The sequence below is a fragment of the Micromonospora sp. NPDC005806 genome (assembly GCF_042871425.1).
In the GTDB taxonomy this organism is placed as follows: domain Bacteria; phylum Actinomycetota; class Actinomycetes; order Mycobacteriales; family Micromonosporaceae; genus Micromonospora.
This window is the reverse complement of record NZ_JBIAIL010000001.1, coordinates 222,949-279,771: the sequence shown is the minus strand read 5'-3', so window position 1 is coordinate 279,771 and position 56,823 is coordinate 222,949. Positions and strand designations below refer to the sequence as shown.

Sequence of the window (56,823 nt, the reverse complement as noted above, 5' to 3'; positions counted from 1 at the left end):
GCGGACCGGATCGCGGTCATGTACGCCGGCCGGATCGTCGAGGAAGCCGACGTGTACGACCTGTACGCCAAGCCGGCGCACCCGTACACGCTCGGCCTGCTCGACTCGATCCCGCGGATGGACGAGAAGGGCCAGGAGCTTCGTACCATCAAGGGCCTTCCGCCGAACCTGATGAACATCCCGTCGGGCTGCCCGTTCAACCCGCGCTGCCCGATGGCGCAGCCGGTGTGCCGGGAGAAGCTGCCCCCGCTGCTGCAGATCGGTCGCGGCCGGGCCAGCGCCTGCCACTTCGCCGAGGAGCTCGTGAACCGTGACTGAGAACATCATCGAGGTCCGTGACCTGGTCAAGCACTACCCCGTGACCCGGGGCATCGTGTTCAAGAAGACCATCGGTCACGTCAAGGCGGTCGACGGCGTCTCGTTCGACCTCAGGGCCGGCGAGACCCTCGGCGTGGTGGGCGAGTCCGGCTGCGGCAAGTCGACGCTGGCGCGGGTTCTGATGAACCTGGAGAAGCCGACCGCCGGTCAGGTGCGCTACAAGGGGCAGGACATCTCCAAGCTCCGCGGGCAGTCGCTGCGGCGCCTGCGCCGGCAGATCCAGCTGGTGATGCAGGACCCGTACACCTCGCTGAACCCGCGGATGACGGTCGGTGACCTGATCGGCGAGCCGTTCGAGATCCACCCGGAGGTGGCCCCGAAGGGGTCCCGCCGGGGCAAGGTCAAGGAGCTGCTCGACCTGGTCGGCCTGAACCCGGAGCACATCAACCGGTACCCGCACCAGTTCTCCGGCGGTCAGCGGCAGCGCATCGGCATCGCCCGGGCGCTGGCCCTGCGCCCCGAGATCATCGTCTGTGACGAGCCGGTGTCGGCCCTGGACGTGTCGATCCAGGCCCAGGTGATGAACCTGCTGGAGAAGCTCCAGGCGGAGTTCGGCCTGTCGTACGTCTTCATCGCCCACGACCTGTCGGTCGTGCGCCACCTCTCCGACCGGGTCGCCGTGATGTACCTGGGCAAGATGGTGGAGGTCGGCACCGAGGACGAGATCTACGAGCGGCCGACGCACCCGTACACCCAGGCGCTGCTGTCGGCGGTGCCGGTGCCGGACCCGACGCTGCGGGACAACAAGGCGATCATCCGGCTCACCGGTGACGTCCCCTCCCCGGTCAGCCCGCCCTCGGGCTGCCGGTTCCGCACCCGGTGCTGGAAGGCGCAGGACGTCTGCGCCCAGGAGGTGCCGCTGCTCCAGATCCGGCGGGGCTCGGACCACCCGAGCGCCTGCCACTTCGCGGAGCGGCGGGAGATCGTCCCCACCCACGAGGTGGCCTGATCGACACGAACCGCCTGCCGGCGTCAGTCTGACGCCGGCAGGCGGTTCGCCGTATCCGGGACCGGTCCCGCCGCAGCGGCTCCCGCGCCGGCGCTCCTCACAGGGGGCCGCGGCCGGCGCGCAGCAGCAGCAGCGCCAACTGGGTGCCGTCCGCGCCGAGCGCCTGGCGGAACCGCTCCAGGATCTCCCGCTCCCGGGAGAGCACCAGGCGGGTGCCGCCGGATGCCATCCGGGTGGCGCCGACCTCCTGGGACAGCGCGGCCCGCTCCTGCCAGAGCGCGATGATGGTGCGGTCGATCTCGTCGATCCGCTCCCGGATGGCCACGATCCGCTCGGCGGCCACCGCGTCGTCGGTGCCGGTCCGGGCGGCCGCAGCCCCGGTCGGGTCCGTGTCGTTGGTCCGCTCGCCGGGCGCCAGGCTGCCGCTGGACTCCACCACGTCAGTCATCATCGTCGTACCCTTCGGGGTCTCGGGCCCGGTGCCCGGATCCCGGGACGAAAAAGCCCCGGGCTCCAGGAGCCCGGGGCGTTCGTAGGTCTTGTGATCAGGCGCGACCCACGGCTGCCGGACTCCCGGTGCCGTAGTAAAAGTAGAAGCGCTGACCGAACACGCCGTCGAGTATGCCGACCGGTGGGCGGGCGGCGCAAGGAAACCCGCCAACAGGTGGGACGGAGCACGGCGGTGACGGCTTTGTCTCGTCCGGCCCCGCGTGGACGGGAAGTGTCCGGCCGGCGGCATAGACTCGCCGTGCGATGCATCCTCTCTTCGACATCTCCGCGTCCCCGCCCGCGCCGGAGCCCCCGCCGCACCGGCCCGGGTCCCACGACGACGCCAGCTCGGCTGGCGGTCATGATTCGGCCTCCGCGCCGCTGGGCGGCGCTCCGGACCGCATGACGGCCGGTCCGTCGCCGCGCCGCGACCGGGCGCCGTCGGCCGCCCGGCGGGACCCGCAGGCCCTGCTCGCCGGGCTGAACGGCCCCCAGCGGGACGCGGTCACCCATGCCGGGTCCCCGCTGCTGATCGTGGCCGGGGCCGGCTCCGGCAAGACCCGGGTGCTGACCAACCGGATCGCGTACCTGCTCGCCGCGCGGGACGTGCACCCGGGCGAGATCATCGCGATCACCTTCACCAACAAGGCCGCCGGCGAGATGAAGGAGCGGGTGGCCGCCCTGGTCGGCCCGCGCGCCCGGCTGATGTGGGTGTCGACCTTCCACTCGGCGTGTGTCCGGATCCTGCGCGCCGAGCACGAGCACGCCGGCCTCAAGTCGACCTTCTCGATCTACGACGCGGACGACTCCCGCCGGCTGATGCAACTCGTGGCCCGGGAGCTGGACCTCGACCCGAAGCGCTACCCGGCGCGCGGCCTCGCCGCCCAGGTCTCCAACCTCAAGAACGAGCTGGTCGATCCGGAGGAGTTCGCCGCCCGGGCCAAGGGTCCCAACGAGCGGGCCCTGGCGGAGGCCTACACGCTCTACCAGCGGCGGCTGCGCGAGGCGCACGCACTGGACTTCGACGACCTGATCATGACGACGGTGCACCTGCTCCAGTCGCACCCGCACGTCGCGGAGAGCTACCGGCGCCGGTTCCGGCACGTGCTGGTCGACGAGTACCAGGACACCAACCACGCCCAGTACGTGCTGATCAAGGAGCTGGTGTCCGGCACCGAGGGGATCCCGCCGGCCGAGCTCTGCGTGGTGGGTGACGCCGACCAGTCGATCTACGCGTTCCGCGGCGCGACCATCCGCAACATCCTGGAGTTCGAGCGCGACTTCACCGACGCCCGGACGATCCTGCTGGAGCAGAACTACCGCTCCACCCAGACCATCCTCAACGCCGCCAACGCGGTGATCGACCGGAACACCTCCCGCAAGCCGAAGCGGCTGTGGAGCGATGCCGGGGCCGGCGAGCAGATCGTCGGCTACGTGGCCGACACCGAGCACGCCGAGGCGGACTGGGTGGCCCGCGAGATCGACCGGCTGGTCGACGAGGGCGACACCCGCCCGGGCGACGTGGCCGTCTTCTACCGCACCAACGCCATGTCCCGGGTCTTCGAGGAGGTGTTCATCCGGGTCGGCCTGCCCTACAAGGTGGTCGGCGGCGTCCGCTTCTACGAGCGCAAGGAGGTCCGGGACGCGCTGGCCTACCTGCGCGCGGTGGTCAACGACGACGACACGGTCAGCCTGCGCCGGATCCTCAACACCCCCCGCCGGGGCATCGGCGAGCGGGCCGAGGCGTGCGTGGAGGCGCTCGCCGGCCGGGACCGCATCTCCTTCGGGGCGGCGCTGCGCCGGGCCAAGGACGCGCCGGGCATCTCCACCCGGGCCGCCAACGGCATCGCCGAGTTCGTGGCCCTCCTCGACGGCGCCCGCGAGCTGGCCGCCGCCGGCACCCCCGAGGAGGTGCTGGAGGCCCTGCTGACCCGCTCGGGCTACCTCACCGAGCTGGAGGAGAGCCTGGACCCGCAGGACGCCGGCCGGGTGGACAACCTCCAGGAGTTGGTCAGCGTCGCCCGCGAGTACACCGAGCGGATCGAGGCGCTGGGCGAGGAGGACGAACGGGCCACCCTGGCCGGCTTCCTGGAGCAGGTGGCACTGGTCGCCGACGCCGACCAGGTGCCGAGCGACGACCCCGACCATCAGGGCGTGGTCACCCTGATGACCCTGCACACGGCGAAGGGTCTGGAGTTCCCGGTGGTCTTCCTGAGCGGGCTGGAGGACGGGGTCTTCCCGCACCTGCGCTCGCTGGGCGACAGCCGGGAGCTGGAGGAGGAGCGCCGGCTGGCCTACGTGGGCATCACCCGGGCCCGGCAGCGTCTCTACCTGTCCCGGGCGGTCACCCGGTCGGCCTGGGGGGCACCGGCGTACAACCCGCCGTCGCGCTTCCTGGAGGAGTTGCCGACGGAGCTGCTGCGCTGGGAGCGCACCGAGGGGTCGTACACCTCGTGGGCCGGCGGGGGTGGCGGCGTCGGCGGCCGCGCGGATCGCGCGCCCGGTGGGCGGGCCGGCTTCACCGGTGGTACGCCCAAGGCGGCCCAACTCGCCAAGCGGCTCGGGGTGGACGCCAGCCGGCTCGCCACGGCCAGCGAGCTGAAGCAGACGCCGAAGGTCTCGGTGGGAGACCGGGTCAACCACCAGCGCTACGGCCTGGGCCGGGTGCTGGCCGTCGAGGGGCACGGCCCGGGCGCCCGGGCGCAGATCGACTTCGGCGACCAGACCATGTGGCTGGTGCTCCGGCACGCCCCGATCGACAAGCTCTGACAACCGGCGAGGCCCGGCCCGGCTACGGTGGCAGCAGCGGGGTGCCGTCGCGCACGACCCCCGCCACCAGCCGGTCGTGCGGGTCAACCCGCGTATGATCTGGTGGTGTTCGACTCGCGCCACATTAGGACGTTCCACGAGGTGGTCCGGGCCCGGTCGTACTCGGCGGCGGCGCAGAACCTGGGATACACCCAACCCGCGATCACCCAGCAGATGAAGGCCCTGGAGCGCGCGGTCGGCACTCCGCTATGCACCCGGGTGGGGCGGCGGTTGCGGTTGACGGAGGCGGGGGAGGCGCTGGCCCGCCACACGGAGCACATCCTCGGCAGCATGTCGGTCGCCCGGGAGCAGATGGCCGCGATAGCGCAGCTGCGCACCGGCCGGGTGCGGGTGTGCGCGTTCCCCAGCGCCAACGCGACGCTGGTCCCCGAGGCAATGGCGCTGCTCGCCGTCGAGCATCCGGGAATCCGGGTGGAGTTGCTCGAGGACGAGCCGCCCGACTCGCTGCGACGGGTGGCGCAGGGCGAGAGCGACCTGACGCTGGCCTTCACCTATCCCGGCATGCTCGAGGAGGTGCCGGAGGAGGTGGTGGAGGTCCCGCTGTTGGAGGACGACGTCACCATCCTGCTGCCCGGCGGGCATCCCATGGCCGAGCGCCACGAGGTCGAGCTCGCCGACCTCGCCGAGGAACGCTGGATCGCGGGCTGCCTGCGCTGCCGCACCAACTTCCTGCACGAGTGCGCGCAGCTCGGGTTCACACCCGACATCGTGTTCACCACCGACGACAACCTCGCGGTCCAGTCGCTCGTCGCGCAGGGCCTCGGCGTGGCGATGATGCCCGGTCTCGCCCTCTCCTTCCTCCGTCACGACAAGGTCAGTGGCCGTCCCCTGTCGCCCGCATCGCGGCGGCAGGTGTCGGCCTACGTCCTGCGCGAGCACCTACACATTCCGGCGACCGGCCGGGTCCTGAAGGCGCTCACGTCGGTGGCCTGGCGGAGGAGGGCCGACCTCGCGGGGTGAGTCATGGCCCCGGCCCATCGCAGGACCCATAAGCGTTCCTTTGGGATCATGCAAAAGACTGTTGTTGGACGTGATGGCTTGTAGCGGTCAGGCTGACGTCATGACCGCTATGGCCGCTGTTCCTGTCGTCCCCGCCACCTCCCCCCGCCTCGCCAGGCTGGTCGAGGAGGTGCGGGGCGTGGTGGACCGCGGCCTGCCGCCCGATCTGACCGCGTACCTGGTAGGGGAGCGGCTCGCCCCCCACCTGGGCGCGCCCGATCTGCTCACCCCCGAGCAGTACGAGGGCGACCCGGACCACTACCGCCAGCATGTCCTGCACGCCGAGCGGGACGGTGGGTTCTCGATCGTGGCCCTGGTCTGGCTCCCCGGCCAGCGAACCGCCATCCACGACCACGTCGCGTGGTGCGTCACGGGCGTCCATCAGGGCGAGGAGCACGAGCGGCGGTTCCGCCTGGTCTCCGACGGCACCACCGCCAGGCTCGTGGCGACCCACGACGTTGTCAACCGGCAGGGCGAGGTGTGCGGCTTCGCGCCGCCCGGCGACATCCACCGGGTCTGGAACGGAGGGGACGGCACCGCGGTGTCGCTGCACATCTACGGAGCGGACATCTCCCGCCTCGGGACGAGTGTCCGCCGGGTGTACGAGCAGCGGACCGACGAGTCGTGAGGGACGCGGGTACCGAGGCGTTGATCGGAGCGACGCGAAGGGAACTCCTCCCGGAGGCACCCTTGCGGATCGGCGACGGCGACCACCCGGGGTGCGGCCGCGACGGCCGTCCGGACCTCGCGGACGGGTTCGCTGCGGCGCGGCTCCCGGGCGCGCGCAGGGGCGGGGGATTGGCCGTACTGCCCGGCCTGTTGGCCGCGAGCGCCGGGGCCGCCGGCGCCTGGGCGGTGCACTGGGCACTGCCCGCCGTGCCGGCGCTGACCGCGGCCATGGTGCTGGGGATCGCCGCCGCCCACCTGCCCGTCGTCCGCGAGCGGGTGCGCGGCGTGGCCCGGCCCGGGCTGAGCGTCGCGGGCAAGCGGCTGATGCGGCTGGGCATCGTGCTGCTCGGGCTGAAGCTGAGCGTGCAGGACGTCCGCGAGCTCGGGTGGCCGACCATGGTGATGGTGGTCGCGGTGGTGGCGGCGACGTTCCTGGGCACGTGGTGGCTGGGCCGCCGTCTCGGCCTGCGCGGCGATCAACCGCTGTTGATCGCCGCCGGCTACTCGATCTGCGGCGCCTCGGCGATCGGCGCGGTCAGCGCGGCGACCGGCGGAGACGAGGAGGACGCCGCGGCCTCGGTCGCCCTGGTGACGCTCTGCGGCACGCTGGCCGTCGCCGTCCTTCCGCTGCTGCAACAGCCGCTAGGGCTCGACGGCGTGCAGTTCGGACGCTGGGTCGGAGCGAGCGTGCACGACGTGGGGCAGGTCGTCGCCACCGCGCAGACCGCCGGCCCGGCGGCCCTCGGCGACGCCGTCCTGGTGAAGCTGATGCGGGTGGCGTTGCTCGCGCCGCTGGTCGCCGCCGTGGTGTTCGGACTCGGGCGCCGGGCGCTTCGCGCCGGCATGCAGGGCGCGGACGGCGACGGGCCGCGGAGCCGGCGGCCGTCGCTCGTGCCCTTGTTCGTCGTCGGCTTCCTCGCCATGATCGGGTTGCGCAGTACCGGCTGGCTCCCCGAAGGTGTGCTCGTCGGCGCGTCCCTGGCACAGGAGATCCTGCTCACCGCGGCACTGTTCGCCCTCGGGAGCGCGGTGCACCTGCCCACGCTTGCCCGCACCGGGGGGCGGGCCGCCGCCCTGGGGCTGAGCTCCTGGGCGGTCGTCGCCGGGGTGTCGTACGCGGGCGTGCTGTTGACCACCTGACCGTGCCTAGTTTGCAGCATGCGCGGTACCGGGCGGCCAAGGCCGATCCCGGACGCCCTCGCCTTCGTGGTGCTGGTGGGCTACGCGCTCGCCGGGGCGGGCCCGATCGTGCACCTGCTTGACGTAGCGTCGTGACCTCATCGGAGCCGCCGCAGTCGACACCGCGGGCAGGCTCCTGGGCGGGGCCGAGTTCCCGGCCGACCAGGACGGCTACCAGGCGCTGTTGCGCTGGCTGGTCGGCCTGGGCGGTCCGGGCGGCCGGGCTGCTGCCGGACTTCCAGGATGGTGACCGCGTCCGTCGACCCGCGCCGGGACGCGGCCGGCGGCGACCCCGATCGGGACGCCGCCGGCCGGTCGGCTCAGACGCCCGCCAACGCTTCCGTCGGCGTGAGCCGAGCGGCCCGCACGGCGGGGTAGAGTCCCGCGACCGCGCCGATCAGCAGCGTCGCGGCGAACCCGCCCGCGGTCGCCCATAGCGGCACCACGGCCGGCCAGTCCTGCGTGGCCGCGTACCCGCCGGTCACCATGACGCCGATCAGGATGCCGCCGAGGCCGCCGAGCGCGGACAGCAGCAGCGACTCCACCAGGAACTGCAGTAGGATCTGGCCGCGGGTGGCCCCGAGCGCCCGGCGCAGGCCGATCTCCGACCGGCGTTCGAGTACCGAGATGACCATCGTGTTCGTGACGCCGATCCCGCCGACCAGGAGCGCCACCGCGCCGAGGCCCAGCAGCAGGCCGCTGAACGTGTTCTCGGTGATCGTCCTGGCGGCCAGCGCGTCGGACGGCCGCGAGACCAGGACTTCGCTGGGAGCCCCCGGTTTCACGGTGCGCGGAAGGGCCTTGCGCACCTCGACCACCGCGTCCTCCACCGTACGCGTGTAGATGGTCGTCGCGTGCCCGTCGAAGCCGAGGTAGGCCGTCGCGGCCGACCAGCCGACGAACACGGCACGGTCCAGCTCCTCAGCCAGCGGCACCGGCCGCAGCACGCCCACCACGGTGAAGCGGTGCTTGCCGACCACGATCTGCGGCTGTGCCGCGGCGTCGTCGATGCCGAGCCGCTGCGCCGCGGTCCAGCCCAGCACGGCGGTGGGGAAGTCGGCGGTGGGCTGGCTCAGCCAGCGCCCGCTGACCGGGCTGAGCCCGACCGCTTCCGGCAGGTCGAGGCGGCCCGCGTACACGGTGAGGCTGCCGGTCTGCGCAGGGTGGACGTGCTCGTTGCGGTACGCGTGCACGTTGGGCAGCCGTCCGACCGCCGACACCGCCTCCACCGACGCGATTCTTGCGATCATGGGGATCGCCTCGTCCGGTAGATGCGTCGGCTTGTCGTCCGACGATCTGCCCGGCTCGACAGTCAGCAGGTTGGTGCCCAGTTCGTCCAGCTGCCGGTCCAGTTCAGCCCGGCTGGAGCTGGAGATGCCGACCACGGCGATCATCGCGGCGATGCCGATCGCGATACCGAGCGCGGACAGCGACACCCGCAGTCGGCGCGATCGCAGCCCGGCCGCGCCGACCCGCAGCACATCACCCGGCGACAGCCGCCCGGGGCGGGGTGGAGCGCTCACCGGGCCGCCCCGATCCGCGCGGCGAACGGCACCACGCCGGGTTCGCGCTCGTCGCGCACGATGAGCCCGTCGGAGACCTCGACCCGCCGCCGCAGCCGTGCCGCCAGTTCGCGGTCGTGGGTGATGACCACGACGGTGGTGCCGGCCGCGTTCAGCTCCGTCAGCAGGCCCAGCACGGTCTCGCCGGAGGCGGAGTCGAGGTTGCCGGTGGGCTCGTCGGCCAGCAGCAGCGGCGGATCGCCGATCAGCGCCCGGGCGATCGCCACCCGCTGCCGCTCACCGCCGGACAGCTCGTGCGGACGGTGGTGGAGCCGGTGGCCCAGGCCGACCCGTTCCAACGCGGCGTCGGCCCGCCGCAGCCGCTGCCGGGCGGCCACGCTCGAGTAGAGCAGGCCGTCGGCCACCGCCGTGCGCACGGAGACGCCCGGGGTCAGGTGGAACTGCTGGAAGACGAAGCCGATCGTGGCGGCCCGAAGGCCGGACAGCTGCCGGTCGGACAGGGCCGCCACGTCGTGCCCGCCGATGCGGACCTGGCCGCTGGTGGGGCGGTCCAGGGTGCCGATCAGGTTGAGGAGGCTGGACTTGCCCGATCCGGAACGCCCGACGACTGCGACCGCCTCGCCGTATTCGATGTCGAGGCTGACCCCGCGTACGGCCCGTACCCCGCCGGGGTAGGTCTTGGTGACGTCGGTCAGCTCGACCACGTTCACTGCGCGACCCCCACGGTGACGCCCTCGGCGATGCCGTCGCCGCTGATCTCGACCTTGCCGCCGGCGAACAGCCCCGTCTCCACGGGCACGACCCGGCTGGTCGCGCCATCACGCAGTTCCACGCCGTAGCCGCGCTCGCCGATGGCGAGCAGCGCCTGGATCGGTACGACGAGCACGTTGGTGTGCTCGGCGGTGACGAAGCGGACCGTCACCGGCCCGGGCTCCGGCTCGGCGGTGGCTTTCAGGACCAGCTGCACGGTGACCTTGGGCTCCCCCTGGTCCGGCGGCGGGTCCGCGGGCGTGCCGCCGGTGGACGCGGGTGTCACCACGCCGTGCACGGTCGCCTCCACCGGTGTGCCGTCGGGCAGCGTGACGGTGGCCTTGGCGCCCTTCTTGGTCAGGTCGGGTGCGGTGGCCGGCACCTTCGCGGTCACGATGCGGGCGGTGGGGCCGGCGGTGAGGATGTCACCGGCGGCCGGCGCCCCGAGCCGGGCCGTCTGGGTGGCGATCCGCAGCGGACCGGGTGCGACGATGACGTCCGTCGGCGCCACGGTGCCCGTGACGGGCACATCCAGGTCCTTCTGCCACCGCTTGACGGCGGCTGCGGTCGACGCGGAGTAGGAGGCGTCGGCCTCGAAGCCGGTGTACTTCAGCGCGCTCAGGTTAGCCTCGAGCTGGGCGACGTCCGGGCCCTTGACCCCGTCGGCGAGGACCCGGTAGAACGGCAGTTCGCCGTAGAGCAGCACGATCGGGTTGTTGTCCGCACGCAGCAGCGGCTGTCCGCGCCGCACCGTGCTGCCGGCCGCCGCGAGCCAGGTCAGGGTGCCGGCCGCCTTGGACGTGACCGCCGTCGCCTGGCCGTAGCCGATCTCGCCATCGACGACCGTGACCGCCGTGACCGTGGACCGCGTCACCGTGACCGTGTCGACCACGGGAGCGCCGACGAGGCTGTCGTCCCCGCCTCCGGCGAAGACCCCGGCGGACATCGCCGCCGCCGCGGCGACCACCGCGGCGGCGACGACACCGAAAAGTAGACGGCGGCATCGGCCGCTCATCCGACGCCCGGCCCGTCGCTGGCCCTGGGCATGCAGATCGCCGACGCCGCCTTGTACGCCGGTTCCGCCATCCGGGCCCTGAGTTCCTGCTTCTGGCGCCTCAAGGAACCCGCGTCGACCGCGGCGGGTTCGGGATCAGGATCGGGGTAGTCGGGCACGCCGTTGTCGCGCATGCACTGCGCGATCGCCCGGCGCTCGCGCAGTTGCTCCTCGGTCGGCTTGGGGAGCGTCTCCTTTACCGGGGGGTCCAGCGCGGGCCACTTCTGGAAGCACTCGACCAGCTCGGGAGTCAGCTCGTCCGGCAGGCCCGAGAAGTCCACCGGGTTGTCGTGACCGAGGTAGCGGACCGACAGTCCCTTCTCGTTCAGGCACGTCGCGAGGTTCTGCTTCTGCTTGTCGTAGGCGTCCCACTGGCCGGCGGTGCCGGGGTTCGCCTCGCCGGTGTTCTCCGACTGGCCCGGCCCGCACGCCGTCAACACCGCCACCAGCAACGGCGCGCACGCCGCCAGTGCCGCGTACCGGATGCCACGCCTTGAACGCTGGCCCACACGTCTGCCGTCGATCGGCATCTACTTCTCCTCTGGGGCTGGGTCCCGCATCGCGTACGACGTGTCCGTTCCGGCGGGAACGTCGCCGCCATGCCTGTGCTGGACGCCGGAGGGGTTCACCGGCTGTCTCGGTACACAGTCCACCAAAGGCGGTGTTATGGGGCGGTGAGCAGAATTCCTCACATCCCGCTAACATCATCCAAAGTCGATCGATTTACTGATTCTTCGGTTGTGGGCGTCGGGTCATGCCCGTGGGGCGTCACTGCGGGGCAGGATCACGCGCACGGACAGGCCGCCGTCGGGACGGGGGGTGGCCAGCGCGTCGCCGCCGTGGGCCTGGGCGACCGCCCGCACGATGGACAGGCCCAGACCGCTGCCCCTGGCCGAACCCACCCGGTCGGTGAGCCGGCGGAACGGCTCGAACAGCACCGGCACCTCGTGCGGCGAGATCAGCGCGCCCGTATTGGTCACGATGATCTCGGCCTGCCCGACCTCGGCCAGCGTCTGCACCCACACGAAGCCGTGCGGGTGGTTGTAGCGGACCGCGTTGTCGACCAGGTTGCGGATCAACTGCTCCAGCAGGATCGGGTCGCCGACCACCGGCGCCGCCTGGAGTTGCGCGTGGACCTGCACCCGCTGCTCCGCGGCCGCCTGCGCGGTGACGTCGAGCGCATACCCCGCCAGTTGCGCCAGGTCGACCGACCGCCGGTCGGTGACCGCCTCCTCTGCCCTGGCCAGGGTGAGCAGCGAGTCGATCAGCCGTTCGTGGCGCAGGTTGACCGCGAGCAGATTATCGCCCAGCTGCCTGACCTCGGCCGGGCTGTCCGGGCGGCTCATCGCAACCTCGACCAGGGTGCGGTTGAGTGCGATCGGGGTCTTCAGCTCGTGCGCGGCGTTGGCGATGAAACGGCCCTGCCCGGCGAACGCCCCGTCGAGGCGGTCCAGCATGCTGTCGAACGAGTCGGCCAAGCTCTTCACCTCACCCGGCGGGGCGTCCAGGTCGATCCGCTTGTGCAGGGTGCGCCCCGCGATCCGGTGCGCCGTCTCGGTGATCATGCTAAGCGGGCGCAGCAGCCGCCCCGACACGAACCAGCCCGCCGCGGTGACCACCACCCACACCACCAGCAGCGTCATCCCGCCCTTGAACAGCAGGTTCGCCTGCATCGAATCCATGATCGCCTGCTTGGAGGCGAAGGCCTCCCCGATGTGCTCACCCGCGACCGCCTGTTCGTCCGGCGGGAGCACCGCGTACTTCTCCTGGTACGCGACGTTCAGGCTGTACTCCATGCTGTTCTCGACCAGGATCAGCGTGCCCGCCAGCACCGCACCGCCCGCCAGGGCGAACAGCAGGCCGAACACGACGGTCAGCCGGAACCGCAGGCTGCCGTGCCAGGAACTGTTCATCGCAACCGGTAACCCACTGCGGTCACCGTCTCGATGAGCTGCGGCTCCCCGAGCTTGCGGCGCAGCCCGCTGATGGTGACCCGGACGATGGTGGTGAACGGGTCCATGTGCTCGTCCCAGACCTTCTCCAGCAGCGTCTCGGCCGACACCACCGCGCCCTCGGCCCGCAGCAGCTCCTCCAGCACCGCGAACTCGCGGCGGGACAGGCTGACGTAGCGGCCGTCACGGTAGGTCTCGCGGTGGTGCGGGTCGAGCCGGATGCCGGCCCGTTCGAGCACCGGCGGCGTCGCCGGTCGGGCGCGCCGGCCAAGCGCCCGCACCCGGGCCACCAGCTCGGCGAACGCGAACGGCTTTGGCAGGTAGTCGTCGGCGCCGAGGCTGAGCCCGGCGACCCGCTCGGCCACCGTCACCGACACGGTGAGCATCAGCACCCGCACGTCCAGGCCCTGCGCCACGACCTGGCGGCACACCTCGTCGCCGTGCACCCGCGGCAGGTCGCGGTCCAGGACCATCACGTCGTACGCGTTGACGGCGAGCTTCTCCAGTGCCGCCGCCCCGTCGTAGGCGACGTCGACGGCGATGGCCTCCTGCCGCAGCCCCTCGGCGACGGCCTCGGCCATCAGCTCCTCGTCCTCCACGACCAGGACCCGCACCCCGCCACCTCCTCGACCGACCGACCGCCAAGTATGCACGGGGCGTTGTTAGCAGGGCGTTAGTGAATTCCCTGACGGCGCGCTCTCAGCCAGGAAGGGCGATAATTTCGACTTCGCGCGCCGATCGCTTCTCAAGAAACTGTCGGAACCGACGAGTGCACCGACAGATCAATAAGAAACCGAAAGATCTAGTGAGAACCTGCAGCCCGTCAGCACGCCACGTCGATGCCCCGGGCGCGCAGGAACGGCGCCGGGTCGATCTGGTTCCACATGGCGCCCTTGTGCACCTCGAAGTGCAGGTGCGGGCCGGTGGCGTCGCCGGTGGCGCCCTCGTAGCCGATGATCTGGCCGGCGCTCACCTTGTCGCCGACGCTCACGATGAGACGGCTCTGGTGCGCGTAGTGGGTCAGGTAGCCGTTGTGGTGGTCGATGAAGACCGAGTTGCCGTACCCGTCACCGGCGTCGCCGGCCTTGACCACGGTGCCCGCCGCCGCGGCATGGATCGGGGTGCCCGAGGGCATCGCGAAGTCGATGCCGGCGTGCAGGGTGCCCCACCGCTGCCCGTAGCAGGAGGTGATCGTCGCGCCCTTCATCGGGATGACCCAGGTCGGCTTCGGCTTGCTGGTCTTCTTCGGCGTGGGCTTGACGGTCTTCGTCGGCTTCGGGCTGGCCGTGGTCGGGCTCGGCGACGGGCTCACCGGGGTGGCGGACGGGGTGACCGGGACGGTCGACTCGCGGACCGAGCGGTCGGCGCGGGCGGCGGCCTCGGCGCGGGCCTGGGCGTCGACGTCGACGGCGGTCGGGGTCGGGGTGCCGTGGTCGGCGGTGACGACGGAGACGCCGCCGAGACCGAGGCCGACCAGGGCGGCCGCGCCGATGACGAGGTATGCGGTGCGCCGGACCGGGCGCTTGCGCCGGTGCCGGGCGGGGTTGTCCTGGGTGTTCTCGTTCTGGATGGAGCTGTCTTCCTGCACGGGGACCTTCATCAGTCGAGGGGCACGTGACCTCGAAATACTGGTGTCGGCCGGGTTGGCGGCGGGTACTGGCTCCGGGGGCCGGTGGGGTCCGCTCGACGTCGTTGGTCCGTTTCGTCTGCTGGCGGCGGGTTTGAGCCTGAAAAGGATCATGCCGAGGTATGGGCCGGCTCACATCTCTGACTGTGACCCGGCAGACTTTGCCGTAACGAAAACCGCCCGGATCAGGCGATCCGGGCGGTCAATGGACGATACGTAGCGTCAGGATGCGGCTACGTCGCCGTAGATTGCCTCGACTTGCAGCTTGATGTCCACTCCGCGGTCCCCGAGCCACGGCACCGGGTCCAGCGGCTGCCCGTTGACATGGATCTCCAGGTGCAGGTGAGGGCCGTAGGCGTGGCCGGTGCTGCCGACCAGGCCCAACTGGTCGCCGGCCTTGACCTGCTGGCCCTCCTTCACGCTGATCGCGGAGGAATGGCCGTAGATGGCCTCGCTGCCGTCCGAGTGCTGGACGATCACGGCGTAGCCGTAGCCGCCGAACCAACCAGCCTTGGTGACCGTGCCGTCGTGGATCGCGACGTACGGCGTGCCCTCCGGGGCGACGAGGTCGATGCCGGTGTGCAGCTTGCCCCAGCGCATGCCGTAGGGCGACTTGAAGTCGTAGCCGTGCAGGGGGAGCAGCCAGACGTCCTGCTCGGTGGAGGCCTTGGCCTCCGCCCGGCCGTCACGCGTGGCGGTGTCGGCGCCGTCGGCGCGGGCCGCGACGTCCTGGCTGGTGATCGAGGCCTGCTTGAGCTCGTCGAGGACCGACGGGCTGACGCTCTTGGCGTCCGGGAGGGCGTTCGCGCCGAGGGCGACGATGCCGGCTCCCACGAATGCCGTGGTCACCACCGCCGCATAGCGGCTCCGCGGGGGGGTGGGTACGCGGCGGCGGCCGCGATATCTATCGGGCTCAGACGACAGGCGCTGGCGCACGCACACCCTCCGTTGTCGGGGATCCGATGCGACCTCGAGCCGTTCGGTGAAGCTCCGTCGAACGTCCGGTGGCCGCGTCGTCACCCGTCCATGGACCTGATGACAACCGTGCACACGTTAGCCAACCGCCACTCCTGTCACAAGCCGAAGCGCCGAATTGGCCTTTTACTCTGTCCGTTTCTATCCGCTCTTGTCATAGCTCGTGCCGCCGCTCGGGTGGCCCGGCAACTGCCCGTTCGTCGCACACAGTGACCGTTCGGCGGAGGCGTCGGGCTTCCCGGGCGGTCCGTCCGACGCTAAAGGCGTCGCGCCGAGGGTAGGGGGTGCGGCCCGAGTTTCCGCCCGTGGGCCGGCCGGGTTACCGTTCGTTCAGTTGAGGTAGTGCGGTAGCCGGGGAAAGGTGTGCGCTGATGAGCTCTCGTATCCGGGTCGTCGTCGCGAAGCCCGGCCTGGACGGCCACGACCGGGGCGCGAAGGTGGTCGCCCGTGCCCTGCGCGACGCCGGCATGGAGGTCATCTACACCGGCCTGCACCAGACGCCGGAGCAGATCGTGGAGACCGCGATCCAGGAGGACGCCGACGCCGTCGGCCTGTCCGTGCTCTCCGGCGCGCACATGACCCTGTTCAAGCGGGTGCTGGAGTTGCTCGCCGAGCGCGACGCCGCCGACATCGTGGTCTTCGGCGGCGGCATCATCCCGGACGCCGACATCCCGGAGCTGGAGCAGCTCGGCGTCGCGAAGATCTTCACCCCGGGCGCGACCACCCAGTCGATCGTCGACTGGGTCCGCGAGAACGTCGCTCAGCCGGTCGCCTGATCGCCGGCGCCGGCCGGCCCCACGTCGCCGGCCCGGAACGGGTCACGGTCGTGGGACCCGTGCCCGGACAGGGGGAGAGGCCGGACGCACCCCTCACACGTCCGGCCCCTCTATGCACGATGCCCCGCCGCCACCCCTCGACCGACAGGGCATCGGCCGTCTCCCGTCGCCGCGCTTGACCAGCGCTCCGACATCAGACTCAACGACGGCCCCACCGGGGGGTTACGCAACTCCCCCAACATCCCCCGGACGGCTGAACCCCGCCCGTCGCAGCCCCGCCGCCGGGGCTTTTGCGCCCGTGATCCGCGGTCCGGATCCGCGCCGTTTCCGGCCGTTCCGCCACCCGGCGCGGCGGGGCCGCCACGCCCCCGAAATGCGTGCGGATCCTGGGTCGGGGGCGCGCTTCCGGGGACTCGCGTTCGGGGGTGCGGGTCGTATCGTGTGGCTGCCCGTACCGCGTCCGCCGTCGACGACCCCGCCGGGAGCCTGCCGTGACCCAGCCGTCGTACCCGTCCCCCAACCCCGCCGAGGGGCGGCCGCCGGTGCCGCCGACCGACGGCGGGGCGCAGCCGCCGGACCAGCCCGGTCAGCCGAACTCGATGCCGGCGGCGGGATGGGCGGCGCCCGGCGGGCAGCCGGATGCCGGATGGACACCGCCCGCGCAGCCGGCCGCGCCCCCCGCGGGCTGGCCGGCCGCGCCACCCCAGCCCGCCGCCGGCTGGCCCGCGCCGCCCCAGCAGCCCGCCGCCGGCTGGCCAGCACCGCCGCAGCAGCCCACTGCCGGCTGGCCCGCGCCGCCGCAGCCCCCGTCGCCGGCTGGGCCGGGCTGGCCCGCTCCACCTGGGCAGCCGCCGTCCGGCACGGGTTGGCCGGCGCCGCAGCAGCCCGGTCCGGGTTGGCCGGCGGGACCGCCGCCGCAGCCGGGCCCGGGCTGGCCCGCGGGGCCGCAGCCGGCGTACCCCGGCGGGGTCGGCCCGGCGCAGCTGCCGCCGCCGTGGCAGCCGCCGACGGCGGTGACCGCGAAGCGGATCCCGGCGGACCTGGCGTTCGTGGCCCGGCCGAGCCTGCGCAAGCGGGCGCTGGCTCTCGGGGCGCTGACGCTGGTCATCGGCCTGGTCCTGGCCTGCCCGATCGGCGCCGCCGCGTCCGGCGGGAACGGCGATCTCGCGCTGCTGTGGATGATCCCGGTGATCATGCTGCTCTTCGCCCTGCCGGTGGGTCTCCAGCTCTGGCTGGTCTCCTCCGGCGGCCCGGTGCTCGCGGTCGGCCCGGAGGGCCTCTGGATCAAGACCCGGCCGACCCGGGGGCAGGCGATCTGGCTGCCGTGGGCGGCGATCGACCGGATCTACCGGCGGCGCTGGGGTCTGGAGAAGATGGTCTGCGTGAAGCCGCGTGACCCCCGCGCGGGCAGCGGGCTGGGCGCCTTCACCGCGATCGACTCCGGGATCACGCAGGCCTTCTTCGGCACCGGCTTCACCGCCACGGTGAACTTCGCCGACCGCTCCGAGGACGAGATCATGCGCGCGGTCGTCGGCTACGCGGCCGGCCGCTGCCGGGTGGGCTGACCATCCCGACCCACCGACGGCTGTGCATTACCGCACACCGCGCACCCGCTCGGTTGCCGCTGGTTCCCATCTCGTTAGGCTGCGGCAAATGGCCTGTCTCATCTGATGACAGGCGTCAAACTGATTTTCCGAAGCTGGTGGCGGCGCGACGGCGCGCCGCGGAGACGGGACGGGACGCGCAATCGTGGACCTGTACGAGTACCAGGGGCGGGACCTGTTCGAGCGGCACGGGTTGCCCGTGCTCGCCGGCGGCGTTGCCACTACCCCGGAGGAGGCCCGCGCGATCGCCGAACGCCTCGGCGGCCGAGTGGTCGTCAAGGCGCAGGTGAAGGTCGGCGGCCGCGGCAAGGCCGGCGGCGTGAAGCTGGCCGAGGGCCCGGAGGAGACGGTGGCCCGGGCCACCGACATCCTCGGGATGGACATCAAGGGTCACACGGTCCACAAGGTCATGATCACCGTGACCGCGGACGTGGCCGAGGAGTACTACTTCTCGTACCTGCTCGACCGGGCGAACCGCACCTTCCTCTGCATCGCCAGCGTCGCCGGCGGCATGGACATCGAGCAGGTCGCCGCCGAGACTCCCGAGAAGGTCGTCAAGGCCCCGATCGACGCCAACACCGGCGTGGACGAGGCGAAGGCGCGGGAGATCGTCACCGCCGCCGGCTTCCCGGCCGAGGTCGCCGACCAGGTCGTCGACGTCGCGGTGAAGCTGTGGCAGGCGTTCGTCGCCGAGGACGCCACGCTGGTCGAGGTGAACCCGCTGGCCACGACCAAGGACGGCAAGCTGCTGCTGCTGGACGCCAAGGTCACCCTGGACGAGAACGCCGCGTTCCGGCACCCGGACCACGAGGCCCTGGTCGACCAGGCCGCGGTGGACCCGCTGGAGCAGGCCGCCAAGGAGAAGGACCTCAACTACGTCAAGCTCGACGGCGAGGTCGGCATCATCGGCAACGGTGCGGGCCTGGTCATGTCCACCCTCGACGTGGTGGCGTACGCGGGCGAGCGGCACGGCGGCGTCAAGCCGGCCAACTTCCTCGACATCGGCGGTGGCGCGAGCGCCGCGGTGATGGCGAACGGCCTGGAGATCGTCCTCTCCGACCCCTCGGTGAAGAGCGTCTTCGTCAACGTCTTCGGCGGCATCACCGCCTGCGACGCCGTCGCCAACGGCATCGTGCAGGCGCTGGCGCTGCTGGAGCAGCGGGGCGAGCAGGTCACCAAGCCGCTCGTCGTCCGCCTCGACGGCAACAACGCCGAGGCCGGTCGGGCGATCCTCGACGGCGCGAACAACCCGCTGATCCAGCGGGTCGACACCATGGACGGCGCGGCCGAGCGGGCCGCCGAGCTGGCAGCTGCGGGGGTCTGATCATGGCTATCTGGCTGACCAAGGACTCCAAGGTCATCGTGCAGGGGATGACCGGTTCCGAGGGTTCCAAGCACACCCGGCGGATGCTCGCCGCCGGCACCAACATCGTCGGCGGCGTCAACCCGCGCAAGGCGGGCCAGAAGGTCGACTTCGACGGCACCGAGCTGCCGGTCTTCGCCTCCGTCGCGGACGCGATGAAGGAGACCGGGGCCGACGTCACGGTCATCTTCGTGCCGCCGCAGTTCACCAAGGGCGCGGTCGTCGAGGCGATCGACGCCGGCATCGACCTGGCTGTGGTGATCACCGAGGGCGTGCCGGTGCACGACACCGCCGCGTTCTGGGCGTACAACGTGGCCAAGGGCGAGCGGACCCGGATCATCGGCCCGAACTGCCCGGGCATCGCCTCGCCGGGCGCCTCCAACGCCGGCATCATCCCGGCCGACATCACCGGCAGCGGCCGGATCGGCCTGGTCAGCAAGAGCGGCACGCTGACCTACCAGATGATGTACGAGCTGCGGGACATCGGCTTCTCGACCTGCGTCGGCATCGGCGGCGACCCGATCATCGGGACCACCCACATCGACGCGCTGGCCGCGTTCGAGGCGGACCCGGAGACCGACGCCATCGTGATGATCGGTGAGATCGGTGGCGACGCCGAGGAGCGCGCCGCCGAGTTCATCAAGGCCAACGTCACCAAGCCGGTGGTCGGCTACATCGCCGGCTTCACCGCCCCGCCCGGCAAGACCATGGGCCACGCCGGCGCGATCATCTCCGGCTCGGCGGGCACCGCCGACGCGAAGAAGGCGGCGCTGGAGGCGGTCGGTGTCAAGGTCGGCAAGACCCCGACCGAGACCGCCAAGCTGATGCGGGAGATCATGTCCAACCGCTGAGCGGTGGGGTGCGGTACCGAGGGGGTCGACCGGAATCCGGTCGACCCCCTCGGGCTTGTCGTGGCCGGGCTCGTCAGCGGTACCAGTACGGGTAGTAGTAGCTGCCCCGGGCCCGGACGATCACGCTGGCGATGAGGTTGATGACGCCGAACGCGATCGCCAGCCAGCCGAGCAGCTGGGACCGCCCGAAACGCTTGGCGTCCCGGATCGACAGGTAACCGAAGACGATGCCGAGGATGCCGCAGCACAGCAGGCCGAAGATGATCCCCAGGACGCCCCAGAGGGTGGTCCGGTCCCGGCCGGCGGCCGGCGGCGGTGGCGGCGGCGGATACGGAGCGTTCACGGCTTCCTCCGAGCGGTCGGTGCCGCGACAGGAAGGTCGCGCCCTGGGCCGAGGCTAAACCGGATCGGGGCCGCGAAAGCGGTGGATCACGGAACTCGCCGCCGCGTCCGGGCGCTATTGGACTGCTGCCATCGGCGCGGCATGCCAGAGTAGAGCCGATGTCACCCGTCACCCCTGACCTGCCCCGCCGTTCCGCCGCCGACACCCGGCCGGCCGGTCGCGTCCGGCCGGCGCCCCGGGTGCCCGCGCCCCGATCGAGGGAGGCGCCGCGCCGTCGGGCCCCGCTGCCCGTCGCCGCCGGGGTGGCGGCCGGCTGGGCCGCCGTGACGTCCTGGCTGCCGGTCACCGTGGTGCTCGGTCTGGCCCAGCTCAGCGAGGACGGCGGTTCGCTGACCGGGGCGATGCGCGCCGGGCTCGCCGGCTGGCTGCTGGGGCATGGGGTGCCGCTGGAGACCTCCGCCGGGCCGCTCGGCCTGGCGCCCCTCGCCCTGACCGCGCTCGCCGTCTGGCGGCTCACCCGGGCCGGGGTGCACGTCACCCGCGCCATCGGCGCCCGCGGTGGCCGTTCCCCCGGGCGGGCGCTCACCGTCGCGGTCGCCGTCGGCATCGGGTACGCGCTGCTCGGCGCCCTCGCCGCGGTCGCGGTCAGCGCCGGTGGCCTGCGGGTGTCCCCGGTCCGGGCCGGGCTGACCTTCGCGGTCGTCGGCACGCTCGCCGCCCTGGTCGGCGCGGCTCGGGCCACCGGCGTGTCGGTGCTGCTCGCCCGGCGGTCCCCGCCGGCGCTGCGGGACGGGCTGCGGACCGGGCTGGTCGCCGGGCTGCTGCTGCTCGGGGCGGGTGCCGGCGCGGCCGGGCTCTCGGTGGCGACCGGCGGTGGCGACGCGGCCGACATGATCGGGGCGTACCGGACCGGGGTGGCCGGTCAGGCGGGGATCACCCTGGTCAGCCTCGCGTACGCGCCGAACGCCACGGTCTGGTCGGCCAGTTACCTGCTCGGCCCTGGGTTCGCCGTCGGCACCGATACCGCCATCCGGACCAACGAGGTCTCCGTTGGTGCGCTGCCGGCCGTACCGCTGCTGGCCGGCCTGCCGCGCGGCCCGGTCGACGAGTTCGGCGTGGGGCTGCTCGCGGTGCCGGTGCTGGCCGGGATGGCCGCGGGCTGGCTGCTGGCCCGGCGGCTGACGCGGATCGCGGCCGAGGAGCGGACGGTGCTCGGCTGGCCGGCGCTGCTCGCCCCGGCGGCGCTCGCCGGCCCGGTCGCCGGGGTGCTGCTCGGCGTGGCCGCCGCGGCCTCCGGCGGCCCGCTCGGCGGCGGACGGCTGGCCGAGATCGGCCCGGCCGCGTGGCTGGTGGCCGGGGTGGCGACGCTGGTCGTCGCCATCGGTGCCCTGCTCGGCGCGGCGGCCGTCAAGGCCCTCACCCGCGACACCCCCACCCCCCGGTCGGCCACCGCCCGCCGCGCCGCGCCACGCCCGGCCGCCCCGCCACGGTGACCAGGAGGTTCCGGTCGCGGGGTGGCGGCATCCCCGACTCGGTCGACGGGGTGGGACATGGCGCGGGGGCGTCCGGCCGTGCCGGACGCCCCCGCTTCGGGTTGGGTCAGGAGCCGAGGTTGCTCAGGTTGATGAATGCCCCGGCGATCATGCTGATGATGGAGAGCACGATGCCGACGCCGCCGCAGATCAGGGCGGCCTTGACCTGACCACCGTTGCTCGCCTCGCCCGTCTGCACCTTCTTCTGGCCCAGGAAACCGAGCACCACGCCGGCGATGCCGCCGATGAGGCCCAGCGGCGCGCAGCAGAGGGCGAACACGATGGACGCGATACCGGCGATCATGCCGATCAGGCCCAGGGTGTTGTTCTGCCCCTGCCCAGCGGGGTAGCCGGCGGCCGGGTAGTTCGGCGCGGCGCCGTACGGCTGCTGCTGCTGCGCGTACGGGTCCTGGTACGGCTGCTGCTGGCCGTAGGGCTGCCCGGAGGTCGGCTGGCCGTACGGCTGGCCGGAGGCCGGCTGCTGCCCGTACTGCGGGGCCTGCGGCGGCTGGGCGTACGGGTCCTGCCCGTACGGCTGGCCGGAGGTCGGCTGCTGTCCGTACTGCGGGGCCTGCGGCGGCTGGGCGTACGGGTCGTACTGGGGGGAGGTCGGGTCCTGGTGAGGCTGCTGCTGGCCGTACGGGTCCTGACCGGGGTAACCGGGCTGCATTGCTGGTTGCTCCTCAAACTGGGGGTCGACGGTCCGTGGTGCCGCTCATCATTCCGCCCAGCACCGGGACGCACCGGGCGTCGGCAGCGTATCGTGCCGGCACCACCCGGGAGATCACCCGCGACGCCGCCGCCCGAGCGCTGGACGTCCCTCCCGGCCCGATAGGGTTGCCGGGTGACCGAGCCCGCGTCCGTCGCCCGCCTCGTCGTCCTCGTCTCCGGCTCCGGCAGCAACCTCCAGGCACTGCTGGACGCCACCGCCGACCCCGGGTACGGGGCCCGGGTGGTCGCCGTGGGCGCCGACCGGGACGGGATCGCCGGCCTGGATCGGGCCGCCGCGGTCGGGGTGCCCACCTTCGCCGAGCGGCTGAAGGACCACCCGACCCGCGAGGACTGGGACAAGGCGCTGACCGCCCGGGTCGCCGAGCACCAGCCGGACCTGGTGATCAGCGCCGGCTTCCTCAAGCTCGTCGGCCCGCAGTTCCTGACCGCGTTCGGCGACCGCTACCTCAACACCCACAACACCCTGCTGCCGGCGTTCCCCGGCATCCACGGCCCCCGGGACGCGCTCGCGTACGGCGTGAAGGTCACCGGGGCCACCCTGTTCTTCGTCGACGCCGGGATGGACACCGGCCCGATCGTCGCCCAGGTCGCCGTGCCGGTGCTGGACGACGACGACGAGGAGACGCTCACCGAGCGCATCAAGTCCGCCGAGCGGCGCCAGCTCGTCGAGCAGGTCGGTCGGCTGGTCCGTGAAGGTTGGACGATCACCGGCAGAAAGGTCACGGTTCCGTGAGTGCCACTGAGGACGCCCGCCGCCCGATCCGGCGGGCGCTGGTCAGCGTCTACGACAAGGCCGGCCTGGTCGTGCTGGCCCGGGCCCTGCACGAGGCCGGGGTGGAGATCGTCTCGACCGGCAGCACCGCGTCGACCATCTCCGGCGCGGGCGTGCCGGTGACCCCGGTCGAGCAGGTGACCGGCTTCCCGGAGATCCTCGACGGCCGGGTGAAGACCCTGCACCCGAAGATCCACGGCGGTCTCCTCGCCGACCTGCGCAAGGACGCGCACGCCGCCCAGCTCGACGAGCACGGCATCGCCGGCATCGACCTGCTGGTCTCCAACCTCTACCCGTTCCAGGCCACGGTCGCCTCCGGGGCGAGCCGGGACGAGTGCGTCGAGCAGATCGACATCGGCGGTCCGGCGATGGTCCGGGCGGCGGCCAAGAACCACGCCTCGGTCGCCGTGGTGACCGACCCGGCGGCGTACCCGGCGCTGCTGGCCGCGCTCGCCGAGGGCGGCTTCACCCTGGCCCAGCGCCGGGCGCTCGCCGCCCGCGCGTTCGCCGACATCGCCGAGTACGACGTGGCCGTCGCGGCGTGGTTCGCCACCACCGTGGCGCCGGCCGCCGACGGGTGGCCGGAGTTCGCCGGCCTGGCGCTGCGCCGGCAGGCGGTGCTGCGCTACGGCGAGAACCCGCACCAGGCGGCCGCCGTCTACGCCGACCCGGCCGGCCCGGCCGGCCTGGCTCAGGCGGAGCAGCTGCACGGCAAGGAGATGTCGTACAACAACTACGTCGACGCCGACGCCGCCTGGCGGGCCGCGAACGACTTCCCGGAGCAGCCGGCGGTGGCGATCATCAAGCACGCCAACCCGTGCGGCATCGCGGTCGGCGCGGACGTGGCCGAGGCGCACCGCAAGGCGCACGCCTGCGACCCGGTGTCCGCGTACGGCGGGGTGATCGCGGTGAACCGGCCGGTGAGCGTGGCGATGGCCCGGCAGGTCGCGGAGATCTTCACCGAGGTCCTGGTGGCGCCCGGCTTCGACGAGGGCGCCGTGGAGATCCTCCAGGCCAAGAAGAACATCCGACTGCTGCGCGCCCCCGCGTTCAACCCGCTGCCGGCGGAGTGGCGCCAGGTCACCGGTGGCGTGCTGGTGCAGCTGCGCGACGCGGTCGACGCGGCGGGCGACGACCCGGCGAACTGGCGGCTGGCCACCGGCGAGGCGGCCGACGAGGCGACCCTGCGGGACCTCGCGTTCGCCTGGCGGGCAGTCCGCGCGGTGAAGAGCAACGCCATCCTGCTGGGCCGGGACGGCGCCACCGTGGGCGTCGGGATGGGCCAGGTGAACCGGGTGGACTCGGCGCGGCTCGCGGTGAGCCGGGCCGGCGCGGAGCGGGCCCGCGGGTCGGTCTGCGCCTCGGACGCCTTCTTCCCGTTCGCCGACGGCCCGAAGATCCTCATCGAGGCAGGCGTCCGGGCGATCGTCCAGCCCGGCGGCTCGATCCGGGACGAGGAGACCATCGCGGCCTGCAAGGAGGCCGGCGTGACCATGTACCTCACCGGCACCCGGCACTTCTTCCACTGATCTTCCGGCGGAGTCAGGGGCGCGACCGACGGGTCGCGCCCCTGTTTCATCTGTTGACATTCCTGTTCGGAGTGATGTCACGAGTGGAGCGCTGACCAGCCGAAAGTACGACCGCTCTGCCGTTGCCCGGGTGTGAAAGTTGTTGCTAGCGTTGTCCCGCAGCAAGCGATTGACCCTCCCCGTTCTCTCCGCGGCCTGCTCCCGCCCGCGGTCACCGCGCCGCCCGCCCGAGCAGCCCCCTCATCCCGGCAGGTTTGCCCATGCGCGTACTCGACCGGCTGACTGCCGTCGTCGTCGCGTTGGCGTTCGTCCTGACCGGCCTGGGGATGCCCGCCTGCGGGGAGACCCCTGAGCCCGGCGCGGTGGTCACCGCCGCGCACCGGTCGATCGTCCACGACGGCCCGTCCGTTCTTCCTCCGGACGGATGGTCCGTCGACGCAACGGTCACCACGCCGGGCCGTCCCGCCCCGCCCTCCGGCGACCCCCGAGTCGTTGGCGCGCGCCTCACGCATCCCGACGCTCCGTCGGAGCTGTGGACGGAACTCTCCGGCGGACCCTGCGGTGACCACCGCGCCGGCGTCGTCACCGACGGACCGGACGATCTCCTCCCGGCCGCGCCCCTGCGCGTCGGCGGCGCCCCGCGATCGGTGGTCGCCTCGACCCGCTACCGGGAGCCGGCCGTACCGCTGCCGCCGCGCGGCAGCCTGCCCAGCCGGGCCCCACCGGCCCTGGCCTGACCCTTCCCGTACCGCCGCCCGCCGGGTGTGACTTGCCCGGGCGCTGCGCCGGCTGAGGGTCGACTGCGGACGATGTCAGTCCGATCGCAAAGCGCCATGTGGTGCCATCCGTCACCCCATGGTTTCCCCACCCGGGCCACCCTGCCCGGGGACCCCTTGAATCCGGAGGATTCGCATGTCCAAGTCCCGCTGGCGCAAGCCGGCGACAATCGCGGGCGCGCTGGTGCTCACCGCCGCGCTCGGTGGCGTGGTCGCCACCAACCACGAGGTACAGGAGAAGCTGGGCCTGGCCGACGAGCCCGGCGCCAACATGCCCTGGCACCCCAGGGAGTTCATGGAGATGGCGGCCGGCGAGTCGTCCGAGGAGGCCGGCGAGGAGGCCTTCGAGGCGCGCACCATCGCCGAGCAGTTCGCCCAGGCCCGCTACGCCCCGGGCATCGTCTCGCCGGGTGCGTACTCGAACGCGCTGAGCCAGCTCAACGGGCTGGCCGCCACCAAGGGCAGCTGGCGCGAGGTCACCAAGATCAAGTACGACGGCGACGACCCGCGCTACCGCGACTACGCGTCCAACTCCTCCGGGGGTGCCGGCCTGGTCACCGGCCGGATGACGGGCCTGGCCGCGGACAACAGCGGTTACGTGTACGCGGCCGGCGCGGACGGTGGCGTGTGGCGTTCCTCGACCGGCGGCGGGAGCTGGACGCCGATCGCGGACGCGCTGCCCACCCTCTCCAGCGGCGACGTCGTGCTCGCCACCGACGGCTCGCTCTGGTACGCCACCGGCGAGGCGAACACCGGTGCCACCTCGTACGTGGGTGCCGGCGTCTACCGGCTGGCGAACCCGAAGTCCGGCGCGTTCAAGACGACCGACCGGGTCGGCGGGACCGAGCTGGAGAGCACGGTCATCAACAAGCTGCGGTTCTTCGACGGCAAGGTCTGGGCCGCCACCAACCGGGGCCTGTACTCGCACGCGATGGGCAGCAGCTCCGGCGCCTGGAAGCTGGAGTTCACGCCGAACCCGAGCTACCTGCCCGGTGGCGCGAACGCGGGTAACGCGAACGCCGCGTACAAGAACATCGTCAACGACGTGGCGGGAGACCCGCACAACCCGAAGCACGTGGTGGTCGCCTCGGCCTGGCGCTCCGGTGACACCTACAACGGCTTCTACGAGACCGCCGACTACACCGCTGGCGGCTGGGCGAAGGTCAACCCGACCGGCGCCATCCCGGCGAACGACATCGGCTACGTGACGTTCGCCTTCTCCGCCGACGGCGGCAAGCTCTATGCGATCAACCAGTCGCCGAGCCAGCTGAACAAGCCGGTCGGCAACGTGAACAGCTACCTGGACGGCATCTACGTCTCCAACACCGGCAACCCGGCCGGCCCGTGGAACAAGATCGCCGACTCGTCGAAGCTGGGCAACTCCGGCTCGGCCCTCAAGCAGACCGTGATCGGCAAGGGCTACGGCCCCGGCATCCAGGCTTGGTACAACCAGTTCCTGGCGGTGGACCCGGCCAACCCGAACCACCTCTGGGCCGGTCTGGAGGAGGTCTACGAGTCGACCGACGCCGGCGCGACCTGGAAGACCGTGGGTCCGTACTGGAACTTCGGCTTCTCCTGCTGGAGCATCTACGACGCCCAGAACAAGTGCAACAAGACCACCCACTCCGACCAGCACTCGGTGGCGGTCGGCAACGGGTTCGTGTACGTCGGGAACGACGGTGGTGTGTACCGCCGGCCGATCAACGGCAAGACCGACAAGGACGGGCACGCGACTGACTGGCAGAGCCTGAACGACGGCACCATCGACGCCCTGCAGTACTACTCGGTCTCGGTGGGCAAGGACCCAGCGAAGGCCGGCACCATCGTCTCCGGTGGTCTGCAGGACAACGGCACCTCGATCCTGCGCCCCGACGACACGGTGATGGGTTCGCACTTCGGCGGTGACGGCGGCGACTCGCAGGCCGACCCGGCGAACGGCTGCCGGCAGGTCCAGGAGTACACCAACCTGGCCATGCGGGTGACCGAGAACTGCAACGCCAACACCGGCTCCGGCACGCTGGCGGACTCCACCTCGCGGGACATCCGGCCGTACACCAACGCGCCGGGTGACGAGCCGGCCCGGTTCATCGCGCCGTTCGCGCCGGACGACCACGACGCCAACGTCTGGGTCGCCGGTGGCCAGCACGTCTGGGTGAACACCAAGGGCTACTCGATCCAGGACGGCAAGGGTTGGACCAGCGCGTTCAACCTGGGCGCCGGCCACACCGCCACCTCCGTGGCGGTTTCCGGCGGCATGGCGTACGTCGGCTGGTGCGGGCCGTGCAACAACGCCGGGTTCGCCCGGGGTGTCGCGGTCGGCAAGGTCAACGACCCGTCGAGCTGGCACCAGCTCACCCTGCCGGGTGACTTCCCGAACCGGTTCGTGCAGGGCGTCGGGATCGACCCGGCGAACGGCGCGCACGCCTTCCTCGCGGTCAACGGGTTCTCCCGCCGGTTCACCGAGGGTCCCGGCGCCGGCTTCGGTCACGTCTTCGAGACCACCGACGCGGGCGCGACCTGGAAGGACGTCTCGGCGAACCTGCCGGACGTGCCGGCCAGCTCGATCAAGGAACTGTCCAACGGCGCGCTGGTGCTCGCCACCGACCTGGCCACGTTCTACCGCGCGCCCGGCGCCACCGACTGGCAGCGGCTCGGCGCCGGCCTGCCGCTGACCGTCGGCATGGACGTCGAGTACAACGCGGTCGACAACTCGGTCTACGTCGCGACCCACGGCCGCGGCATCTGGGCGTTCGACCTCGCCCAGCTCTGAGGCGTCGTCCGGACCGGACGGCAGGAGGCCCCGTCCCGCCCGGGACGGGGCCTCCGTCGTGCCCTGGTCAGGCGGCGGGGCGTACCTCGGCGAAGTGGCAGGCCGAGGGGTGCGGGTCCGCCGCCCGCAGCACCGTGTGGGGCTCCTGGGTGGCGCAGACGTCCTGCGCCTTCCAGCAGCGGGTGCGGAACCGGCAGCCGGACGGCGGGTCGGCCGGGCTCGGCACGTCGCCGGTGAGCCGGATGATGTTCCGGTCCTGCCGGGCGTCCGGGTCGGGCACGGGCACCGCCGACAGCAGCGCCTGGGTGTACGGGTGGGTGGCCCGCTCGTAGATCTCCTCTTCGGTGCCGATCTCCACGATCCGGCCCAGGTACATCACCGCGACCCGGTCCGAGATGTGCCGGACCACCGACAGGTCGTGCGCGATGAAGATGTACGACAGCCCGAACTCGTCCTGGAGCTGCTCCAGCAGGTTGATCACCTGGGCCTGGATGGAGACGTCGAGGGCGGACACCGGCTCGTCGCAGACGATGATCTCGGGGCGCAGGGCGAGCGCCCGGGCGATGCCGATGCGCTGCCGCTGACCTCCGGAGAACTGGTGCGGGTAGCGGTTGATGTGCTCGGGGTTGAGCCCGACCACGTCCAGCAGTTCCTGCACCCGCCGCTGCTTGCTGCCCTTCGGGGCCGCCTCCGGGTGGATGTCGAACGGCTCGCCGATGATGTCGCCGACCGTCATCCGCGGGTTCAGCGAGGTGTACGGGTCCTGCATCACCATCTGCATGTTCCGGCGCAGCCGGCGCAGCTCCGCCCCGGAGGCCTTGAACAGGTTGTTGCCCTCCAGGGTGGCGCGGCCGGCGGTTGGCGTCTCCAGCCGCATGAGCAGCCGGGCCAGGGTGGACTTGCCGCAGCCGGACTCGCCGACCACGCCGAGCGTCTCGCCCCGGCGCAGCTCGAAGCTGACCCCGTCGACGGCCTTGACCGCGCCGGTCTGCTTCTTGAAGAGCACCCCCTGGCTGATCGGGTAGTGCTTGACCAGGTTGTCGACCGAGAGGATCGTCTCGCCGCGGACCTTGGTCGGGCTAGTGGGCGCTGTCATCACGGACCTCCTGCGCGAAATGGCATGCGCTGGTCCGGCCGTCGCCGAGGACCAGGTCGTGCGGCACCACGTCCACGCAGACCTGCTGCACGTACGGGCACCTGGGGTGGAACGGGCAGCCGGACGGGATCCGCATCAGGTTCGGCGGCAGCCCCTTGATCGTCGACAGCGCCTGCCCGCGCACGTCGAGCCGCGGGATCGACTCCAGCAGCCCCTTGGTGTACGGGTGGGCCGGCGCCCGGTACAGCGAGCGCACGTCGGCGTGCTCGACGATCCGGCCGGCGTACATGACGGCGATCCGGTCCGCGACGCCGGCGACCACGCCGAGGTCGTGGGTGATCAGGATCATCGCCATGTTCAGGTCGCGGCGCAGTTCGGCCAGCAGGTCCATGATCTGGGCCTGCACGGTGACGTCGAGTGCCGTGGTCGGCTCGTCGGCGATCAGCACTCGCGGGTTCAGGGCGAGCGCCATCGCGATCATCACGCGCTGGCGCATGCCGCCGGAGAACTGGTGCGGGTAGTCGCCGAGCCGCTTCGCCGCGGCCGGGATCCGGACCAGGTCCATCAGCTCGGCGGCCCGCCTGCGGGCGTCGGCGCGGGACATCCCCTCGCGCTGGCGCAGCGTCTCGCCGATCTGCCAGCCGACCGGGAAGACCGGGTTCAACGCGGAGAGCGCGTCCTGGAAGATCATCGCGATCTCCTTGCCGCGCACCTGCCGGCGCTGCTCCTCGGACTGGGTCAACAGGTCCCGGCCCTGGTAGAGGATCTGGCCGGTGCGGATGTGCGCCGGGGGAGTGTCCAGGATGCCCATGATCGCCTGGGCGGTCACCGACTTGCCGGAGCCGGACTCGCCGAGCACGGCCAGGGTCTCGCCCGGGTCGAGGTGGTAGGACACCCCGTTGATCACCTTGGCCACGCCCTCGTGGGTGCGGAACTCGATGTGCAGGTCCCGTACCTCGAGCAGGTGGCCGCCCGGCGGGGTGGGGGAGGCCGGCGTGGGCCGGACAGCGGACTGGGTCATGAGGTTCTCACCGCAGCTTCGGGTCGAAGGCGTCGCGGATCGCGTCGCCCAGCATGATGAAGGCCAGTACGGTCAGCGCGAGGAAGGCCGAGGGGACGATCAGCGGGGTCGCCGCTTCCCGCATGTGGATGCGGCCGGTGTCGATGTCCTGGCCCCAGGAGATGGTCGGGGCCTTCAGGCCGATGCCGAGGAAGCTCAGCGTCGCCTCGGCGGCGATGAACGAGCCGAGCGCGATGGTGAGCACCACGATCGCCGGGGCGAGCGCGTTCGGCAGGATGTGCCGCCACATGATCCGGCCGTTGCGGGCGCCGAGCATCCGGGCCGCGGCGACGTAGTCCTGCTCCTTGGCGGTGATCACCGAGGAGCGGACCACCCGGGCCGCGGTGGTCCAGCCGAGCACCGCCAGCACGAAGATCACCGCGAACAGCCGGACATTGTCGCTGCTGGTGCTCACCCGCTTGAGCAGCACGATTGCGGCGAGCAGCAGCGGGATGCCGAGCACGATGTCGATCACGCGGGAGAGCACCGCGTCCACCCAGCCGCCGAAGTAGCCGGCGAGCATGCCGACGACCAGCGCGATCACGCCGGTGGCCAGCGCGGCGAGAGCGCCCACCAGCAGTGAGGCCCGAGTGCCGTAGACCGCCCGGGCGTAGACGTCGCAGCCCTGGAAGTCGTACCCGAAGATGGCCCCGCCGGACGGCCCGGCGTGCTGCCGGGAGAGCAGGCAGTCACGCGGGTCGTTGGCGGTGAACAGCGACGGCACGACGGCCATCGCGGCGACCAGCACGACCAGGCCCAGGCTGATCCAGAAGATCGGGTTGCCGCGCAGGTCGCGCCAGGCGTCGCCGGCCAGGCTGCGCGGCTTCTGCGGCGCGCCGACCTGGTTGGGTGCGCCCGGCTCGCCGGAGACGCCCCGTCGCGCGGCCTGATTCTCCGTGGCCGCCACCGTTTCAAAGTCACTCATGACCGCACCTCGCTCCGCTCGGTGCGGCCACGAGCGACCGAGCACACTGCGTTGATGATTCGTTCGCTGCGCTCACTCATAGCGGATCCTCGGGTCGAGTACGGCGTACAGGACGTCCACCACCAGGTTGGAGATCAGGTAGACCACGACGAGCACGCTGACGATGCCCACCACCAGCGGGCCGTCCTCGGTGCGGATGCCGCGGAACAGGTTGAAGCCGACACCGGGGATGTTGAACACGCCCTCCGTGATGATCGCGCCGCTCATCAGGTTGCCCAGCTCGACGCCGAGGAAGGTGACCACCGGGATGAGCGAGTTGCGCAGCACGTGGACGCTGACGATGCGTCGCTTGACCAGGCCTTTCGACCGGGCGGTCCGGACATAGTCGGCGCGCAGGTTCTCCGCCACCGAGGTGCGGGTCAGCCGCAAGGCGGTGGCCAGCGACAGCGAGCCGAGCACGATGCCGGGCAGCAGCAGCGCGTAGAAGCTCGGTTGAGCCCCGGCGGTGGGCGGGAAGAGCTGCCACTTGACGCCGAGGAAGTACTGCGCGAGCGGTGCCAGGACGATGGTCGGGATGCCGAGCACCAGCAGGGTGAGCACCAGCGTCGAGTTGTCGAAGATGCTGGCCCGACGGATGCCGGCGATCACGCCGGCAGTGACGCCGAAGACGATGGCCACGGCGAGCGCGATGAGCGCCAGCTGCACGGTGATCGGCCAGGCCTGCTGAAGGATGTCGCCGATCTGGCGGCCGGTGAGCGACTGGCCCAGGTCGCCCTGGACCAGGTTCTTCACGTAGTCGAGGTAGCGATAGAAGAAGCCGCCCACGCCGGTCTGGTCCAGGTGGTACTTCTGCGTCAGGTATGCCCGCTGGGCCGCCGTCACCGGCCGCTCCCCGGCGAGGGCCTGGATCGGGTCGCCCTGCCCGGCGAACATCAGCGCGTAGACGATCAGCGTGGTCCCGAAGAACGCGAGGACCATCTGCAGGAGGCGCCGCAGGATGAAGCGGAACATGCTTGCCAGTCTCTCCGGAAAAGTGCGAAAGGGGCGCAGGATGACATCTCTGGCTGTACCGGAAAACCGGCGACCGGTGCCCTCCGGCCCGGTGGGGCCGGCGTAGAGACCGGCCCGGCGGGGTGCCAGCGGCTGGACCGCCGCGTGCCCCGGGCCACCCGGGTCGCCCCGGGTGGCCCGTGCCGCGGTCAGCTCAGCTGGCCGCCTCGATCTTGACGAGGTTGACCCGCTGGAACAGGTCCATCTGGACGTTCTTGACCTTGCTGGAGTGCCCGTACACGTTCTCGCCGAAGCGGAGCGGGATCACCGGCATGTCCTTGGCCAGGATGTCCTCGGCCTGCTGGTACTTCTTGATCGCCTCTTCCTGGGTGGGCGCGGCGGAGCCCTCCTTGACCAGGCGGTCGAACTCCGGGTTGCTGTAGCCGTAGTAGTTCGACGAACCGTTGGTGCTGTACAGCGGGCCGAGGTAGTCCTCCATGGACGGGTAGTCCATGACCCAGCCCATCCGGAACAGACCCACCGGCTGCTTCTTCTCGACCTTGGTCAGCAGGTCGGCGAACTTCGGCTCGGCCGAGCCGACGCAGTCGACGCCCAGGTTGGCCTTGAGCTGGTTGCAGGTCGCGTCGACCCAGTCCTTGTGACCGCCGTCCCCGTTGTAGGAGATGGTGATCTTCGACGGGCCGCCGGCGGCCTGGTAGAGCTTCTTGGCCTCGGTCGGGTTGAACTGACCCGCAGCACCCGTGGTGTTGTCCCGGTAGCCCGGCAGGACCGGCGAGACGAACGAGCGGGCCGACTGCTGCGAACCCTTGAAGATCGACTTGGTGATCTCGTCACGGTCGATCGCCATCGAGATCGCCTTGCGCACGTCCGGGTTGCTGTAGTCCTTCTCGAAGGTGGGGAAGGCCAGGAACTGGAACGACGACATCGGGCTGGTCTGGTAGCGGCCGCCCAGGTCGCTCGGCGCGGTGCTCAGGTTCTCGGTCGGGAGCGTCGGCAGCACGTCAAGGTTGTCCGACTGCAGGTCCGAGTACGCCGCGGTGAGCTGCTGGTAGACCCGGAACTCGATGTCCTTCACCTTGGGCTTCTCGCCCGGGTACGCGTCGTAGCGCTCGACGTCAATCTTGGCGTCGTGCTGCCAGGTGCCCTTCATCTTGAACGGACCCTGGCCGATCGGCGCCTGCTCGTACGAGTCGTTGAGCACGCCCGGCGCGGAGAACGCGGCCTTCGGCAGCGGGTAGAACGCGGTGTAGCCGAGCATGGACTCGAAGTCGATGTACGGCTCGGCGAGCGTCACCTGGAAGCTCAGATCGTCCAGCTTCTTCAGGCCGGACATCGTCTTGGCCTTCGGCTTGTCACCCTGCAGGTCCTGGTAGCCCGCGATCTTCTCGAAGAAGTAGCTGGCGCCCTGGCCGTTGGGCGCGTACGCGCCGTAGTTCCAGGCGTTGATGTAGTCGTCGGACGTGACCTTCTCGCCGTTGTGGAAGGTGAACCCGTCCTTGAGCTTGATCGTCCAGACCTTGTTGTTGTCGGACGGCGTCACCGACTGGGCCGCGACCTCGTACGGCTTGTTCTGCGCGTCGTAGTCGACGAGCGGGCTGAACAGGCCGGCGAGCACCTGCGAGCCGGACGTTTCGGTGGTGTTGGTCGGAACCAGGTGCTGCGGCTCGGAAATCTGGATGCTGACCGCCGCATCCTGGCCGCTGCCGCTCGATCCGCCGTTCCCGCCGTTGCCGCAGGCCGTCAGGCCCAGCGTCACCACGAGCGGGAGGGCGGCCCAGGCGGCGAGTCTACGAACTCGCATGGGAGTCTCCTCATCTCCTCACAGTGCGCAGTCAGGCCCGACGCTGGGTAACGCTGCGCAACGCTCGGTAACGGTAGGTCGGCGGTCAGGCTTCGACAACGAAGCCGTTGCGAAGCGATAACGGAGCGGGGTCGGCCACCTTGTCGACGGCCGCCCGCCGTGGTACTGCGACGCGATGTAGTTCCTGCTCAGTCGGGGTTGTTGCCTGGCGCTTTGCGGCACCCGTCGGGCCTTTTCGTCCCGTCCCTGCCCGCCTTGGCCAGCTGCCGGGTCTGGCTGGTTTCCGATCGCCTGTCCGAGCCGGGGAGTGGAAAAGACCACAAGAAGTAACTGTGAGTGACAATGGCCACGTAACAGATCGTGAGCGTTTGGCGTCATCGGCCCGCCGGTTCGGCGCCGTGAGACGATCTGGTAGTGACGGCGACGATCCTGGACGGCAAGGCGACCGCGGCGGAGCTCAAGGATGAGCTGCGGACCCGGGTCAAGGCGCTGGCGGAACGGGGCATCACTCCGGGACTCGGCACGGTCCTGGTCGGCGCCGACCCCGGCTCCCAGGCGTACGTCAACGGCAAGCACCGGGACTGTGCCGAGGTGGGCATCGCCTCGATCCGGCGTGAGCTGCCCGCGGACGCCAGCCAGGAGCAGCTCGACGCGGTCCTGACCGAGCTGAACGCCGACCCGGCGTGCCACGGCTACATCGTCCAGCTGCCGCTGCCGGCCCACCTGGACACTCAGCGGGCGCTGGAGATGATCGACCCGGCCAAGGACGCCGACGGCCTGCACCCGGTCAACCTGGGCCGGCTGGTGCTCGGCTACGACGCCCCGCTGCCGTGCACCCCGCGGGGCATCGTCGAGCTGCTGCGCCGGCACGACGTGGCGCTGCGCGGCGCCAAGGTGGCGCTGATCGGCCGCGGCAACACCGTGGGCCGGCCGCTCGGGCTGCTGCTCACCCGGCGCAGCGAGAACGCCACGGTGACCCTCTGCCACACCGGCACGCTGGACCTCGCCGCGCACACCCGCGAGGCGGACATCGTGATCGTGGCGGCCGGGGTGCCGGGCCTGCTCACCGCCGACATGGTCACGCCGGGCGCGACCGTGGTCGACGTGGGCATCACCCGGGTGATCGGCGCCGACGGCAAGGGCCGCTACACCGGCGACGTCGACCCGGAGGTGGCCGAGGTGGCGGGCAAGCTGGTGCCGATGCCGGGCGGGGTCGGCCCGATGACCCGGGCCATGCTGCTGACCAACGTGGTGGAGCGCGCGGAGCAGCAGGTCTGACCACCCAAGCACGTCATAACCGTCCGCCCCTGGCCCGATCGGTGCCAGGATGGCTGATACGGTCCGGAAAACCGACTGGTATCAGGGAGTGGGACGACCATGGGTAAGAAGGTCACTGTCGTCGGGGCCGGCTTCTACGGCTCCACCACCGCGCAGCGCCTGGCCGAGTACGACGTCTTCGACACCGTCGTGATCACCGACATCGTGGAGGGCAAGCCGGCGGGTCTCGCGCTGGACCTCAACCAGTCGCGCGCCGTCGAGGGCTTCGAGACCAAGGTCGTCGGCGTCACCACCGGCCCGAACGGCGAGGGCTACGAGGCCATCGAGGGCTCGGACGTCGTCGTCATCACCGCCGGCCTGCCCCGCAAGCCCGGCATGAGCCGGATGGACCTCCTCGAGACCAACGCCAAGATCGTTCGTCAGGTCTCCGAGAACGTCGCCAAGTACGCGCCGAACGCCGTCGTCATCGTCGTCTCCAACCCGCTCGACGAGATGACCGCGCTGGCCCAGCTGGCCACCCAGTTCCCGAAGAACCGGGTGCTCGGCCAGGCCGGCATGCTCGACAGCGCCCGGTTCACCAACTTCGTTGCCGAGGCGCTGAACGTGCCGGTGAAGTCGGTGAAGACGCTGACCCTGGGCTCGCACGGCGACACCATGGTCCCGGTCCCGTCGAAGAGCACTGTGGACGGCAAGCCGCTGCGCGACGTCATGCCGGCCCAGCAGATCGAGGAGCTGGTCGTCAAGACCCGGAACGGTGGCGCCGAGGTCGTGGCGCTGCTGAAGACCGGCTCGGCGTACTACGCGCCGTCGGCCGCCGCCGCCCGGATGGCCAAGGCGGTCGCCGAGGACTCCGGCGAGATCATGCCGGTCTGCGCCTGGGTCGACGGCGATTACGGCATCTCCGGCGTCTACCTCGGCGTCGAGGCCGAGATCGGCCGCGAGGGCATCCGGCGGATCGTCGAGACCGACCTGGACGCCGACGAGCTGGCCAGCCTCAAGGCGGCTGCCGAGGCCGTCCGCGCCAAGCAGGCCGACGTCGCCAACATGTGACAGGACCTCCCGAAAGGGCGGGCCCGGCTCACGCCGGACCCGCCCTTTTCGCGTCCCAACCACCCTCAACCGGGGTGAAGGGATGGCCGAGGTGAGGGGTGGCCAAGGTGGCGCCGCCCTGGGTGGCCAGGGTGTGCAGCAGGGTTGTGCGGGTGGTGCGGGCCCGGGCCAGGTCCTCCTCGTGGGCGTAGGCCAGGGTCGGGTCGACCAGTTGCACTGCGTGGACCAGCAGGTCGCCGGTGACCAGGAGACGGTCGTCGCCGGAGTCGATCAGCACCGACTGGTGACCCGGGGTGTGGCCCGGGGTGCTCAGCACGCGTACCCCGGGGGCCAGGGTGGTGTCGCCGTCGACCACCCGGAGCTGGCCGGCGGCGCGCAACGGCCCCAGCAGCCGGGCCGGCAGCTCGGGGTGAAACCGGTCCAGCGCGTCCAGCTCGGCCTGTTGCAGCAGGTGGTCCGCGTGGGGGAAGAGCGGGCCCGCCCAGCCGACGTGGTCGCTGTGCAGGTGGGTGAGCACGACGGTCCGCACGACCGCCGGGTCGATGCCGGCGGCGGACAGCTCCTCGGGGAGTCGCCCGGGCACCGGCGCCCAGCTCGCCGCGAGGGCGTCGGCCGGGCCGATCCCGGCGTCGACCAGGGTCACCGGCCCGTCCCCGGTGCGCAGCGCGAAGCAGCGGAACGGCAGCCACCACCGGCCGTCCGGGGTGACGGTTGCCGGGTCCCGCCGGTCCGCCTCCCGCCACTGCGCCGGGGTGGCGTCCGGGAACGCCTCCTCGCGGGGCTGGAAGAAGGGACCCGCCCCGTCGACCAGGGCGGTGACCGTGATAGACCCGACCGTGTGAGTCAGCGGCATCCGGGAAGGATGTCACCGCGGCCCGTCAAAGGCGACCCCGTGTCCGGCGGGGTGAGGCCGGCTGGGGAGCCCCGGGCAGTTTCCAGTACGCTCGTACTGCTTGAGCACGTGTCCCCCGAGAGGAGCGCCGGCCGATGGCGAAGATCAAGGTAAACAACCCGGTCGTGGAAATCGACGGCGACGAGATGACCCGGATCATCTGGAAGCAGATCCGGGAGCAGCTGATCCTGCCCTACCTCGACGTCGACCTGCACTACTACGACCTGTCGATCCAGCACCGCGACGCCACCGACGACCAGGTCACCGTCGACGCCGCCAACGCCATCAAGGAGCACGGCGTCGGCGTCAAGTGCGCCACCATCACCCCGGACGAGGCCCGGGTGGAGGAGTTCGGCCTGAAGAAGATGTGGCGGTCGCCGAACGGCACCATCCGCAACATCCTCGGCGGCGTGGTCTTCCGCGAGCCGATCATCATGTCGAACGTGCCGCGGCTCGTCCCCGGCTGGACCAAGCCGATCATCATCGGCCGGCACGCGCACGGCGACCAGTACAAGGCCACCGACTTCGTCGTCCCCGGCCCGGGCACGGTGACCATCACCTACACCCCGGCCGACGGCGGCGCGCCCATGGAGATGGAGGTCGCCAACTTCCCCGGCGGCGGCATCGCCATGGGCATGTACAACTTCGACGAGTCGATCCGGGACTTCGCCCGCGCCTCGTTCCGGTACGGCCTGGACCGCGGCTACCCGGTCTACCTGTCCACCAAGAACACCATCCTCAAGGCGTACGACGGCCGGTTCAAGGACATCTTCGCCGAGGTGTTCGAGAACGAGTTCAAGTCGGAGTTCGAGGCCGCCGGCATCACCTACGAGCACCGGCTGATCGACGACATGGTCGCCGCCGCGCTCAAGTGGGAGGGCGGCTACGTCTGGGCCTGCAAGAACTACGACGGTGACGTGCAGTCCGACACCGTCGCGCAGGGCTTCGGCTCGCTCGGCCTGATGACCTCCGTGCTGCTCTCCCCGGACGGCCGCACCGTCGAGGCCGAGGCCGCGCACGGCACCGTCACCCGGCACTACCGGCAGTGGCAGAAGGGCGAGAAGACCTCGACCAACCCGATCGCCTCGATCTACGCCTGGACCCGGGGCCTGGCCCACCGGGGCAAGCTGGACGGCACCCCGGCGGTCACCGAGTTCGCCAACACCCTGGAGCAGGTCATCGTCTCCACCGTCGAGGGCGGCCAGATGACCAAGGACCTCGCGCTGCTCATCTCGCGGGACGCCCCGTGGCTGACCACCGACGAGTTCATGAACGCGCTCGACGAGAACCTGGCCCGCAAGCTCGCGGCCTGATCGTCCCCGTCGCACCGGAGCCCGTCGGCCGTCGGCCGGCGGGCTCCGTCGGGTGCGGCACCGTCACCGCCGGTGGCGCGTCTCGTTGTACCGGGTGGACGCGATGCCAGTCCCGTCCAGGAAGGTTGACCGCGGTCGCCTCGTGGCACGAGTGCCGATCAGCCAGCCTTCCCGGCTGTCGCACACAGCCAGCCGTCCCTTCCCTGCGGGGGGCCCTGTCCCGGGCCCCCCGCGCCCTGTTGTGCGGAGTTCCGGGGCGTTGGGAGGGGTCCTTCCTCTCAGGCGGCGCGGAGCAGTTCCGCCGCCCGCTCGGGCGCGATGTCGTTGATGAACACGCCCATCGCCGACTCTGAGCCGGCCAGGTACTTCAGCTTGTCCTTGGCCCGCCGGATGCTGAACAGCTGCAGGTGCAGGTGCCCCAGCTCGCGGTCGACCCGGACCGGCGCCTGATGCCAGGCCGCGATGTACGGCATCGGCAGGTCGAACAGCCCGTCGAAGCGGAGCAGCACGTCCAGGTAGAGCGGGCCGAAGGCGTCCCGCTCGGCGTCGTCCAGCGCCGGGATGTCCGGCACCCGCCGGTGCGGGGCGACGTGCACCTCGAACGGCCAGCGCGCCGCCGCCGGGACGTACGCCGTCCAGTGCTCGTTCGCCGCCACCACCCGGTCCCCGGCGGCGCGCTCGGCGGCGAGCACGTCCGCGTACAGGTTGCCGCCGGTGCGGTCGGCGTGCCGGCGGGCGGCGGCCAGCATGGTGCGGGTCCGCGGCGTGACGAACGGGTAGGCGTAGATCTGGCCGTGCGGGTGGTGCAGGGTCACCCCGATCTCCACGCCCCGGTTCTCGAACGGGAAGACCTGCTCGACGCCGGGCAGCGCGGCCAGCGCGGTGGTCCGGTCGGCGAGGGCGTCCAGGACCGTCCGGACCCGGTGTGGCGGGAGGCCGGCGAACGAGGCGTTGTGGTCGTCCGTGAAGCAGACCACCTCGCACCGGCCGTGCCCCGGGCGGACCGGGGTGAACGGGGTGATCTCGGCCGGCTCCTCGGCGACCCGCTGGCTCAGCGAAGGGAAGCGGTTCTCGAAGACGGCCACGTCGTAGTCGGGGGCCGGGATCTCGCTGAGCCGGCCGTCCCGGGACGGGCAGAGCGGGCATTCGTCAGCCGGAGGCAGGAAGGTCCGGGTCTGGCGGTGCACCGCCACCGCTACCCACTCGTCGGTGAGCGGGTCGTACCGGAGCTGGGAGGCGGGTGGCGGCGGGGGCAGCTCCCGCCGGTCCGGCTGGTCGCGGACCGCGTCGTCCCGCTCGTCGAAGTAGATCAACTCGCGGCCGTCGGCCAGCTCGATCTGCGTACGCTTCACTCCGCCCCCTCCGTGGCCGGCACGATCACCAGCTCGCCCACCCGGTCCTCGAGCACCCGTCGTGCGTCCGGCGCCATCCGGTCGTCGGTGACCAGCACGTCCGCCTGGTCCAGGCCGACGATCGAGGAGATGCCGACCGTGCCCCACTTGGTGTGGTCGGCGAGCACGACCAGCCGGTCGGCGGCCGCGACGAGGGCCCGGTCGGTGTCCGCTTCCATCAGGTTCGGCGTGGTGAACCCGGCCCGCTCGCTGATCCCGTGCACGCCAAGGAAGAGCAGGTCCAGGTGGAGCGTGCCGAGCGCCGCCACGGCCAGCGGGCCGACCAGCGCGTCCGAGGGGGTACGCACCCCGCCGGTCAGCACCACGGTCTGGTCCGGCCGGCCGGCGACGTGCAGGGTCTCGGCCACCGGCAGCGAGTTCGTCACCACGGTCAGCCCCGGCACGGCGACCAGGTGGCGGGCCAGTTCGGCGGTGGTCGTACCGGCCGAGAGGGCGATGGCCGCGCCGGGGCGGACCAGCCGCGCCGCCCGGGCGGCGATGGCCGCCTTCTCGGCGGACTGGCGGACCGACTTGGCGTGGAAGCCGGGTTCGTCGGTCGAACCGGGGCCGGCGAGGGTGGCCCCGCCGTGCACCTTGGCCAGCAGCCCCTGTTCGTGCAGCGTCTCCAGGTCGCGCCGGATGGTCATGTCGGAGACGCCGAACTCGGCGGCGAGCTGGGTGACCCGTACCCCTCCGGCGGCGCGGACCCGTTCCAGGATGGCCGCCTGCCGCTGCCGCGCCAGCACCCGCCGTCACCTCCGGTTCCCGCGACCACGTGTCCACGTGGTCGAACGCGTTCCAACAAAGATGAACACTAGCGCGCAGCAGCGCACGGCGGAAGGAAGGGTACGCAAACGCGAACCGCCGCCGTCCCGGTCCGGACGGCGGCGGTCGGCGGCAGGGATCAGGCGGACTGGAGGCGGGATTCCACCCAGCCGGTCTCGGTCAGGTGCTCCATCACCCGCTGCACCGCCTCCTCGACCGTCAGGTCCGTGGTGTCCACCACCAGGTCCGCGTCGGTCGGCTCCTCGTACGGGTCGTCGATGCCGGTCAGCCCGGTCAGCAGGCCGGCCCGGGCGCGGGCGTAGAGACCCTTGCGGTCGCGCTGCTCGCAGACCTCCAGCGGCGTCGCGACGTGGACCAGCAGGAAGCCCGCCCCGGCGGCGTGCGCCATCTCCCGGGCGGTGGCCCGGGCGGCCGCGTACGGGGCGATCGGGCAGCAGATGCCGACGCCCCGGTGCCGGGCGATCTCGGCGGCCACCCAGCCGATCCGGCGCACGTTGGCGTCCCGGTCGGTCTTGCTGAAGCCCAGCCCGGCGGAGAGTTCCCGGCGCACCACGTCCCCGTCGAGCAGGGTGATGGTGCGGTCGCCGCCCTCACGCAGCAGGTCGGCGAGGCCGCGGGCGATGGTCGACTTGCCGGAGCCGGAGAGGCCGGTCAGGAAGACCACCAGGCCCCGGTGCCGGCGCGGCGGGCGGGCCCGGGCCAGTTCCTTGGCCACCGCCGGCGGGGTGTGCCACTCGGGCAGCGGGAAGCCCCGGTCCAGCAGGTCGTCGATCTCCTCCTGGCTGAGCGCCAGCCGCCGGTTGCGCGGCGGGATGTCCTCCCGCCAACGCCACTGCCCGTCCCGGTTGTCGTACGCCAGCTCCCGGGGCACCAGCACCCGCAGACCGGCTCCGGAGAGCATGCCCTCGGTGGAGAGCAGGTGGGTCACCCCGTACGCCGCGGCGACCCGGGCCCGCAGCAGGGCGTCGCTGATCTCATCGCGCCGCCGGGCCAGCGGCACCGCCACCAGGGTGGCCGGGGGCATCCGATCCCGGGCGGCGAACACGCTGCGGACCAGCGCCTCGGCCGGCACCCCGCCGATCGCCTCCTCGCCCACCGGGATCAGCACGAGCAGGTGCGCGCCGAGGGTGCGGGCGGCGTGGGCGATCTGCGCGAGCTGCGGCCGGTGCAGTGGACGGTCGGCGAAGACACCGAGCACCCGCCCCGGGGGCAGCAGCGCCCGGATCTCCTCCGGGTCGCGGCGCAGCCGCTGGAACGGCCCGTGGCCCCCGTCGCCAAGCGGGCGGACCGTGCCGCCCACACCGACCACGCCCTCGCGGACCGGCCAGACGTCGGTCACGTCCATCGCGGCCACCGGGGCGCCCTCGCCGTCGGTGAGCACCAGCGCCCGGCGCAGCGGGTCGTCCAGCTCCAGCCCGTCGGCCAGCGGTGCCGGCACCTGGAGGGTCACCGGCACCGGCCACGGCGTGCCGTCGGCGAGCCGGCCGCGCCGGCTCAGCGAGGCCAGGTCGGCGCGGGTCATGAAGCCGGTCAGCGGGGCGTACGCCCCGGTCAGCAGCAACTCCAGATCAGCCAGCTCAGCGGCACGGAGCGCATACGTCGGCGCGTCCCGCAACACGTCCTCGGGCAGCACCCACCCGTTGCTCATCGAACCCCCAACTTCACCGGCCAGCCCACAGTTTCTCAGCCCACCGGCGATCGGTCGAGAGCGCCACTCGTTCCCGGCCGTCACCGGACCCCCGTCCGGGCGGAATCAGGGGCAACCCCGAGCGTTTCCCGGTGCCGGATCCGCCCCCGCCTTCCTACCCTGGACATCGTGACACTGCTCGCGACCGAGTCGCTGACCAAGACGTACGGAGGTCGGGTCACCGCGTTGACCGACCTCACCGTGTCGGTCGAGCCGGGGATCATCGGGCTGGTCGGCGCGAACGGCGCCGGCAAGTCCACTCTGATCAAGATCCTGCTGGGCCTGCTCGCGCCGACCAGTGGCCGGGTCTCCGTGCTCGGCCTCGACCCCATCACCGACCCGGCGGCGGTCCGCGCCCGGGTGGGCTACATGCCCGAACACGACGCCCTGCCGCCCGACCTCTCCGCCGCCGAGCTGGTCACCCACCTGGGCCGGATGAGCGGACTGCCGCGCACGGTCGCCCGGGAGCGGGCCTCCGAGGCGCTGCGCCACGTCGGCCTGCACGAGGAGCGGCACCGGGCCGTCGGTGGCTACTCCACCGGCATGAAGCAGCGGGTGAAGCTCGCCCAGGCCCTGGTGCACGACCCCGACCTGCTGCTGCTCGACGAGCCGACCAACGGCCTCGACCCGGCCGGGCGGGACGCCATGCTGGCCCTCATCCACCGGATCGGCACCGAGTTCGGCATCTCCGTGCTGGTCTGCTCGCACCTGCTCGGCGAGGTGGAGCGGATCTGCGACACCCTGGTCGCCATCGACGGCGGGCGGCTGCTCCGCGCCGATCGGATCGCCGCGATGACCTCGGCCACCGACGTGCTGGCCGTCGAGGTCAGCGAGGGCACGGACGACCTCGCCGCCCGGCTCGCTGGGTTCGGCCTGCCGGTGTCCCGGGAGGGGCGGCTGCTGCTCGTCCCGCTCGCCGACGACGCCACCTACGACCTGATTCTCGGCGCGGTCGCCGAGCTGGACCTGCCGCTGCACCGGCTGGACCAGCGGCGGCACCGGGTGGCCGAACTCTTCGCCACGAGGGAGCCCAGCCATGCCTGAGCCGACCGGCGTCATCCACGACATCGGATATCAGCGCTACACCGGCCCCCGACTGGGCCGCCGGCACGTCCTCGGCGCGCTCTACGTGCACGGGATGCGCACCGCCTTCGGGCTGGGTCGGTCCGCCAAGGCGAAGATCTTCCCGTGGCTGGTGGTCGGCATCGTGGTGGTGGTGGCCGCCGGGCTGACCGCGGTCCGCAGCCAGACCGGCCAGGTCGTCATGACGTACGCCCAGTTCGCCGACGCGATGAGCTGGCTGGTCATCTTCTTCGTCGCGGTGGTCGGGCCCGAGTTGGTCTCCCGCGACCTGCGCAGCGGCGTGCTGCCGCTCTACTTCTCCCGGCCGCTGCCCCGCGGCGACTACGCGCTGGCCAAGCTCGGCGCGCTGGTCTCCGCGCTCTGGCTGCTGCTCGGCGCGCCGCAGCTGGTGATGTTCCTCGGTGCCGCGTTCACCACCGACGACGGCATGCGCGGGGTGTGGAACGAACTCGGCGATCTGCTCCCCGGCCTGCTCTACGCGGCCCTGTGGGCGGTGGTGTTCGCCTCGGTCGGGCTGCTCATCGCCTCGCTGACCGGCAAGCGGGCCTTCGCCGCCGGCGGCATCGTGGCCGCGTTCCTGATGACCACGCCGATCGTCGGCACCCTGTCGATCATGCCGTCCCGGACGGTCAACGAGCTGGCGATGCTCGCCTCGCCGTCCACCCTGGTCCAGGGCGTCGGCCTGTGGACCCTGGGCGACCTGCTGGCCCCCGGCGCGGCCGCGGACCGGATGATCGGTGACTTCGGGCCGGTCTACCTGGCCGCCGCCGGGCTGCTGGTCGCCGGTTGCGTCGCCCTGCTGCTGCTGCGATACCGGAAGGTGGCCGCCCGATGACCACGATCAGTGCGGGCCCGCAGGCACCGGCCCCCACCACGCCCGCGTCCACCCTCGACCTCGCCGGGGTCTCCCGCTGGTACGGCAACGTGGTAGCGGTCAACGACGTCACCATGCGGCTCGGGCCCGGCGTGACCGGGCTGCTCGGCCCGAACGGCGCCGGGAAGACCACCCTGCTGCACATGATGGCCGGCTTCCTCGCCCCGTCCCGGGGCGCGGTCACCCTCGACGGCGAGCCGACCTGGCGCAACCCCGGCGTCTACCGCCGGCTGGGCCTGGTCAGCGAGCGGGAGGCGGTGCACACCTTCCTCACCGCGTACGAGTTCGTGCTGGCCAGCGCCAAGCTGCACCGGCTGTCCGACCCGGAGGCGGCGGCCCGCCGGGCGATCGACCTGGTCGAGATGGCGGACGCGCAGGACCGGCGGATCGGCACCTACTCCAAGGGCATGCGGCAGCGCACCCGGGTGGCCGCGTCCCTGGTCCACGACCCGCAGGTGCTGCTGCTCGACGAGCCGTTCAACGGGATGGACCCGCGGCAGCGGCTGCACATGATGGCCCTGCTGCACCGCCTCGGCGACGCCGGCCGGACCATCCTGTTCAGCTCGCACATCCTGGAGGAGGTCGAGCAGGTCTCCGGCACCGTGCAGGTGATGGTCGCCGGCCGGCTGGCCGCCTCCGGCGACTACCGGACCATCCGCCGGCTGATGACCCACCGGCCGCACGTCTTCCTGGTCCGCTCCACCGACGACCGGGCCCTCGCGGTCGCGCTGATCGCCGAGGAGTCGGTGACCGGGGTGGAGTTGGGCCGCAACGGGCTCACGGTCCGGGCCGGCGACTACGGCGCCTTCACCCGGGCGCTGCCGAAGATCGCGCTGGCCCGGGGCGTCCGGGTCCGGTCGCTGACGCCCGAGGACGAATCCCTGGAGAGCGTCTTCTCCTACCTGGTGGGGAGCTGACCCATGTCGACGGTTACCTGGATCACCGCGCGCGGACTCTTCGGCCGGCGCCGGTTCCTGCTGCTGCTCCCGCTGCCCGCGCTGCTGCTGGCGCTCGCGATCATCTCCCGCTCGCTCGGCGTCGACCCCGGCCAGTGGGGGCCGCCGGTGCTGGTCGGGCTCGGGCTGGCCGTGGTGCTGCCGGTCGTGGCACTCATCGTCGGCACCGGGGTGCTGGGCGCCGAGATCGACGACGGCACGGTGGTGCACATCCTCACCAAGCCGCTGCCGCGCTGGCAGATCGTGCTGCCCAAGCTGGCGGTGGCCACCGGGGTCAGCGCCGCCACCGTCGCCGTCCCGCTCTACGTCGCGGGCGTGCTCGCTGATTCGGTACGCCTCGGACTGGCGCTCGCCGCCGCGTCGGCGCTGGGCGCGCTGGCGTACTCGGCGCTGTTCCTGGCGCTCAGCCTGGTCACCCGGCGGCCGGTCCTGCTCGGCCTGGTCTACGTGCTGATCTGGGAGGGGCTGCTCGGCCGGTTCGTGGACGGCACGAAGGTGCTCTCCATCCAGCAGTGGGTGATCGCCCTCACCGACCGGATGGCCCCCACCGACCTGCTCGGCACCACCGTCTCGGTCCCGGTCGCCGCCGTCATGACCGTCCTCGTGGCGGTCGCCGCCACGGTGCTGGCCATCGACCGCCTCCGCTCGTTCTCCGTGGCCGGCGAAACGAGCTGAGCCGCGTCGGCCGCCGCCCCTCCCTCCCCGGGGCGGCGGCCGCCCGCCCGCCGACGCCGTAGACGTCCCGGGCGGGCCGCCGTCCGCGCCACCGAGGCCGCCAATTCACGGAAATAGTGGCCTCGGCGGCGCGGATGGCCACTATTTCCGGGACATTGCGCGGGTCGTGGGTGGGGTCAGAAGGCGCAGGCGATGACGAGTTCGGGGGCGCGGTCGGGGAGCAGGTCGAGCTTGGCGATCCGGCCCGCCGCCCGGAGGTCGTCGGCGACCAGGGTGAGCCGGTCGAGGACGGCGGCGGGGCCGAGTGCCTCGGCCAGCGGCACGTCCGCCTTCATCGACAGCTTCCGCTCCGACTTGGCCCGGCGCACCTGGCCCAGCGCGTCGGCGGCCAGCCGCAGCAGCTCCGGGTCGCCCGGTCCCTGCACGGCCCGACCCACCTCGTACGTGGTGGGCCACGGTGCGCGGTGCACCGAGCCGTACCGCCACCAGGACCAGACCTCCTCGGTGACGAAGGGCAGCACCGGGGCGAAGAGACGCAGCTGCACCGACAGCGCGGTGGCCAGGGCCGCCCGGGCCGAGTCGGCCCCCGGTCCGGAGCCGTAGGCGCGCTCCTTCACCAGCTCGATGTAGTCGTCGCAGAACCGCCAGAAGAACGCCTCCGTCGCCATCAGGGCGGCGGTGTGGTCGTACTCGTCGAAGGCGGCCGTCGCCGCCCCGACCACGCCGGAGAGTTCGGCGAGCATGGCGGTGTCGAGCGGCTCGGTCGCCGGGGCGCGCAACGCGTCGGCGGCGCCCAGCCCGAGGGCGAACTTCGACGCGTTGAGCAGCTTGGTGGCGAGCCGACGGCCCACCTTGATCTGCGCCGGGTCGAAGGCAAGGTCCATGCCGGGCTTGCCGCTGGCCGCCCAGTACCGGACCGCGTCCGAGCCGTGCTGCTCCAGCAGCCCCATCGGGGTGACCACGTTCCCCTTGGACTTGGACATCTTCTTCCGGTCCGGGTCGAGGATCCAGCCGGAGAGCACCGCGTCCCGCCAGGGCAGCACGCCGTGCTCCAAGTGGGCCCGGACGATCGTGTCGAAGAGCCAGGTCCGGATGATCTCCTGCCCCTGCGGGCGCAGGTCCATCGGGAAGACCCGGCGGAACAGCTCCGGGTCGGTCTCCCAACCGCCGACGATCTGCGGGGTCAGCGACGAGGTGGCCCAGGTGTCCAGCACGTCCGGGTCGCCGACGAACCCGCCCGACAGGCCGCGCTGCGCCTCCTCGTAGCCCGGCGGCGGCTCGCTGGTCGGGTCGACCGGGAGCAGTGGCTCGTCCGGTGTGAGAGGCTGGGACCAGTCCGGCTCGCCAGCGTCGTCGAGCCGGTACCACACCGGCACCGGCACACCGAAGAAGCGTTGCCGGCTGACCAACCAGTCCCCGGTCAGGCCGCCCACCCAGTTCTCGTAGCGGTGCCGCATGTGCTCCGGCACCCAGCGCAGCTCCCGGCCCCGGGCCAGCAGCTCCTCCCGCAGGCGGACGTCCCGGCCGCCGTTGCGCAGGTACCACTGCCGGGTCGACACGATCTCCAGTGGCCGGTCGCCGCGCTCGTAGAACTTCACCGGATGGGTGATCGGGCGCGGCTCGCCCACCAGGTCGCCGGCGTCGGCCAGCAGCTGCACGATCGTGCGGCGGGCGCCGTTCACGGTCTGCCCGGCCAGCGCCGCGTACGGCTCGGCGGGCACGCCGGCCGGCGGCTCGGGCAGCAGCCGGCCGTCCCGGCCGATCACCACCCGGGTGTCCAGTTGCAGCTCCCGCCACCAGGTCACATCGGTCAGGTCACCGAAGGTGCAGACCATCGCGATGCCCGTGCCCTTCGCCGGGTCCGCGAGCGGGTGCGCGCGCACCGGCACCTCGACCCCGAAGACCGGGGTACGCACGGACGTGCCGACCAGGTCCGCGTACCGCTCGTCGTCCGGGTGGCAGACCAGCGCCACGCAGGCCGGCAGCAGTTCCGGCCGGGTGGTGTCGATCAGCACCTCGCGCCCGTCCGGCCCGTGGAAGCGCAGCCGGTGGTAGGCGCCCGGCCGTTCCCGGTCCTCCAGCTCGGCCTGGGCCACCGCGGTGGCGAACCCGACGTCCCAGAGCGTCGGCGCCTCCGCCTGGTAGGCCTCGCCCCGGGCCAGGTTGCGCAGGAACGCCCGCTGGCTGGTCGCCCGGGCCACCCGCCCGATCGTGGTGTACGTCAGCGACCAGTCCACCGACAGCCCGAGCCGCCGCCAGAGCGTCTCGAAGATCTTCTCGTCCTCCACGGTGAGCAGCTCGCACAGCTCGATGAAGTTGCGCCGGGAGATCGGCACCGGATCCTTCCGGGCCGCCTCGCTCACCGGGCCGGCCGGCGGCCGCCAGTCCGGGTCGTACGGCAGCGCCAGGTCTGGGCGCACCCCGTACACGTTCTGCACCCGCCGTTCGGTCGGGAGGCCGTTGTCGTCCCAGCCCATCGGGTAGAACACCGTCCGGCCGCGCATCCGCTGGAACCGGGCCACGGTGTCGGTGTGCGTGTACGAGAAGACGTGTCCCATGTGCAGCTCGCCGGATACGGTCGGCGGCGGGGTGTCGATCGCGTACACGTCCGGCCGCTCGCTGGCGCGGTCGAACGCGTACGTGCCCTCCTCCTGCCAGCGGCGCGCCCAGGTCTCCTCGATGCCGTCCAGGGTCGGACGCTCGGGGACGCCGGCGCGGGCCGTCCTCGCCGTATCGGTCATCAGCCGATCGTAGGCAGCTGGCCCGGATGACTCCACGTCTTTCGCCAGCCGCGTCGGCCTGCGGCCGCCGGTGCCGCGGCTACCGTCGACCCGGCCGCCGTGCCGGAGCCCCACGCCGGCCGATCAGCGGGTCCGGCGGTCAGCTCAGCGAGTCGCGCCACTGGCGGTGCAGGGCGGCGTACCGGCCTCCGGCGGCGGCCAGTTCGACCGGGGGGCCGTCCTCCACGATCCGGCCGCCGTCCAGCACCAGCACCCGGTCGGCGATCTCCACGGTGGAGAGCCGGTGCGCGATGATCAGGGCGGTGCGGTCCCGCAGCACGCTGCGCAGGGCCCGCTGCACCAGGCGTTCCGTCGGCACGTCCAGCGACGAGGTGGCCTCGTCCAGGATCAGCACCCGTGGATCGGCCAGGAAGGCCCGGGCGAACGCGACGAGCTGGCGCTGCCCGGCCGAGAGCCGGCCGCCGCGGCGGTGCACGTCGGTGGCGTACCCGTCGGGGAGCGCGGCGATGAAGTCGTGCGCGCCGATGGCGCGGGCGGCGGCCTCCACCGCCGCGTCGTCGGCGTCCGGGCGGCCGAACCGGATGTTCTCCGCCACCGAGCCGCTGAACAGGTGGTTCTCCTGGGTCACCAGCACGACCGCCCGGCGCAGCTCGGCGTCCGCCAGGTCCCGCAGGTCGACCCCGTCCAGGCTGACCGTGCCGGCGGCCGGGTCGTGGAACCGGGCGAGCAGCTTGGCGATGGTGGACTTGCCGGCGCCCGTCGGCCCGATCAGCGCGACGGTCTGCCCGGCCGGCACGGTCAGCTCCAGCCCGGCCAGGATCGGCGCGCCCGGCCGGTAACCGAAGGAGACCGACCGGAACACGACGGAGCCCCGGCGTGGAACGGCCGGCAGCGGCACCGGCCACGCCGGCTCGGCCACGGCGGGCCGCTCGTCGAGCACCCCGGCCAGCTTCTCCAGCGCGGCGGTGGCCGACTGCAACGCGTTGTAGAACTGGCTGAGCTCCTCCATCGGCTCGAAGAAGTGGCGCAGGTAGAGCAGGAAAGCGGCCAGCACCCCGACCTCGGTCCCGCCGCCCAGCACCCGGACGCCACCATAGGCGAGCACCACCGCGGCGGTCAGGTTGCCGATCAGCCGGATGCCCGGCGAGTAGACCGCGATCAGCCGGAACGCGTCCAGGCTGGCCTGCCGGTAGTCGTCGTTCACCGCCGCGAAGATGCGCTGGTTGCGCGGCTCCCGCCGGTACGCCTGCACCGCCCGGATGCCGCGCAGCGACTCGACGAAGTGGACGATCACCAGCGCCACGGCCTCCCGGGTCCGCCGGTACGCGCCGGCTGAGGCGCGGGCGAACCAGCGGGACAGCAGGAACAGGAACGGGAAGGCGAGCAGGGTGACCGTGGCCAGCGGCAGGTCCAGCCAGAGCAGGATGCCGGCCACTGACAGCACCGACAGCGCGGCCATCACCAGCTTGTCGATCCCGCCGTCGACCAGTTCGGCGATCGAGTCCAGGTCGCTGGTCAGCCGGGACACCATGCGACCCGAGGTGTAGCGCTCGTGGAAGCCGACGTCGAGGCGGAGGAAGTGGCCGTACACCCGTCGTCGCAGGTCGAGCAGGACGGCCTGGCCGATCCGGGCGGCGAGGGTGAGGAAGCCGCGCCGGGCCGCGTACTCGGTGCCGGTGGCGACGGCGAAGGCGGCGGCGACGGCGACCAGCGGCCCGGGGTCGCCGGCCCGCAGCGGTGCGATGCCCCGGTCGATGCCGAGCATGACCAGGTACGGGCCGGCCATGGCGGCGGCGTTCTGGGCCAGCAGCAGCGCCACCGCCACGCCGAGCCGGCCCGGGTGCGGGCGCAGCAGCCGGCCCAGCAGCACCCGGCTGCGGGCCCGGAGCCGGGCCACCGCCTCCGGCGTGGCGTCCTCGGCCCGGCTGCGGTCGGCGTCCGGGTCGGTGGCGCGGCCGCGCCACCGGAACAGGTCCAGGTCGTCGCCGTCGGGGGCGCGGCGTGGTCGGGGGATGCGGGACGGGCCGCCCGGAGCGGCCTCGCTCACGAGCGCACCAGGCCGGCGTCGTCGCGGCGCCGCTCCGGCTCGGCGGAGAGCAGCGCCCGGTACGCCGGCACCTCGGCCAGCAGCTCGGAGTGGGTGCCGAGGGCGACGATCCGCCCGTCCTCGAGGAGGGCCACCCGGTCGGCGAGCGCCACCGTGGAGGGGCGGTGCACCACCAGCAGCGCGGTGGTGTCCCGCAGCACCCGCCGCAGCGCCGCCTCGACCAGCGCCTCGGTGTGCACGTCGAGCGCGGAGAGCGGGTCGTCGAGGACGAGCAGCGCGGGCCGGCCGAGCACGGCTCGGGCCAGCGCCAGCCGTTGCCGCTGCCCGCCGGAGAGGGAGAGCCCCTGCTCGCCGACCCGGGTGGCCAACCCCCACGGCAGCTCGTACGCGAACTCCGCCTGGGCCAGCGCGAGCGCGGCGCGGACCTCGTCCTCGCCGGCGTCGGGCCGGCCCAGGGTGAGGTTCTCCCAGACCGACATGGAGAACAGGGTCGGCTCCTCGAAGGCCACCCCGACCAGCCGGCGTAGCGACCCGAGCCGCAGGTCGCGCAGGTCGTGCCCGTCCAGGGTGACCCGCCCGCCGGTGACGTCGTGCAGCCGGGGGACCAGCGACAGCAGCGTGCTCTTGCCGCAGCCGGTCGCCCCCACCAGGGCGAGGGTCTCGCCCGGTTCGACCGTCAGCTCGACCTCGCGCAGCACCGGCGGGCCGGTCCCCGGGTAGCGGAAGCTCACCCGTTCGAAGCGCAGCCGGCCGCGGACCTCGGCGCGGGTCAGGATCCGGGCGTGCGGGGCGTCCACGATGGCCGGCGGGGTGTCCAGCACCTCCTGGATCCGGTCGGCGGCGGTGGCCGCCTCCTGGCCGTTGGCGATGATCCAGCCGAGCGACTGCACCGGCCAGATCAGCATGAGCTGGAGGCTGACGAAGGCGACCAGCTCGCCGATGGTGAGCACGCCCCGGGCCACCGCCGCCGCCCCCGCCACCAGCACCACCCCGAGGGTGAGGTTGGGGACCAGGTCGAACAGCGCCGAGGTGCGGGCCAGCAGCCGCGCCTTGGCGATCCCGGTGTCGTGCAGGGCCCGCGCGCCGCCGGCGAACCGGGCCGCCAACTCCGGCCCCCGCCCGTACGCCCGCATGGTGCGCAGCCCCTGGGCGGTCTCCTCGACCAGCGTGGCCACGTCGCCCTGCTGGTCCTGCATCCGCCGGGACGCCGCGTGGTAGTTCCGGGCGAACCGGCGGCTGGTCAGGAACAGCGGCACCGCGCTGGCGGCCACGAGCAGGCCGAGCCACGGGTGCAGCCGGATCAGCAGCACCACCACGGCGGCGTAGGTGATCAGGTTGAGCACCAGGAAGAGCAGGCCGAAGGAGAGGAACCGGCGGATCACCGACAGGTCGCTGGTGATCCGGGAGAGGAGCTGGCCGGACTGCCAGCGGTCGTGGCAGCCGGCCGGGAGGCGTTGCAGGTGGGCGTAGATGTCGGCGCGGATGGCCGCCTCCATGCCGACCGAGGAGGACGACTGGGTCCACCGCCGGATGAAGATCAGCATGGCCTCGGCCAGGCCGAGCAGCAGGGCGAGGGCGCCGAGCCGGATCAGCCCGGCCACGTCGTGCCGGGCCACCGGCCCGTCCACCACCCGCTGCACCACCAGGGGTACGGCCAGGCTCGCCGCCGTGGCGGCCAGGGCGGCGAGCAGCAGCCAGGCGAACTCCGTCGCGTACGGGCGCAGGTAGGGGCGCAGCCGCCAGAGATTGTGCAGCGGGTGGTGGCGGGGGTCATCACGGCGGGCTTGGATACCGTCGCTCTCCGCAGGCACTACCCGACGTTAGCGTCAAACTGGCGGCCGGCTTGTGTCAGCTTCCCGTCAACCGTCCCTCATGACCGAGAAGCCATCTCTTCACGTCCAGGCCCCAGCGGTAGCCGCCGAGCGTGCCGTCGGTCCGCAGCACCCGGTGGCACGGCACGAAGAGCGCGGCCGCGTTGCGGGCACAGGTCGCCGCGGCGGCGCGTACCGCGGCGGGCCGTCCGGCCAGCCCGGCGAGCCCGGTGTACGTGACCGGCTCGCCCGGCTTCACGTCGCGCAGCACCTGCCAGGCGTGCGCCATGAAGGCGCCGCCGGTGTGCTGCTCGACCGGCACGGCGTCGATCGCGGTCAGGTCGCCGGCCAGGTACGCCTGGACGGCGGCGGTCACCGGGCCGAGGTCGGCCCGCTCCCGCAGCTCACCGCGCAGGGTCGGGTGCATCAGCGGCACCAGGTTCGCCGGGTCGGCGGTGAAGCCGGCGGCGCGTACCGCCCCGTCGGGTCCGGTGAGGACGCTCAGTGGGCCGGCGGGGGTGTCGACGACGGTGCTGTCCAGTGTGGTCATGCCGTTCTCCAGAGTCGGATCACCGCGTACGACCGCCAGGGACGCCAGCGGTCCGCGTACGCGTTCAGGGTCTTCGGGTCGTCGGGCAAGCGGAGCGCGGCGGCGCCCCGGCGTACGCCCAGGTCGGTGGGGAGGAGGACGTCGGGGTCGCCGAGGGCCCGCATCGCCACGTAGCCGGCGGTCCACGGCCCGATCCCGGGCAGCGCGACGAGCCGCCGAACCGCCTCCTCGCGGTCCCCACCCGACTCCAGGTCCAGTTCTCCCTCGGCGACGGCCCGCGCCACCGCCCGGATCGTCTCCCGCCGCGCCCCCGGCATCCGGAAGGCGCTGTCCGGCGCGGCCAGCACCTCGTCGGCGCCCGGAAACGCCCGCAGCCCCGGTTCGTCCTGGTCAACGGGGCTGGGTGGGGTGGTGGCGGTGAGGAGGTGGGTGAGCGTGGTCTTGGCCGAAAGCAGGGAGATCTGCTGGGTGGTGATGGCGCGGACGGCCATCTCGAAGCCGTCCACCGCGTGCGGGAGGCGGACGCCCGGTTCGGCGGCCACCGCCGCGGCGAGGGCGGGGTCCTCGGCCAGGGTGCCGTCGATCGCGACCGGATCGGCGTCGAGGTCGAGCAGGCGGCGGCAGCGGGCCACCGCGGGTGCCAGGTCGCGCAGGTCGGCCAGGCGCAGGGTGGCGGCCACGTGCCCGTCGGCCGGGGTCAGCGCGACGCTGCCGGCGCCGTGCGGCAGCCGCAACCCCCGGCGGTACGTCCCGTCGCGTACCTCCTCGACGCCGGGCAGGGCCCGCAGGGCGAGGAAGTCCAGCAGCGCCGCCGCGTGCAACGGCGGCCGGTACGCCAGCCGGAGCGAGATGGTGCCCGCCCCGCCCACCATCGGCCGGCCGCCCCGGGTGATCCGCAGCTCGGACGGCGTGACCGCGTAGACCTCCCGGACGGTGTCGTTGAACTGCCGGACGCTGCCGAACCCGGCGGCGAAGGCGATCTCGGCCATGCCCAGCTCGGTGGTCTCGACGAGGATCCGGGCGGTCTGCGCCCGCTGAGCCCGGGCCAGCGCGAGCGGCCCGGCGCCCAGCTCGGCGTGGAGCATCCGGTGCAGGTGCCGCTCGGTGTAGCCGAGCCGGGCGGCCAGCCCCGGTACGCCGTCCCGGTCGACCACCCCGTCCGCGATCAGCCGCATCGCCCGCCCCACCACGTCCGCCCGCACGTCCCACTGCGGGGAGCCCGGGGCGGCGTCGGGGCGGCAGCGACGGCAGGCCCGCAGCCCGGCGCCCTGCGCGGCGGCGGCCGACGGGAAGAACCGGACGTTCTGCCGTTTCGGCGTCATCGCCGGGCAGGACGGCCGGCAGTAGATCCCGGTCGACGTCACGCCGGTGTAGAACCACCCGTCGAACCGCTGGTCGCGGCTGTCGACCGCCCGGTAGCACCGCTCGAAGTCCAACTCCACGCCATCGATCCTGCCTAGCAGGTCCAGCCGTCGGCTGGCGGGATTCGGACCTGACCGTACCCCCTCCCCGCCCGGCCGTCCTAGGGCGTGCGCGCAGGTTCACGGAAAGAGTGGCCATTCCGCGAACCTCCACGGCGGTCCACCCGCGTCCGGCGGCCGCATCCTGCACGGAGTGCGACCGCCGGGCGGCGAGCAGCCGCAGGGTGGGGCGTCACGGTCGGTGGAACGCTATTGCTGTCACCGGGGCCTGGAGACCTCCATGGCGTTCCACTCGCGGCCTGCCGGCGGCGTCCGCGGGTCAGCGTCGCGGGCTGGGCGACGGGACGGGCGCGGTGGGGGAGGGGGCGGGCCGGCTGGGGGAGGGGACCGCCGTGCTGGTCGGGAACGGTGCGCTCGGCGACGGGAGGTCCGCGCCGCCCGGCCGGGAGGGGCGGGGTGAGGGGACGGCGGTCGGGAACGGGCCGCTGGGTGAGGGGACGGCGGTCGGCGCGGGCCCGCTGATCGAAGGGACGGCGGTGGGCGCCGGCGGGCGCGGGGCGGCCGGGGGTGGCGCGTCACCATGGGTCGCCGCGACGGCGATCGGCGCGCCGACGAGCACGGCGGCGATCGCCCCCGCCACGCTGAGCGTGACGGTGGTGTGCCGCCGCTTCCGGGCCCGGCGTTCCGCCGGGATCAACTGGTCCTGCACTGTCGGTGCCTCCTCGGCCAGGTCGGAGAGGGTGGTGCGGATGAGGTCCTCGAGCGGCGTGGTCACTGCCGCACCTCCAGGAGTTCGACGTCCGGCAGCAGCTGGCGCAGCCGGGTCACCGCTCGGTGGGTACGGCTGCGCACGGTGCCGATGCTGCAGCCCAGCGCCTCGGCCACCTGGGTCTCGGTGAGGTCCTCGTAGTAGCGCAGGACCAGCACCGTGCGCTGGGGCGGCGGCAGCTGCTGCAGCGCCGCGCGCATCGCCAGGCGTACGTCGGTGCCGCCGCTCGGGTCCGGCTGGACCGCCTCGTCGGCGCCGGTGAGGGTCCGCTCCCGGCGTCGACCCAGCCGTCGCCACCAGCTCACCTGCTCCCGGTACATGACCGTGCGCAGGTATCCCTCCGGGTCGGCGTGCCGCAGCGTCCGCCATCTCGGGATCGTCCTGGCCAGCGCCGACTGGAGCAGGTCCTCCGCGGCGTGCCGGTCGCCGGTCAGCAGGTACGCGACCCGCATCAGCGCCGGCGTACGACTGGCCACGAACTCGGCCAGCCGGATCCGGTCGTCCTCGTCCACCCACCCTCCCGTTCGTGTCGGTCACCGATACAGACGCCCCAGCTCACGCCAGCTATCCCTGACGCGGCAACGGATTTCGGCGCGGAAAGTGTCGGTAGTGGTCGGTACGGTCCCGCCACCAACTCAAGAAAAGGTGCGGAGATGGCGAGCGTGGCCGGGCGAGGTGCCTGCTGATGCGGTCGGGGCGGATCCGGCTGGACCGCGCGGTGGTGCAGGGCTTCTACGACCGGATGCGGGTGGTGGCCCCGGCCGCCTACGGCGCGATCGAGCGGGACCGGGCAGACGACCCGGGGCGCGCCTTCGCCGAGACCGCCTGCGGCCGGCTCGCCGGCTCGCTCGACGCGGCCGGGCTGCGTGCGCTCGGCATGTGGGCGCACCACTGGTGCATGCGTTTCTACGACGACGACACCCGGGTGGGGTTGCGCCTGGTGCGGGAGATCGCCGGTCGCTCCGGGCTGGGCTGGACGGTCGACGAGGTGCGCTGGCTGCTCGACCAGTCGTACGCGGTCGCCCCGGCCGTCGCGCACCGGTTCACCCTGCCGCTGGCCGCGGGGGCCGAGCTGCCCCCGGGCGCGCTGCCCGAGTGGGGCGACGAGGCGCCGGAGTGGCCTCGCCTGCTCGCCGGCTGAGCTGCCGGCGCGGGACGGCCAGGTAGCTGACCGGCGACCATCGC

The 56,823-nt window shown here is 72.4% G+C and carries 50 protein-coding genes (1 of these 50 only partly in view); 23 read left to right on the top strand and 27 right to left on the bottom strand.

Going from position 1 to position 56,823, the window contains the following annotated elements; all coding sequences use genetic code 11:
- Together ACFYOS_RS01355 and ACFYOS_RS01350 are read left to right on the top strand one after the other, a co-directional pair.
- On the top strand, nt 1-318 hold the end of the coding sequence (locus ACFYOS_RS01355) for an ABC transporter ATP-binding protein (RefSeq protein WP_387135233.1). Its footprint begins 711 nt before the window's first position; only the last 318 of its 1,029 coding nucleotides appear in the window; its start codon lies off the left edge, out of view; it ends in the stop codon at nt 316-318.
- Entirely contained in the window at nt 311-1,327 is a 1,017-nt protein-coding gene (locus ACFYOS_RS01350) for an ABC transporter ATP-binding protein (RefSeq protein WP_387134694.1), read from the top strand. Before ACFYOS_RS01355 ends, ACFYOS_RS01350 begins: the two co-directional genes overlap by 8 nt.
- Nucleotides 1,328-1,424: 97 nt before the next feature.
- On the opposite strand, the gene ACFYOS_RS01345 is transcribed toward ACFYOS_RS01350, so the two are convergent.
- Nucleotides 1,425-1,778, bottom strand: coding sequence for a chorismate mutase (locus ACFYOS_RS01345; protein ID WP_387134691.1), 354 nt, complete (start codon nt 1,776-1,778; stop codon nt 1,425-1,427).
- Between the two features lie 440 nt (nt 1,779-2,218).
- On the opposite strand from ACFYOS_RS01345, the gene pcrA reads away from it, so the two are divergent.
- The 4 genes from pcrA to ACFYOS_RS01325 all read left to right on the top strand — a co-directional run bounded on the left by pcrA (nt 2,219) and on the right by ACFYOS_RS01325 (nt 7,453).
- Nucleotides 2,219-4,585: a DNA helicase PcrA gene (gene pcrA, locus ACFYOS_RS01340; protein ID WP_387135231.1), complete on the top strand. Its 2,367-nt coding sequence runs from the start codon at nt 2,219-2,221 to the stop codon at nt 4,583-4,585.
- A gap of 105 nt (nt 4,586-4,690) precedes the next feature.
- Nucleotides 4,691-5,605 carry a LysR substrate-binding domain-containing protein gene (locus ACFYOS_RS01335; RefSeq protein WP_387134688.1) on the top strand — a complete coding sequence of 305 codons (915 nt, stop codon included), beginning with the start codon at nt 4,691-4,693 and terminating at the stop codon, nt 5,603-5,605.
- Between the two features lie 100 nt (nt 5,606-5,705).
- Nucleotides 5,706-6,272 carry a hypothetical protein gene (locus ACFYOS_RS01330; RefSeq protein WP_387134686.1) on the top strand — a complete coding sequence of 189 codons (567 nt, stop codon included), beginning with the start codon at nt 5,706-5,708 and terminating at the stop codon, nt 6,270-6,272.
- A 170-nt stretch (nt 6,273-6,442) separates the two neighbouring features.
- The gene (locus tag ACFYOS_RS01325) at nt 6,443-7,453 is read left to right on the top strand and encodes a YeiH family protein (protein WP_387134684.1); all 1,011 of its coding nucleotides are present in this window, start codon (nt 6,443-6,445) and stop codon (nt 7,451-7,453) included.
- 359 nt (nt 7,454-7,812) lie between these two features.
- Here ACFYOS_RS01325 and ACFYOS_RS01320 read toward each other — a convergent pair whose 3' ends face one another.
- The 8 genes from ACFYOS_RS01320 to ACFYOS_RS01285 all read right to left on the bottom strand — a co-directional run bounded on the left by ACFYOS_RS01320 (nt 7,813) and on the right by ACFYOS_RS01285 (nt 15,334).
- Complete coding sequence (locus ACFYOS_RS01320; RefSeq protein WP_387134682.1) at nt 7,813-9,015, bottom strand: ABC transporter permease; 1,203 nt, start codon at nt 9,013-9,015, stop codon at nt 7,813-7,815.
- Nucleotides 9,012-9,719 (bottom strand): ABC transporter ATP-binding protein, encoded by a 708-nt coding sequence (locus tag ACFYOS_RS01315; protein WP_387135229.1) that lies wholly within the window; start codon nt 9,717-9,719, stop codon nt 9,012-9,014. The genes ACFYOS_RS01320 and ACFYOS_RS01315 overlap by 4 nt, the downstream gene beginning before the upstream one ends.
- 2 nt (nt 9,720-9,721) lie before the next feature.
- Nucleotides 9,722-10,780, bottom strand: coding sequence for a peptidoglycan-binding protein (locus tag ACFYOS_RS01310; protein ID WP_387134679.1), 1,059 nt, complete (start codon nt 10,778-10,780; stop codon nt 9,722-9,724).
- Complete coding sequence (locus tag ACFYOS_RS01305; RefSeq protein ID WP_387134677.1) at nt 10,777-11,349, bottom strand: hypothetical protein; 573 nt, start codon at nt 11,347-11,349, stop codon at nt 10,777-10,779. Before ACFYOS_RS01305 ends, ACFYOS_RS01310 begins: the two co-directional genes overlap by 4 nt.
- A gap of 222 nt (nt 11,350-11,571) precedes the next feature.
- Nucleotides 11,572-12,732 (bottom strand): sensor histidine kinase, encoded by a 1,161-nt coding sequence (locus ACFYOS_RS01300; RefSeq protein ID WP_387134674.1) that lies wholly within the window; start codon nt 12,730-12,732, stop codon nt 11,572-11,574.
- Complete coding sequence (locus ACFYOS_RS01295; RefSeq protein WP_387134671.1) at nt 12,729-13,385, bottom strand: response regulator transcription factor; 657 nt, start codon at nt 13,383-13,385, stop codon at nt 12,729-12,731. Before ACFYOS_RS01295 ends, ACFYOS_RS01300 begins: the two co-directional genes overlap by 4 nt.
- Nucleotides 13,386-13,594: 209 nt before the next feature.
- Nucleotides 13,595-14,371 carry a M23 family metallopeptidase gene (locus ACFYOS_RS01290; RefSeq protein WP_387134669.1) on the bottom strand — a complete coding sequence of 259 codons (777 nt, stop codon included), beginning with the start codon at nt 14,369-14,371 and terminating at the stop codon, nt 13,595-13,597.
- A gap of 249 nt (nt 14,372-14,620) precedes the next feature.
- Nucleotides 14,621-15,334, bottom strand: coding sequence for a M23 family metallopeptidase (locus ACFYOS_RS01285; protein WP_387134667.1), 714 nt, complete (start codon nt 15,332-15,334; stop codon nt 14,621-14,623).
- Between the two features lie 410 nt (nt 15,335-15,744).
- Here ACFYOS_RS01285 and ACFYOS_RS01280 point away from each other — a divergent pair, with 410 nt between their 5' ends.
- The 4 genes from ACFYOS_RS01280 to sucD all read left to right on the top strand — a co-directional run bounded on the left by ACFYOS_RS01280 (nt 15,745) and on the right by sucD (nt 19,967).
- Nucleotides 15,745-16,149 (top strand): cobalamin B12-binding domain-containing protein, encoded by a 405-nt coding sequence (locus tag ACFYOS_RS01280; RefSeq protein ID WP_387134664.1) that lies wholly within the window; start codon nt 15,745-15,747, stop codon nt 16,147-16,149.
- 491 nt (nt 16,150-16,640) lie between these two features.
- On the top strand, nt 16,641-17,714 hold the full coding sequence (locus ACFYOS_RS01275; RefSeq protein ID WP_387134661.1) for a hypothetical protein: 1,074 nt from the start codon (nt 16,641-16,643) through the stop codon (nt 17,712-17,714).
- 184 nt (nt 17,715-17,898) lie between these two features.
- On the top strand, nt 17,899-19,077 hold the full coding sequence (gene sucC / locus ACFYOS_RS01270; RefSeq protein WP_387134659.1) for an ADP-forming succinate--CoA ligase subunit beta: 1,179 nt from the start codon (nt 17,899-17,901) through the stop codon (nt 19,075-19,077).
- A gap of 2 nt (nt 19,078-19,079) precedes the next feature.
- Nucleotides 19,080-19,967 (top strand): succinate--CoA ligase subunit alpha, encoded by an 888-nt coding sequence (gene sucD / locus ACFYOS_RS01265; RefSeq protein ID WP_387134656.1) that lies wholly within the window; start codon nt 19,080-19,082, stop codon nt 19,965-19,967.
- A 73-nt stretch (nt 19,968-20,040) separates the two neighbouring features.
- On the opposite strand, the gene ACFYOS_RS01260 is transcribed toward sucD, so the two are convergent.
- Entirely contained in the window at nt 20,041-20,310 is a 270-nt protein-coding gene (locus tag ACFYOS_RS01260) for a DUF4190 domain-containing protein (protein WP_387134653.1), read from the bottom strand.
- A gap of 158 nt (nt 20,311-20,468) precedes the next feature.
- Between ACFYOS_RS01260 and ACFYOS_RS01255 the strand changes: the two genes are divergently transcribed.
- Nucleotides 20,469-21,803, top strand: a complete 1,335-nt coding sequence (locus ACFYOS_RS01255; RefSeq protein WP_387134651.1) for a DUF6350 family protein — start codon at nt 20,469-20,471, stop codon at nt 21,801-21,803.
- Nucleotides 21,804-21,909: 106 nt separating this feature from the next.
- On the opposite strand, the gene ACFYOS_RS01250 is transcribed toward ACFYOS_RS01255, so the two are convergent.
- Nucleotides 21,910-22,512 carry a hypothetical protein gene (locus ACFYOS_RS01250; RefSeq protein ID WP_387134648.1) on the bottom strand — a complete coding sequence of 201 codons (603 nt, stop codon included), beginning with the start codon at nt 22,510-22,512 and terminating at the stop codon, nt 21,910-21,912.
- Between the two features lie 174 nt (nt 22,513-22,686).
- On the opposite strand from ACFYOS_RS01250, the gene purN reads away from it, so the two are divergent.
- From purN to ACFYOS_RS01230, 4 genes are all read left to right on the top strand, one after another.
- Nucleotides 22,687-23,307: a phosphoribosylglycinamide formyltransferase gene (gene purN / locus ACFYOS_RS01245; protein ID WP_387134645.1), complete on the top strand. Its 621-nt coding sequence runs from the start codon at nt 22,687-22,689 to the stop codon at nt 23,305-23,307.
- Nucleotides 23,304-24,875, top strand: coding sequence for a bifunctional phosphoribosylaminoimidazolecarboxamide formyltransferase/IMP cyclohydrolase (purH, locus tag ACFYOS_RS01240; RefSeq protein ID WP_387134642.1), 1,572 nt, complete (start codon nt 23,304-23,306; stop codon nt 24,873-24,875). Before purN ends, purH begins: the two co-directional genes overlap by 4 nt.
- Nucleotides 24,876-25,135: 260 nt before the next feature.
- Nucleotides 25,136-25,612 (top strand): hypothetical protein, encoded by a 477-nt coding sequence (locus ACFYOS_RS01235; protein ID WP_387134639.1) that lies wholly within the window; start codon nt 25,136-25,138, stop codon nt 25,610-25,612.
- A gap of 175 nt (nt 25,613-25,787) precedes the next feature.
- Nucleotides 25,788-28,421 (top strand): glycosyl hydrolase, encoded by a 2,634-nt coding sequence (locus tag ACFYOS_RS01230; RefSeq protein WP_387134636.1) that lies wholly within the window; start codon nt 25,788-25,790, stop codon nt 28,419-28,421.
- Between the two features lie 67 nt (nt 28,422-28,488).
- Here the strand turns inward: ACFYOS_RS01230 and ACFYOS_RS01225 are convergent, their stop codons facing one another.
- From ACFYOS_RS01225 to ACFYOS_RS01205, 5 genes are all read right to left on the bottom strand, one after another.
- Nucleotides 28,489-29,517 carry an ABC transporter ATP-binding protein gene (locus tag ACFYOS_RS01225; RefSeq protein WP_387134633.1) on the bottom strand — a complete coding sequence of 343 codons (1,029 nt, stop codon included), beginning with the start codon at nt 29,515-29,517 and terminating at the stop codon, nt 28,489-28,491.
- Nucleotides 29,501-30,538: an ABC transporter ATP-binding protein gene (locus ACFYOS_RS01220; protein WP_387134630.1), complete on the bottom strand. Its 1,038-nt coding sequence runs from the start codon at nt 30,536-30,538 to the stop codon at nt 29,501-29,503. Before ACFYOS_RS01220 ends, ACFYOS_RS01225 begins: the two co-directional genes overlap by 17 nt.
- 7 nt (nt 30,539-30,545) lie before the next feature.
- On the bottom strand, nt 30,546-31,502 hold the full coding sequence (locus ACFYOS_RS01215) for an ABC transporter permease (RefSeq protein ID WP_387134627.1): 957 nt from the start codon (nt 31,500-31,502) through the stop codon (nt 30,546-30,548).
- 72 nt (nt 31,503-31,574) lie between these two features.
- Entirely contained in the window at nt 31,575-32,513 is a 939-nt protein-coding gene (locus tag ACFYOS_RS01210) for an ABC transporter permease (protein WP_387134625.1), read from the bottom strand.
- A 193-nt stretch (nt 32,514-32,706) separates the two neighbouring features.
- Complete coding sequence (locus ACFYOS_RS01205) at nt 32,707-34,314, bottom strand: ABC transporter substrate-binding protein (protein ID WP_387134623.1); 1,608 nt, start codon at nt 34,312-34,314, stop codon at nt 32,707-32,709.
- 414 nt (nt 34,315-34,728) lie between these two features.
- On the opposite strand from ACFYOS_RS01205, the gene ACFYOS_RS01200 reads away from it, so the two are divergent.
- Together ACFYOS_RS01200 and ACFYOS_RS01195 are read left to right on the top strand one after the other, a co-directional pair.
- The gene (locus ACFYOS_RS01200) at nt 34,729-35,592 is read left to right on the top strand and encodes a bifunctional methylenetetrahydrofolate dehydrogenase/methenyltetrahydrofolate cyclohydrolase (protein WP_387134620.1); all 864 of its coding nucleotides are present in this window, start codon (nt 34,729-34,731) and stop codon (nt 35,590-35,592) included.
- Nucleotides 35,593-35,691: 99 nt separating this feature from the next.
- Nucleotides 35,692-36,642: a malate dehydrogenase gene (locus tag ACFYOS_RS01195; RefSeq protein ID WP_387134617.1), complete on the top strand. Its 951-nt coding sequence runs from the start codon at nt 35,692-35,694 to the stop codon at nt 36,640-36,642.
- 28 nt (nt 36,643-36,670) lie between these two features.
- Here ACFYOS_RS01195 and ACFYOS_RS01190 read toward each other — a convergent pair whose 3' ends face one another.
- Nucleotides 36,671-37,495 (bottom strand): MBL fold metallo-hydrolase, encoded by an 825-nt coding sequence (locus ACFYOS_RS01190; RefSeq protein WP_387134614.1) that lies wholly within the window; start codon nt 37,493-37,495, stop codon nt 36,671-36,673.
- 134 nt (nt 37,496-37,629) lie between these two features.
- On the opposite strand from ACFYOS_RS01190, the gene ACFYOS_RS01185 reads away from it, so the two are divergent.
- Nucleotides 37,630-38,847 carry an NADP-dependent isocitrate dehydrogenase gene (locus ACFYOS_RS01185; protein WP_387134612.1) on the top strand — a complete coding sequence of 406 codons (1,218 nt, stop codon included), beginning with the start codon at nt 37,630-37,632 and terminating at the stop codon, nt 38,845-38,847.
- Between the two features lie 278 nt (nt 38,848-39,125).
- Here ACFYOS_RS01185 and galT read toward each other — a convergent pair whose 3' ends face one another.
- The 3 genes from galT to cysC all read right to left on the bottom strand — a co-directional run bounded on the left by galT (nt 39,126) and on the right by cysC (nt 42,672).
- Entirely contained in the window at nt 39,126-40,199 is a 1,074-nt protein-coding gene (gene galT, locus ACFYOS_RS01180) for a galactose-1-phosphate uridylyltransferase (protein WP_387134609.1), read from the bottom strand.
- Nucleotides 40,196-40,984 carry a DeoR/GlpR family DNA-binding transcription regulator gene (locus ACFYOS_RS01175; RefSeq protein WP_387134607.1) on the bottom strand — a complete coding sequence of 263 codons (789 nt, stop codon included), beginning with the start codon at nt 40,982-40,984 and terminating at the stop codon, nt 40,196-40,198. Before ACFYOS_RS01175 ends, galT begins: the two co-directional genes overlap by 4 nt.
- Nucleotides 40,985-41,142: 158 nt before the next feature.
- Nucleotides 41,143-42,672: an adenylyl-sulfate kinase gene (gene cysC / locus ACFYOS_RS01170; protein WP_387134603.1), complete on the bottom strand. Its 1,530-nt coding sequence runs from the start codon at nt 42,670-42,672 to the stop codon at nt 41,143-41,145.
- A gap of 168 nt (nt 42,673-42,840) precedes the next feature.
- On the opposite strand from cysC, the gene ACFYOS_RS01165 reads away from it, so the two are divergent.
- The 4 genes from ACFYOS_RS01165 to ACFYOS_RS01150 are packed head-to-tail and all read left to right on the top strand — an operon-like array spanning nt 42,841 to nt 46,299.
- On the top strand, nt 42,841-43,755 hold the full coding sequence (locus ACFYOS_RS01165) for an ABC transporter ATP-binding protein (RefSeq protein WP_387134600.1): 915 nt from the start codon (nt 42,841-42,843) through the stop codon (nt 43,753-43,755).
- Nucleotides 43,748-44,629, top strand: a complete 882-nt coding sequence (locus ACFYOS_RS01160) for an ABC transporter permease (RefSeq protein ID WP_387134597.1) — start codon at nt 43,748-43,750, stop codon at nt 44,627-44,629. Before ACFYOS_RS01165 ends, ACFYOS_RS01160 begins: the two co-directional genes overlap by 8 nt.
- Complete coding sequence (locus tag ACFYOS_RS01155) at nt 44,626-45,585, top strand: ABC transporter ATP-binding protein (RefSeq protein ID WP_387134594.1); 960 nt, start codon at nt 44,626-44,628, stop codon at nt 45,583-45,585. Before ACFYOS_RS01160 ends, ACFYOS_RS01155 begins: the two co-directional genes overlap by 4 nt.
- A 3-nt stretch (nt 45,586-45,588) precedes the next feature.
- Complete coding sequence (locus tag ACFYOS_RS01150; protein WP_387134591.1) at nt 45,589-46,299, top strand: ABC transporter permease; 711 nt, start codon at nt 45,589-45,591, stop codon at nt 46,297-46,299.
- A gap of 176 nt (nt 46,300-46,475) precedes the next feature.
- On the opposite strand, the gene valS is transcribed toward ACFYOS_RS01150, so the two are convergent.
- The 7 genes from valS to ACFYOS_RS01115 form a co-directional block, all read right to left on the bottom strand.
- Nucleotides 46,476-49,040: a valine--tRNA ligase gene (gene valS, locus ACFYOS_RS01145; protein ID WP_387134589.1), complete on the bottom strand. Its 2,565-nt coding sequence runs from the start codon at nt 49,038-49,040 to the stop codon at nt 46,476-46,478.
- Between the two features lie 139 nt (nt 49,041-49,179).
- Nucleotides 49,180-51,087 (bottom strand): ABC transporter ATP-binding protein, encoded by a 1,908-nt coding sequence (locus tag ACFYOS_RS01140; protein ID WP_387134586.1) that lies wholly within the window; start codon nt 51,085-51,087, stop codon nt 49,180-49,182.
- Complete coding sequence (locus ACFYOS_RS01135) at nt 51,084-52,898, bottom strand: ABC transporter ATP-binding protein (RefSeq protein WP_387134583.1); 1,815 nt, start codon at nt 52,896-52,898, stop codon at nt 51,084-51,086. Before ACFYOS_RS01135 ends, ACFYOS_RS01140 begins: the two co-directional genes overlap by 4 nt.
- A 37-nt stretch (nt 52,899-52,935) precedes the next feature.
- Nucleotides 52,936-53,448, bottom strand: coding sequence for a methylated-DNA--[protein]-cysteine S-methyltransferase (locus tag ACFYOS_RS01130; RefSeq protein ID WP_387134580.1), 513 nt, complete (start codon nt 53,446-53,448; stop codon nt 52,936-52,938).
- Entirely contained in the window at nt 53,445-54,890 is a 1,446-nt protein-coding gene (locus tag ACFYOS_RS01125; RefSeq protein ID WP_387134577.1) for a DNA-3-methyladenine glycosylase 2 family protein, read from the bottom strand. Before ACFYOS_RS01125 ends, ACFYOS_RS01130 begins: the two co-directional genes overlap by 4 nt.
- Before the next feature lie 298 nt (nt 54,891-55,188).
- Nucleotides 55,189-55,644 (bottom strand): hypothetical protein, encoded by a 456-nt coding sequence (locus ACFYOS_RS01120; protein ID WP_387134575.1) that lies wholly within the window; start codon nt 55,642-55,644, stop codon nt 55,189-55,191.
- Nucleotides 55,641-56,150 (bottom strand): SigE family RNA polymerase sigma factor, encoded by a 510-nt coding sequence (locus ACFYOS_RS01115; protein WP_387134572.1) that lies wholly within the window; start codon nt 56,148-56,150, stop codon nt 55,641-55,643. The genes ACFYOS_RS01120 and ACFYOS_RS01115 overlap by 4 nt, the downstream gene beginning before the upstream one ends.
- Nucleotides 56,151-56,323: 173 nt before the next feature.
- Here ACFYOS_RS01115 and ACFYOS_RS01110 point away from each other — a divergent pair, with 173 nt between their 5' ends.
- Nucleotides 56,324-56,779, top strand: coding sequence for a hypothetical protein (locus tag ACFYOS_RS01110; RefSeq protein WP_387134569.1), 456 nt, complete (start codon nt 56,324-56,326; stop codon nt 56,777-56,779).
- Nucleotides 56,780-56,823 lie beyond the last annotated feature (44 nt).

Excerpts from the sequence above, each read along its gene's own strand:
- ACFYOS_RS01345 (WP_387134691.1), bottom strand. The coding sequence starts at position 1,778 with ATGATGACTGACGTGGTGGAGTCCAGCGGCAGCCTGGCGCCCGGCGAG.
- pcrA (WP_387135231.1), top strand. The coding sequence starts at position 2,219 with ATGACGGCCGGTCCGTCGCCGCGCCGCGACCGGGCGCCGTCGGCCGCC.
- ACFYOS_RS01330 (WP_387134686.1), top strand. The coding sequence starts at position 5,706 with ATGACCGCTATGGCCGCTGTTCCTGTCGTCCCCGCCACCTCCCCCCGC.
- ACFYOS_RS01310 (WP_387134679.1), bottom strand. The coding sequence starts at position 10,780 with ATGAGCGGCCGATGCCGCCGTCTACTTTTCGGTGTCGTCGCCGCCGCG.
- ACFYOS_RS01305 (WP_387134677.1), bottom strand. The coding sequence starts at position 11,349 with ATGCCGATCGACGGCAGACGTGTGGGCCAGCGTTCAAGGCGTGGCATC.
- ACFYOS_RS01300 (WP_387134674.1), bottom strand. The coding sequence starts at position 12,732 with ATGAACAGTTCCTGGCACGGCAGCCTGCGGTTCCGGCTGACCGTCGTG.
- ACFYOS_RS01290 (WP_387134669.1), bottom strand. The coding sequence starts at position 14,371 with ATGAAGGTCCCCGTGCAGGAAGACAGCTCCATCCAGAACGAGAACACC.
- ACFYOS_RS01280 (WP_387134664.1), top strand. The coding sequence starts at position 15,745 with ATGAGCTCTCGTATCCGGGTCGTCGTCGCGAAGCCCGGCCTGGACGGC.
- sucD (WP_387134656.1), top strand. The coding sequence starts at position 19,080 with ATGGCTATCTGGCTGACCAAGGACTCCAAGGTCATCGTGCAGGGGATG.
- ACFYOS_RS01255 (WP_387134651.1), top strand. The coding sequence starts at position 20,469 with ATGTCACCCGTCACCCCTGACCTGCCCCGCCGTTCCGCCGCCGACACC.
- ACFYOS_RS01250 (WP_387134648.1), bottom strand. The coding sequence starts at position 22,512 with ATGCAGCCCGGTTACCCCGGTCAGGACCCGTACGGCCAGCAGCAGCCT.
- ACFYOS_RS01235 (WP_387134639.1), top strand. The coding sequence starts at position 25,136 with ATGCGCGTACTCGACCGGCTGACTGCCGTCGTCGTCGCGTTGGCGTTC.
- ACFYOS_RS01230 (WP_387134636.1), top strand. The coding sequence starts at position 25,788 with ATGTCCAAGTCCCGCTGGCGCAAGCCGGCGACAATCGCGGGCGCGCTG.
- ACFYOS_RS01225 (WP_387134633.1), bottom strand. The coding sequence starts at position 29,517 with ATGACAGCGCCCACTAGCCCGACCAAGGTCCGCGGCGAGACGATCCTC.
- ACFYOS_RS01220 (WP_387134630.1), bottom strand. The coding sequence starts at position 30,538 with ATGACCCAGTCCGCTGTCCGGCCCACGCCGGCCTCCCCCACCCCGCCG.
- ACFYOS_RS01215 (WP_387134627.1), bottom strand. The coding sequence starts at position 31,502 with ATGAGTGACTTTGAAACGGTGGCGGCCACGGAGAATCAGGCCGCGCGA.
- ACFYOS_RS01210 (WP_387134625.1), bottom strand. The coding sequence starts at position 32,513 with ATGTTCCGCTTCATCCTGCGGCGCCTCCTGCAGATGGTCCTCGCGTTC.
- ACFYOS_RS01205 (WP_387134623.1), bottom strand. The coding sequence starts at position 34,314 with ATGCGAGTTCGTAGACTCGCCGCCTGGGCCGCCCTCCCGCTCGTGGTG.
- ACFYOS_RS01195 (WP_387134617.1), top strand. The coding sequence starts at position 35,692 with ATGGGTAAGAAGGTCACTGTCGTCGGGGCCGGCTTCTACGGCTCCACC.
- ACFYOS_RS01190 (WP_387134614.1), bottom strand. The coding sequence starts at position 37,495 with ATGCCGCTGACTCACACGGTCGGGTCTATCACGGTCACCGCCCTGGTC.
- ACFYOS_RS01185 (WP_387134612.1), top strand. The coding sequence starts at position 37,630 with ATGGCGAAGATCAAGGTAAACAACCCGGTCGTGGAAATCGACGGCGAC.
- cysC (WP_387134603.1), bottom strand. The coding sequence starts at position 42,672 with ATGAGCAACGGGTGGGTGCTGCCCGAGGACGTGTTGCGGGACGCGCCG.
- ACFYOS_RS01160 (WP_387134597.1), top strand. The coding sequence starts at position 43,748 with ATGCCTGAGCCGACCGGCGTCATCCACGACATCGGATATCAGCGCTAC.
- ACFYOS_RS01155 (WP_387134594.1), top strand. The coding sequence starts at position 44,626 with ATGACCACGATCAGTGCGGGCCCGCAGGCACCGGCCCCCACCACGCCC.
- ACFYOS_RS01150 (WP_387134591.1), top strand. The coding sequence starts at position 45,589 with ATGTCGACGGTTACCTGGATCACCGCGCGCGGACTCTTCGGCCGGCGC.
- valS (WP_387134589.1), bottom strand. The coding sequence starts at position 49,040 with ATGACCGATACGGCGAGGACGGCCCGCGCCGGCGTCCCCGAGCGTCCG.
- ACFYOS_RS01130 (WP_387134580.1), bottom strand. The coding sequence starts at position 53,448 with ATGACCACACTGGACAGCACCGTCGTCGACACCCCCGCCGGCCCACTG.
- ACFYOS_RS01110 (WP_387134569.1), top strand. The coding sequence starts at position 56,324 with ATGCGGTCGGGGCGGATCCGGCTGGACCGCGCGGTGGTGCAGGGCTTC.